We start from the raw sequence: 57,671 nt of genomic DNA on the forward strand, positions 1-57,671 counted from the left end.
TTTTTACCTGCTCTCCTCTTTTTTTTAAAGAGGAGAATGAATTAAAATTTCCTTCTAAGAAATTTTAAGAAAGAGGAGTTAAAAAAAGATATGCTTCACTAATTTTAGTACAAACCTTCCGAGTTTTATCTCTCAATAAAACCCACCTTCCTTTAACTAAAGGAAGGAGCACTTCTCGATACACTTATATTCAAAACGAGAGCATTATTGATTTCTAAGCATATTATAGCTAAATATAAAAGTTGATTTTTACCTGCTCTCCTCTTTTTTTTAAAGAGGAGAATGAATTAAAATTTCCGCTTTAGAAATTTTGAGAAAGAGGAGTTAAAAAATACACTTCACTATTTTACTACAAACCTTGCGAGTTTTATTTTACAATAAAACCCACCTTCCTTTAACTAAAGGAAGGAGTTACTAACGAAATGCTTTTCAGTAAGAACCTTAATATTAAAACTAGTTTAAAAATAAAAAAATGCCCTTCTGTTTCCAGAAAAGCATTTTTAAAAACTAATCAAAAATTACTGTGCACTCCAACCTCCATCTAAAACAAAAGAGGATCCTGTTATGGTTGTGGAGCTGTCTTTTGCTAGCAATATTGCCATATCTGCAATCGCTTCTAAAGGTACAAACTGCTTTACCGCTTGCTTTTTAAGCATCACTTTTTCTACTACTTCATCTTCAGTCATGTTATGCGCTTTGGCTTGGTCTTTTATTTGTCCGATTACCAAAGGTGTTTTTACATAACCCGGACAAATCGCATTACAAGTAATATTAAAAAGAGCTCCTTCTAAAGCTAACACTTTGGTCATACCTATTACGCCATGTTTAGCGGTTACGTAAGCTGATTTATATTCGGAAGCTCGAATACCATGCACACTAGACACATTTATTATTCTACCAAACTTTTGTTTTTTCATCTGTTTCCAAACGGCTTTTGAAGCATAAAACACAGCATTCATATTTATAGCAATAATATTTTCATATTTTTGATTCGGAAAATCTTCAATTGGCGAAACAAATTGTATTCCTGCATTATTTACTAATACATGCAATGCTCCAAATACCTTTATAGTTTCTTCTATTAAATCTTCAATAGCTTCCGATTGTAATAAATTAGCATTAGAAAAAGCGACTTTCACTTGGTGTTCATCACCAACTTCTTTTGCTATTTCTGCTCCATTTTTTTCTAAACCATGAAACATGATATTATAACCTTCTTTGGCAAATTGATTTGCAATACCGAAACCAATTCCGCTAGTACTTCCTGTAATAAGAACGGTTTTATTCATCTTCTAAAAAATTTTCAAGTGCGACATTAAAAGCTTCGGGTTGGTCGATAACCACACCATGTCTAGAGTTTTCAATAACCACCAAAGAAGCGTTTTGTAGTTTATCTACATAAGCTTGTTTAAACGAAACTGGTGTATAATCCATATCAGAAGCCACCACTAAGGTTCTAGTCGTAATGTTTTTTATTCTATCTCCCAAACCCCAATCCATCAAGGTTACAAAAGATTTAAAGTATGCGTTGTAATCATTGTTTTTACATCGTTCTTCAAATTGGTTTCGCAGATCTATTTGATGTGCTTCAGGAAACATATTAAATGAAATTTCTTTGGCTAATGGCTCTACTCCTTTTGTTTGTAAAAATTCGGTACGATTCTTTAAAAGATCCTCACCAGTTTTTCCCATGTCATTAAAGTCGGGACCACTATTTACAATCACTAGATTCTCTACGTATTCTGGATGCTTAGCTGCCATTTCAAAAGCCACAGCACCACCCATAGAAAAACCAACAAAAGTTGCTTTTTTAATATTTAATTTATCTAAAAACAGCGTTACATCTTCTGTCATAAAGCCGACTCCATAAGCATCTAATGGTTTAGTAGAATCTCCATGACCTCTTAAATCTAATGTAATAACTCGATATTTTTTAGAAAAGAAAGGGACTTGACCGTCCCAATCTTTTTTTGTGGATCCTAAACCATGAAGTAACAGAAGTACATTTCCTTTTCCATAATCTTCATAGTCAAGTTCTATATCCTTAACTTGTATTTTTGGCATGATTTGGAAGCTTAGTTAATAGTTGCAGATTTCTTTTTAAAGAAGTTCATTTTATACTTTAACTCAAAAGAAACCAGCGTTTCAATTATTGGAGAAGCTACAAACTCTCTATTTTTAGCATTAAATAGATTAGTAATACTTAAACCTAAAGATAGATTATCATTAAAATTATAACCTGCATTAGCATCTACTGAGAAACCTCCTAATTGTCCGTAGTTCCAAGTTCTTCCTACCTGAGCATTTTCAACTATTTCATTGATACCATCACCATCTTGATCTTGTGTTTCTGCTGCTACATTTATACCGGAAAAGAAATCATATTTTTGAACATATCTTCCGAAGAGCGCACCATAAAATTTACCTTTTCCGTAGTGAAGACCAACACTAAACTTATGATTAGGTGTATTAATTGGCAACTCGCTTTCTAAAACTTGTCCGTCTAAATTACCATCATTATCCATATCATTTTTATCTAGATCTCTATCAAAATAAGAGTAGTTAAAAGAAGTTCTAAAGCTATCATTGAAGTAATAGTTTAATCCTACATCCAATCCATACGTATCTACATGACCAAAGTTTAAATACGTTAACACAAAACCACCAGTAGAACCTTCAACCAGCTCTCCGATTGGCGTATCCCCAACATGCGTTACATTATTTCCATTTGCTGCATCTGCAATATTAACTAACGGACTGATAAAATTATCTGACTGATTATAATATGCATTGGTATCGATGAAAAGTTTCTCTGATAATTTCCCTTTGTATCCTATTTCGTAAGAATTAATAGTTTCCACATCTAATTTTCCAACTTTTGTTCCATCGGTTAATGTAAATCCTTCCCCATTTCCTATAACTAAACCACCAAATAAGTTTCCTTTAAGATTTAAGATAGATGGTACAGCGATACCTTTACCGTAAGTTAAACGGAATGTTCCGCTTTTCACTTTTTTAGTAATTGCAGCTTTTGGGATAAAGTTAGAACCATATAATTCGTGATTATCTATTCTTCCTCCTAGTAAGAATCCCCATCCAGAATCGTCTAATTTATATTCCATTTGTGTATATACACCAGTTTGATCTAGATCAATTCCACCGTCATCAAAAAGATAAGTTCCTTTAGAATCTGCCATATCTAATTGGTACTGCGCTCCTAAAGTTAAATAGAATTTATTCCAGCTATTATTGTATTGCGCTTCTGCATTAAAACGTTTAGAAGCGTCTTTAAAAACCGCACCACGCTGTAATGCTATACCTTCACCTTGATTTGCACCTGTTTGATACCATTGCTCTGTAAAAGAACGTTCACTAGCTTCTGCTTCTGAAAAACCATTATCTATAAAGGACACATAATTTTGTGTTCTTTGGTTCATAGCATAGGTTTTATCTGTATTACTCCACGTATAATACGTATTAGCAAAAAAGTTTTTAGAAACAAATTTCACTTGCGCAACATCGATGCTCCAATCTTTAATTTGGTTACGTCCCGCACTTGTAACACCAATATTATTGCTATTACTATGTCCGTAATACCCAGTTATTTCTGAACTTTTTGTTGGCTTATAAAATAAAGAAGCACCATATTTTTGCGAATCAAAATCACGATCCAGATCTAATTCTTTATATGCTGTTGTACCAACATATACACTATCTGCATAGTTAAATTCTGTTCCTTGTGATCTTTCAAAATGAAATTTATAAGAAAATTTATCATTAAGCACTTGTGCATGTCTTAATCGCATAGTAACCACATTTTGATTACCAGCTCCTAATGCAAATGTAGTTCCTTCAGACTGTCTTGGGTTTTTAGTAATCGTACTTACTAATCCGTTATGTGCATTTGGTCCATACAACGTTCCGTTTGGGCCTAATAATATTTCCACTCTTGAGATGTCATCTTTAGTTACTGTAGAAAAAGAGCCCATTGGTAATCCTGTAGCAATTAATGTAGATAATCTATCGTCTGTTACTTGTAAGTTTTTAGAATTAAAAGCAGAATTAAATCCTCTAATATTAATTCCGGTTCCCAAAACACCAGTTCGTACAAAATCAACACCTTTTTGTCTTGCTGCTAATTCTCCAATATTAAAACTAGGAAACTCTTCAATATCTCTAGCTGTAATTACATTTACTGTAGCTGGTACATCTGTAATTTTTTGCGGTTTTTTCCCTGCTGTTATTATAACTTCATCTAAAACACTATTAGATTCTTTTAATTGCGAGTTTAATTGTGTTACGCTACCGGCAGTTACTGAAACACTTTGCTCTAGCGTTTCATAACCAATATATGAGATAGTCACATCATGCGTACCTTCTGCCACATCTTCAATGGTGAAATTACCATCAAAATCAGTAACACCTCCTTTGTCTATACTTTTAATATATACAGCAGCTCCAGCTAAAGGCATACCACTTGCTTCGGTAATTATCCCCTTTACGCTTCCTGTGTCTTGCGCATTAATAACCAAAGAACTAATCAAGGTTAGTAAGAATAGTAGTTTTTTCATAATTGAAATGATGTTTTAAGTTAGATTATGATGGCAATCTATTGTGAAAAAGAAAATAAACAGTACTAAAAATTAGCTATGAGAAGTATGACTTTAGTTTAAAAAACGAGAATAAAAACCAAACCCCCATTTAAATAAAGGGTTTTAAAGCAAAATATTAAATGTATGACTTTAGTTTAAAAAATGCTTCTGGTAAATTATTTGAAAGGGTATCAATCACCTTTATCATCAATTGTTTTTGATTTTTTGTGGATTGCACACCTTTAATTGGCGCTTTAATCTCCTCTAATAAACGTACAGAGTTTATTTTACCTTCCATGTATCTAGAAAGCGATATACTCCATGAAATATTAGGCACGTAATTACTTTGTTTTTGACGTTCGCTTTCCTTTTCTATCAAGTTGAATTTTGCAGCAAGTTTCAGCACTTCCTCGTACTTTTCTTGGATGACCAAAACATTGATATACGATGTAAAAAAGTGATGCCAACGATGCTTCAGCACTTCCTTTTTATATTTTACTAAAAATGTTTTCGCTGTAACTCCCGCTAGATCGTTTTTTTGAAGTTCGGATAAAACACGAATTTGATAGGAACAATAGCCTATTTTTTGATGGTAGTTATGTGTTTCTTTATACAATTCTTGATATGCATCTAATAATGTAAAAGCTTTTTCCGGACTATTATTCCGCAATAAAATAGCGACCAAATTATTCAAATACATTAGGGTATCATTATTGTTTTGGCGGATAGACAAATACCCATAAAACTCCGCTTCTTCAAATTCGTCTTGTTTAGAATGCAACAACACTCGACTTGCATAATAATTAGAGAGTAAACGTCTAGAATACATTTCGCCTTGGCTAAAATAATAGTCAATTTGGTCGAAAATGATTTTTAATTTATCATTTTCATTATAATTTGTATAGATAAAAGCGAGTAAAACAAATGCTTGATACCTGTTTTTTCCGTCTATATTTTTATCATTAAAGACCGCAAGCAACCAAGTTTCTAAGTGCTTTGTTTCGTTATTATTAAGCGTATATTGATTGGTGATTTCTGTAGTAGCGGTGTACAGTTTCTCGTTAACATCTTTAACTTCTGCGTAATTCTCTTTATAGGTTTCGATAAAACCTGCTACTATTTGATGGTCTTTATAGCGCATTCTAACCAATAAATAAGACTTATACTCTTTAGCCAAATCATACAAAATCTGAAAATTATAATCCAAGTTCTTATATGTAGAAATATAATATAGAAATTCTTTTTCTTCACTAGAAGCTATTGCATCTGTAAGTATTTTTTGCTTTAATGGCATTAACCAACCAATGGTTGCATCTACATCGATATTGGCTAATTTTTTTTCGACCCAATCTTTAATGTAGGAATATTTGCGTTTATTGATCGTGGTATCAAAATCTACAAATGCTTTTTGAGACAAAGCATTAGACACGATCAACTCTATAATTTGAAGCTTTTCTGAATCTGTAAACTGATATCTAGTTTGCAGATATTTGGCTTCATTGGGCAGTATCGTTTTACTAAATTCAGTAAATTTTTTTAGCTTTGTTTTCATTAAACATCAAATGCAATTAAGTAATTATTATATATCCAGTTTTGCATTAATCAGCCTCAATAAATTTTTGAATAAGCAGATTAACTTCTATCGGTTTTTCAAATTGCACAAAATGACCAGCATCTTCCACAAACGCTACTTCTACATTTTTTATTTTTCGCGAAGCTATTTCACCAACGTCTTCTATGGTTAAAGTCGGATTTAAATAACGGTTAGGAATAAGCATGTCCTTATTACCAAAAACAACTAACGTCTTTCTTGTTATGTTTTCTAAATCTACATACACAGGATCGTTTAGCATTCCAGAAATACTACTAACAATAGCTTTACAGTGTGCATCAAAATCTGTAGCCAGTTTAATTTCTTTTCTATCGCGAATCATTCTAGAAGTCCCTTCTGGCAACTGGTAAAAGTTTAAAGCATAATTTTTTTCTATTTGTTCATCTGTGGTGTTTTTTACCATTTCTGCAGTAAAATAACTTTTTAACATGCTAGCACCAGCTTCCGAAAACTGCTCTAAACCCGCTGGAGCTATCAAAATTAATTTTTGAATATCTGCTTCATAAGAAGTTGCTAGTTTAATACTTGCTTGCCCTCCCATAGAATGACCAACAAGAATCACGTTTTTTAATTCTAATTTGGCTATAAACTTGTGTAAAATCTCTGCAAAATACGTTGGTGTGTATTCCGCTTCGGGCTTAGCCGACTTTCCGTATCCTGGTAAATCCAAAGCTACGCATGTGTACTGCTCTTTTAAGGTCTCAATATTTTTTGACCAAGCATCTGAATTACTACTTAATCCATGTACAAAAAGTATTGTTTTCTCACCAACTCCTTCTTTAATATAACTTATTTCTGTACTATCAATTACTACAGTATGGGATTTAAAATCATATTGAGAAATTATTTCTTTCATAAGTTTATCCGATTTTTGCGAAAATATAGTGGTGCTAATTAAAGTGAAAATAAATAGTAACGTGCATTTTTTCATTGTTCTGATTTAATAGTATTAAAATAATTATATAATTTTTTCCTAGAAACTTTACCTAAACTAGTTAAAGGAATTTCCTCTAAAATAAACAGATATTTTGGATGCTTAAAAGCTACTAGATTCGTTTTTAAAACTTCTCTTATTTCTATTACGGAAAGATCTTCATTCCCTATCGTTACAAATGCTATGCCGCATTCTCCCCATTTTTCATCCTTTACACTTAAAACTACAGCTTTTTTTATTCCTTTTATTAATTCTAATTGCACTTCAATTTCTTGCGGATAAATATTTTCACCTCCAGAGATATACATATCATTTTTGCGTCCTTTCATATATAAAAACCCTTCCTCATCGCTATATGCAAAGTCCCCAGTAAACAACCATCCTTTTTTTATTTTACTACTGGTTTTAACAGAATTATTCCAATAACCAGGAGTCACAATATCTCCTTTAATACAAAGTTCACCAACTTCATATGCCTTAACGCGCTCTCCCTTTACATTCACAATTTTTAGATCTAAATAAAAGTTAGGCTTCCCTATAGAATTTGGTTTTAGTTCTGCCATTTTATGATGCAAAGAAGTAATACTTGGTCCAGCTTCGGTTAAACCATAACCTGGTCTTATGTAAATATTTTTTTCGGTTTTCCAGAATGAGACAAGTTCGGATGCTACTTTTTCTCCTCCAGAAATAATGTATCGTAGTTTTTTCAGATTAACATCTTTAAAAACCGGTGTTTTCTGCATCATTAATAACATGGTCGGCAAAGCCATAAACAAAGTCGTTTTGTTACGCTCTAAAAGACTTAATATTTTTTCGGCATCAAACTTTTCTAACATACCAATATGTCCTCCTTTGTGCAATAATGGGGTTACAAAAACATTCCATCCAGATGTATGATAAGGCGGCAAGGTATTTATTGTGGAATCTCGAAACGTAATACCCAATTGCATGGATGTATTTAAGCTATTCCAAAACAACATTTTATTGGTATAAATAACACCTTTTGGCGCTCCCGTAGTTCCCGAAGTATAAAATATAAATAAGGCATTATCTTCTTTTATGGAAACCGTTTTAACCGAATCGTTTTCTGCAATCTGAAAAAATTGTTCTAGCGTATTAAAAGACATTTTTTGTATAGTACGAAGTGGTAATTGCGCCACTTTATCTTGATGGTTTTCATTACTGATAAACAAACAAGGTGTACAATCCACAAGAAGTTTAGATATTTCATTTACCGGTAAGCGATAGTTTAAAGGGACAATAACAAGCCCCATACGTTGGCATGCTACAAAAAGCACCATATATTCTAGACTATGCTCTGCTAAAACAGCTATTCTATCTCCTTCTTCTAGATGGAGTTCGGTAAATTTATGGACTAAACGATTGGCATAGATATGCAAGTCATTATACGTATAACTTTTATTTGTGTCATACGATGTTATTGCAATTTTTTCAGGCGTATAATCTGCCCATTTAGCTGTCCAATCTAATGCGTCCACTTGCTTCTTTTTTAGAATCTATTTTATAAATAATATAACCAATTATTAGTGATATTAGTATTCCTATTGCTGCTGAAACTCCTGGATTATTTACAGGTTCCTGCATATAAGGCGTTATTCTTCCGTAGTAAATACCAAAATGTACTACTATAGCCGTAATACTTGCTATAAAAACAGACCTTAAAGAAACATTATCTAAAAATGTACCAAAAAGAACAGGCACAAAAGCAGCCGCAAAGTAAGCATAGACTCCGTTTTGAGCAAAAATAGCCACACTAACATCAGGGTTTTTAATTTGTTCCCAACTTAATAAAAAGCTCACAACACCAAGAACAACAATAACTGCTTTATTAATACTTATGGTTTTCTCGGTAAACTTATCCTTAAATAAAGGGTTTATAATATCGGAAGTAATCGTTATGGACAACGATTGAATTAGGCTCTCTAAAGTGGATAATCCCGCAGAAATTAAACCTACTACAATAACTAAACCAATACCTACAGAGAATTTGGTAACTACATACGTTGGTATAATTTCATCCATTCTTAATTTTTCTCCATTAACCATAAAGTCAGGAAAACTAATTCGCGCATACAAACCAACAATTACCACTAAAAAGAAAACGATCATAAAAGCAATCCCACTAAACAAATAGGTGTTAATCTTACTAGAATCTTTTAATAATAGGGATTTTGTAATAATATGTGGCTGACATACAATGGCTACACCAATGACGATTTGCGTAAAAATAATTTCAAAATAATCTCGAAATAAGAAACTAGAGGTATTTGTTGGTTTTGTAAGGTTAGGATCTATAGCATTTAATTTATCGAAGAAACCTGAAATACCATCGGTAAAATATTCAGATCCAGAACTAATCAAAATAATAGCAACAACAAACATAATGATAGCCTGAATAGTATTGGTATACACCATAGAATTTGCACCACCAAACATCATATAACCAAATACAAATACTGTAATGCCCATAAGCACATAAAAAGGATCTGCATTTAGCGATTTAGAAATAACCTGTGTTAAGCCGACATTAATTAGCACAATAAAAGTAATAAGTAAGAGTGCGATAATACCAAAGAAGAAGGCATAGCTTTTACTTTTATACCGCTTTCCAATCCATTGCGCCATCGTTGTTGCCTTTACGGCATTACCTTGCTTAACAAAACCTTTGGTAAAAACAATTAACGATAGGAATGCTGCAATGGGTAATACAACAGCAAAAGAGATCACTCCAGAAATTCCGTAGAGTGCTATAAATCCAGGATTAATAATAAAGGTTGCGGCACTTGTCATAGAAGCAGCCAAAGACAAACCAACCACCCAAGAAGGGAAACCAATATTACCAACGGCATAATCTTTTATACTTGTGTTTTTTCGAGCGCCTCGTATGACGAAAAATAATATTACGGCAGCATAAACTGCTAATAAAATCCACATATAAGTTACTAACTTGTCTGATGCTATCATTTCCTTTTTTGTCTTTAAAAACAAATAACAAACTTTATATTATTTTGATTTTAAATATTCCCCTTTTCAAAGGTATGACTTTTCCAAATTAAAACACAAAAAACAGCCAAACACATTATAATAACTATAAAAATAGATTATATGACTTTTATAGTTTTAGATTATATTCCATGCCAACTATTTTAGGAGACGGTTTTCCCTTTTTTAATTATAGCACATAAAAAAAACGCCTTTACTTATTAAATAAGTAAAGGCGTTTTAGATTTTAAGGATTTATAAAATTCCTAAGCTTCGAAAGGCTCAATAGATACATAAGATCTATTGTTTCTTTTCTTTGTGAATTTTACTAAACCATCTACTCTAGCGTGTAAAGTGTGATCTTTTCCTTGGTATACGTTCTCCGCTGGGTGATGCGTATTACCTCTTTGTCTTAATATGATATTTCCAGCAATAGCAGCTTGTCCACCAAATATCTTCACGCCTAAACGTTTTGATTCTGATTCTCTACCATTCTTCGAACTACCAACTCCTTTTTTATGAGCCATTGTCTTAAGGTTTTATATTGTTAATATTAAGTAGTTAAGCAATTACGCTTTTCCACCATCTAATTCGTCTTGCCATTTCTTTAACTCATCCCACTTACCATCAGCAGCTAATTGCGCTTGTGCTGGCCAAGTATCTGTAACTAAATGTGCTAATCTTGAACTAGCTTCTGTTAAGATTTCACTTAACTTAGCAGCATCTGTTTTAGCTACTTTAGCAAAAGTATCTATACCTGCAGCAACTAATGCTTCTGCAGCTTTAGGTCCTGCTCCTTCGATTTTTTTCAAATCATCTGCTTTTCCTGTTGCTTTCGCAGCTGGTTTAGCTTTTGGAGTTTCTTTTTTAGCTTCTGCTTTTGGAGCAGCGGCTTTTTTAGCTGGAGCAGCTTTTTTAGCTCCTGAAGCTACAATGCTCTCAATCACGATTTCTGTTAAGGCTTGTCTGTGTCCATTCTTTACACGGTAACCTTTTCTTCTTTTCTTTTTGAAAACAATAACTTTATCACCTTGAAGGTGCTTTAAGATTTTCACACTTACTTGTGCTCCATCTATAGCTGGGGCGCCTAAAGTTACATTGCTACCATCTGCAATTAAAAGAACATTATCGAAAGACATAGTCTTTCCTTCTTCTGATGCTAAACGGTTAACAAAAACTTTTTGGTCTTTTTCAACTTTGAATTGATGCCCTGCTATCTCTACAATTGCGTACATAGCGTAACGTTTTTATTAATTAATTTATATAAAATAATCTCATTTTCCTTAGAAAACGGATGCAAATATACTGCTAATTAATTAAACTACAAACGTTTTATTGCTTTTGAACAACTTTTGTACTGTTTTTTAAAATCTGCATGAAGGTAAGTGTTAAAACTATTGAAGACGCTAAACCTTCCACGATAATTACAAAGATTAAAATTCCGCCGCCATAGCCACCATCATCAAACCAATCTTTTAATAAGGTATTCATAAAATCTACATCTATATGAAACATGTAAATCCCCATAAATAAGGCAAAACTAAAAGTAGCTAAAAAACCAGTAATTAATCCAACTTTAAACCCGTTTATATAATTAAACTCTCCTCCAGATATCGATTTATACCTTTTCATAGATGCATAAATTCCATATCCCATAAATAATCCGTTTAACATTCTAAACCACGGATTCGTATGTAGTCCTAAAAATTTAAGAATTAAAAAATATGCTATAAGCGCTATAATTGTAAAAACGCTATATTTAACAGCTACAGATGAAGAAGAATTCATATCAATAAAGCTTTAAGGATTATACTCTTTTAAATTTCGTGAAAAATTTTCACTTATTATAATATAACCCTAACTTTTTGATTTTGTTAACGTTAAAAATATTTATAAATATTACTTTTGAAAACCTGTAACTATTCTTTATCGTTATAGACAAATCAATAAAACTATAAAAATCAAATACACAATGAAAAAACGCATTTTGGCTTTAGCTTCTCTATGTTTAGCTGGTTTTGCAGCAACTGCTCAAGAAGTTAAGTATGAAGAGTACGATTTAGATAACGGCATGCATGTTATCTTACATAAAGATAACGCTGCTCCTGTAGTAATAACTTCGGTTATGTATCACGTAGGTGCAAAAGATGAAAACCCAGAACGTACTGGTTTTGCTCACTTTTTTGAACACCTTTTATTTGAAGGAACAGAAAACATTGGAAGAGGTGAATGGTTCACTATTGTTAGTTCTAATGGCGGAAGCAATAATGCAAATACTACAGACGACAGAACATACTATTACGAAGTATTCCCTTCTAACAGTGTAGAGACTGGTTTATGGATGGAATCGGAAAGATTAATGCATCCTATTATCAATCAAATTGGTGTAGATACACAAAACGAAGTGGTTAAAGAAGAAAAACGTTTACGTGTAGACAACTCTCCTTATGGTAAGTTTTTTGAAAATGTAAAGAAAAATATGTTCAAAAAACACCCATACAGATGGACAACTATTGGGGAAATGGCACATTTAGACGCCGCTACTTTAGAAGAATTTCAAGCATTCAATAAAAAATTCTATGTTCCAAATAACGCCGCTTTAGTCGTTGCTGGAGATATTGATATTCCTTCGGTAAAGAAAATGATTCAAGACTATTTTGGACCAATTCCTAGAGGAGAAGAAATTACTAGAAATTTCGCTAAAGAAGACCCTATTACAGAAACCATCAAAGCGAAGGCTTACGATTCTAACATTCAAATCCCTGCAATAGTAGCAGCATACAGAACACCTTCTATGAAAGAAAGAGAAGCTTATGCTCTTGACATGTTATCTACTTATTTAAGCAGTGGTAAAAGTTCTGTTTTGTACAAAAAATTAGTAGACGAGAAAAAAATGGCAATACAAGTTGGTGCCTTTAATAATAGTCAAGAAGATTACAGTACATACATTTTATACGGAATGCCTTTAGGAGATGTTTCTTTAGCAGATTTACTGAAAGAAATTGACGAAGAAATTGTAAAAGTTCAAAACGAATTAATTTCAGAAAGAGACTACCAAAAACTTCAAAATATTTCAGAAAACCAATTCGTTAACTCTAATTCGGGTGTAGAAGGAATTGCTAGTTCTCTTGCAACGTATTATATGTTATATGGTGATACTTCTTTAATTAATAAAGAAATTGAAATTTACAGATCTATTACTAGAGAAGAAATTCAAGCGGTTGCTAAAAAATATTTAAACACGAATCAACGATTGGAAATGGAATATTTACCAAAAGAAAAAGATCAATAAAAACATAAAAGAAAAGATGAAAACTAAAATATTTACACTATTAACTTTGTTTTTAATGTCTGTTGTTGCACAAGCACAAATAGATAGATCGAAACAACCAAAATCAGGTCCAGCTCCTAAAATCGCCTTAGAAGTTCCTGGAGAATTTGAACTACCAAACGGCTTAAAAGTTTTAGTCGTAGAAAACCACAAATTACCTCGTGTTTCTTATAGTTTAACTATTGACAACAAACCCGTTAAAGAAGGAGATATCGCTGGAGTTTCCGGATTATTAGGCAGCATGCTAGGAAACGGAACATCTAGCATTAGCAAAGATGCATTTAATGAAGAAATAGACTTTCTTGGCGCTAGAATGAGCTTTAGATACAATGGTGGTTATGCAAGTTCACTATCTAAATATTCCGATAGGATTTTAAAGCTAATGTCAGATGCCATTAATAACCCATTATTAACGGAAGAAGAATTTCAAAAAGAAAAAGATAAAGCTATTGAAGGCTTAAAATCTAACAAAAAGAGTGTTGATGTTGTTGCAGGTCGTGTTGGTAGTGCTTTAGCTTATGGTACACACCATCCTTACGGAGAATTTGTAACCGAAGAAACGATTAATAAAACAACGTTAAAAGACGTTAAAACTTTTTACGAAAGATATTATACGCCTTCCAATGCCTATTTAGTAGTTGTTGGTGATGTAGATTACACAACGATTGAAAGACAAATTAGAAATTATTTTTCTACTTGGGAAAGCAAACTAAAAGTGGTTTCTACAATACCAGAAGCAATGCCAAATGTGCAATACACGCAAATCAATTTTGTAGACATGCCAAATGCTGTACAGTCTAACATTTCTTTAACTAGTAATGTTGATTTAAAAATGAGCGATCCCGATTACCATGCTGTTTTAATTGCTAATAAAATATTAGGTGGCGGTTTTAACAGTTACTTAAACATGAATCTTCGTGAAGTACATGCTTACACTTACGGCGCTCGTTCTAGTGTTGGATCAGACAAATATGTATCTCGTTTTAAAGCTGGAGCAGCAGTTCGAAATGCAGTTACAGATAGCGCTGTTGTAGAAACTTTAAAAGAAATAAAACGCATTAAAGAAGAACCAGTTTCCGCACAAGCATTAGAAAATGCAAAAGCAAAATATCTTGGTGACTTTGTTTTAAATCTTGAAGACCCACAAAATATTGCCCGTTATGCATTAAACATCAAGTTGAATGATTTACCAAAAGATTTTTACACTACATACTTACAAAAAATAAAAGCGGTAACTATAGAGGATGTAACCAGAGTAGCAAATAAATATTTTGGTACAGATAGCGCTAGAATTGTTGTAGTAGGAAAAGGTAGCGAAGTGCTAGAAAATTTAGAGAAAATCACCTTTAACGGAAGCAATGTACCAATCAAATATTATGATGCGTACGCAAATCCAGTGGAAAAACCAAACTACAATATAGAAATGCCAAGTGACATCGATGCAAATACAGTACTTAACAAGTATCTTGATGCTATTGGTGGAAAAGCGAATTTAGATAAAGTAAATTCTGTTTTTATTACTGCGGAAGCAGAATTACAACCAGGTATGATGATGCATCTAGAAATGAAGAAAACATCTAAAGACCAATTTGTAACCGAAGTTTTTGCCATGGGACAATCGATGATGAAAACGGTTGTTGATGGGGAAGCCGGATACAAAGTACAACAAGGACAACGTTCTGAAATGACACCGGAAGAAGTAAAGGAAACCGTAAAAGAAGGGTCTCCATTCCCGGAAGTAAACTACTTAAATAATAGCGGCGTTACTTTAGAGAAAATTGAAGATATCGATGGTGAAAAAGCATACAGAATTAAAATCTCTGAAGAGCAAACTAACTTCTACAGCGTAGAAACTGGATTAAAAATAAAAGTAGATAAATCTACCGAAATGGGATCTGCTTCTACCTACCTGACAGAATACCAAGAAGTATCTGGTATAAAGTTTCCATTTAAAATTGGACAAACTAATGGACCACGTAAATTTGATTTCGCAGTAAAAGAAATTAAAGTAAACGAAGGGGTTACAGATGCCGATTTTGACTAATTAAAATCTATGGAATAAACTATAAACCGAAGCCTAATCGCTTCGGTTTTTTTTTATGTGAATTATTTAGAACGGAATCCCTTACCTGTTCTTTTTTGTGATAAATAAACACCAATCAATATAATCCCAGAAGCAAAAGCTTGTAACATACTAAAACCTTCGCCATCTAAAATCCCCCAACCTAATGCTACAATAGGCATTATATAGGTAACAGAAGAAGCAAAAACCGGAGTAGAAATTTGAACCAATGTATTGAAAAGCACTTTAGCTAAAGCGGTACCAAAAAAGGATAATAAAGTAACATAAAGTATCGATGCACCCAACTCAGGCTTACTAAATGTAGCTTCTGTAAAAAAATCTGTAAACAGCAAGACAATTAAAGCAGGAATAAAAATAATTACATAGTTCCCTGTTGCTATTGCCAAAGGTTTTACATCTTGTAAATACCTTTTTATAATATTTACATTTACGGCATACATAAAGGTAGAAACTACAATAAAACCAGCATACAAATAATTTTGTTCTGGATTTAAAGCAGCACCTTTTAAAATTAATATAGCGGTACCAATAAACCCAACAACAACTCCTAAAACCTGTCTTTTTGTGGAAGCTATTTTAAATACAGCAAAGCCAAGCAATATCGTATTTAATGGCACTAAAGAATTTAAAACAGATACTACCGCGCTATCAATTTCTGTTTCTGCTATTGCAAAGAAAAAAGCAGGAATAAACGATCCGAAAAAACCAGAAATAGCAATCCATTTCCAATCTTCTTTTCTAATCGTTTTTATGGTTTTATAACCTGCGACAAACAAAAACAAACCTGTTATTATTGTTCTTAAAGCTCCTAATTGATAAGGATTTAAACCTATAAGCGCTTTTTTAATAAGTATAAACGAAGTTCCCCAAATTATAGACAAAACGATAAGGTAGAACCATTTTTTGTTGTTCTGAAACATACATTCTTTTTTAGTCCTGCAAATGTGCTACTTTTTAACACAATTAACAGCAAATAATTATTAGATTTGCAAACAGTTGAATAATAAAAACTTATACGATGAAAAAAATAAAAAAAATAGCAGCAATAGCTGTAATCGCTTTAGCAGCATTTAGTTGCAAAAACGAATCTAAAGCAGAAGTAGTTACAGTAGAAACAGAAACTGCTGTAGAAACCAAGAAAGCAGCATTAGATCCAAATGCAACATACGCAAAAGCAGAATTCACAATAGAAGGTATGACTTGTGCCATTGGTTGCGCAAGAACTATTGAAAAGAAACTAGCTAAAATGGAAGGTGTAAAATCTGCAAAAGTAGATTACGACAAAAAATTAGCAATGGTAGAATATGACAATGCTAAAGTTACTACCACTTCTTTAGAAGAAACAGTAACGAAGGTTGGAGAAACATATACCGTTAAAGAAATGAAAACGGTAGAATCTTTTACAGGTAAAAAAGCAGAAGCATCTACAGATAAGAAAACAGCTTGTGCAGCAGATTGTAAAAAAGCGTGTTGTGCCAATAAAGCAGAAGTTTCTTCTTCAGATAAAAAAATGACTTGTGGCGCAGACTGCAAGAAAGCATGTTGTGCGGATAAGGCTAAGTCTTAAAAAACAAAGTATTATTATTATTATTATTATTATTATATCTAAAAGGCTTCTCTATGAGAAGCCTTTTTTATTTCCAGGTAATACTTTCCATGATATGCTTAATATCATTTTTTAAATAGCTTGCAGCAGGAAGTATAGAATCAAAATTAGGCTTTATATAGAAGTACAACGAGCCTGTTAAAAAATGATCGGTACTATCGGTTACATAAAACTGGGATTGTGATGCAGCGTTACCACCAACTTCGTAAAACATTCCGTAGACCTTGTTTTTAGGATTTTCAAATAAATCACTAAAGATTTCATCTGCTTTTTGCGTGTGTTCTTGTGTGAAATTTTGCGCATCTCGCAAATAAGAAATTAATTTCTCTTCGCTTTTATTTATTGATTTATACGTTAAGTAAATGGTTCCTTTTAAAGTTGGATACTCTAAGTTTACACCATAACTATCCTCTCCTTTTAACTTTCTTGTTTTAACATTTGTTGCCAACGTATTTTTTTCAAAAGCAAAAGGCATGTTTAAATTAGTCGCTACATAATTAGGCGCTGGATATTCTAATCGTAATTTCGCTTCTGGTTTAGGTGTTGTTTCGTTTCCGCAAGAAGTAGCTAGAATGCAAATGGCTACAAATAAACTTTTTAAAATTATAATATGTTTTGGTTTATAGATCATAAAGTATGCAGTGTTCCGTGTTCTAATATATATTAAGGAATAGTAACTTTTACGCGTATTATTCGTTTTTTATCTAATGCTTCAATAGTAAAAACATAATCTTGAAAAAGTATTTTACTATTCGTTTTCGGGAAACTTCTAGAAATCTCTAAAACAAAACCAGCTATCGTTTCCGCTTCTCCCTTTTTATTTTCAAAAATATCTTGTTCGTCTAATCTTATGACTTTATAAAAATCTTTTAAAGCTGTTTTACCTTCAAAAACATAATTTTTATCATCTAATTTAGAATACACTAATCCTTCGTCATCAAACTCATCGCTAATATCTCCCACTATTTCTTCAATAATATCTTCTAAAGATATAAGTCCGGAAGTCCCTCCATATTCATCTACAACCACAGCCAAATGGACTTTCTTTTCTTGAAACTCAGCCATTAAATCATCTAGCTTTTTATTTTCAGGCACAAAAAATGGTTCTCGTAATAAGGTTTTCCAATCTAATTGTTTTCTATCGATAAAAGGCAACAAGTCTTTAACGTATAAAACGCCAACAACAGTATCTATATTATCTTTATATACAGGAATTCTAGAATAGCCATTTTTAATGATCTCAGGAATTATCTCTGCATATTTTTGTTCTACGTTTAATGCAAAAATATCTATTCTTGGTCGCATCACCTGTTTGGTATCTGTATTACCAAAAGAGACAATACCTTGCAGTATTTTTTGTTCTTCTTTAGTAGTGTCTTCATCACTTGCCAACTCTAGCGCTTGGGAAAGTTGATCGACACTTAGATTGGATTTTTGTTTCGCAAATTTATTATTAATTGCTAATGTAATGCTTCGCATTGGTAAGCTTATAGGCGAAAAAACAACATCTAGAAAACGTATAGGATACGCCATAAATGTGGCAAATTTCAATCTATTTCTAATGGCATATACTTTGGGTAAAATTTCACCGAATAGCAATATTAAAAAGGTAACTAAAACAACTTCTAAAATAAATTTTACAGCTGAAGAGCTTATACTTTCAAACATAAAATTACCTAAATAAGCAAACAGAATTACGATTGCAATATTTATAAAATTATTAGCAACTAGAATGGTTGCCAATAGTTTTTTAGGTCTTTCTAATAAATAGGAAATTATTTGAATTGGTTTCGCATTTTCCTCTAAACCTTCTTCTATATCTGTATCTGTTAAGGAAAAAAAAGCCACTTCTGCTCCTGAGATTAAAGCAGAACAAAGCAATAGCACAAATAAGAGCACAAAACCACTTACAATTGAAAAATCAATAGCTAAATTTATTAGTAAAAAACTCGAGGGTTCGGGATCCAAAGATTATATTTTTAGTTAAACGTTAAAAGGGAAGATCATCCGCATCGTCTTCTGCAACTGGCGCACTAGCTTTTGGTTGCGTTGCTTGAGGCTGTGCTGCTTCCGGTTTTTGTTGTTGCGGCTGCGCACTATTTGCAGAACCACTGTCATTTTTTGTTGTTAAAAAAGTAAAGTCATTACATTGTATTTCTGTAGAAAAACGATCGTTTCCACCTTCATCTTGCCATTTTCTGGTTTTAATTCTTCCTTCTATATATACTTTATCTCCTTTGCTTAAATACTTTTCGCAAATTTCTGCACCTTTATTACGTACCACTACATTATGCCATTCGGTATTAGTAACACGTTCGTTAGTTTGCTTATTAGTGTAGGTTTCATTCGTTGCAATAGGAAAACGGCCAACACAACCACCTCCCTCAAAATAATGCATTTTTACTTCATCTCCTAAATGCCCAATTAGCATTACTTTATTTAACGTACCTGACATGATATCTTGTTTTTAATGTTCCACAAAATTACGCTTTTGCAATTGATAAACTTAAAATTAATAAAAAAATATGATATAGACTAATACCTGTTTAATCCTCTAATAATACCAGCCGTATTGTTTCTTTTAAATTTAAAATTAACGATAGTCTTAACACACCATTTGACTCCCAAATTAAGATACCGTTTCTAAAAATTAAAAGCTTCCATGAAATTAGAAAGCAACACAGGAACAGGATAATCTATTATTTCGTTTATAGCAATCCCTTCCACGAGAAGCTGATCTGTTTCTATAATCCAAAACTTAGTATGCAAATGCTGATGTGATAGTTTATGAATAATTGCCTCTTCATTATATAAGGACAAACTAAAGGAAGAAGTATTGATTAAAGCATGATTCTTTAATTGAGAATGCAACGCATTAAAATTCATACTCGCCTTACTCTCTATTAAAGGAAACTGATATAGATTTTGCCAAATACCTTTTCCTTCCCTTTTTTCTAAAATAGTTTTTTTATCTACGGAAACAAACACCAAAAAATTAAAATGTTTTGTTTTAGGTTTTAGACTCTTCTTCTTTACTGGTAACTCTGTAATTAAGTTTTTCTGTAAAGCAATACAACCACCTTGTAACGGACAAATAGTACAATCCGGATTTTTAGGCTTGCATTGTCTCGCACCAAACTCCATACTAGCTTGATTAAACTCTGCTGGATCTTTTTTATCTATTAATTTTTGGGCCAATACTTTAAACTCCTTTTGACCTGCTGTACTATTAATAGGAGTAGCAATCCCGAAATATCTAGAAAATGCACGATATACATTGCCATCTACCACAGCGCAAACCTCATTAAAACAAATAGAAGCAATAGCGCTTGCGGTATAATCACCTACACCTTTAAGTTTTAATAAGTCTTTATAGTTATCTGGAAAGATCCCATGAAGAGAATCTACTATATATTTTGCAGTTGCATGTAGGTTTCTAGCTCTAGAATAATAGCCCAAACCTTGCCATAATTTTAAAACATCGCTCTCCTTTGCACTTGCAAGATCAAAAATTGTTGGAAAATTAGTAACAAAAGCTTCATAATAAGGTAATCCTTGATCCACTTTTGTTTGTTGTAAAATGATTTCAGACAACCATATAAAGTACGGATTGGTAGTTCTTCGCCATGGTAAATCCCTCTTGTTTTCTGAATACCAATGTGTTAAAGTTTTGTTTATAGTCATTTATTATATATAGTAACTGCAAAAATAAACGTTTATTAGGTTAAATTTAAGTGAATTAGGTTTGAAATATTGAAATTTAAATTCCTATATTTGCATCCCTTAATAACTGATTACAATAATTAAAAATAATAGAGAATGACTAAGGCTGATTTAGTAGCAAAAATTTCTGAGAAATTAGGAATTGAAAAAGGAGATGTTCAAGCAACGGTTGAAACATTTATGGAAGAAGTAAAAACTTCTTTAGAAGGTGGTGACAATGTATACTTAAGAGGATTTGGAAGCTTCATCATTAAGACAAGAGCGGAAAAAACTGGTAGAAATATTTCTAAGAATACAACTATAAAAATACCGGCTCATAATATTCCAGCATTTAAACCTGCTAAAGTATTTGTAGAAGGAGTGAAAACAAATGTAGACGTTAAGTAAGACGCTAAAATAATATTAATTTAAAAAAGATCAAACTTATGCCAAGTGGTAAAAAACGCAAAAGACACAAGGTTGCTACGCATAAGCGTAAAAAAAGAAGACGCGCTAATCGTCACAAAAAGAAGAAATAGATTGAAAAAGTAGTTAATAGCTACTTTTTTGGTTTATAGCAAACGTTCTTTGAAATGAGTTCTATAAAAACACGTAATACCTTGCGTTGTTTGAACTCCACGGATTTAAAAACCCTGTGATTTCTAATCATAGTTAAAGTTAATAGATAGCTTTAACTATGATTAGAAAAATAATGTATAATCCATCTGTACTTAATTGTATGGATAAAAATTAACAAAATGGATAAAGAATTGATCATTAGATCTAGTTCCAACCACGTTGATTTTGCCTTATTAAAAGATGGAAAACTTATTGAATTACAAAAAGATGAAGATGGTAACGATTTTTCTGTTGGCGATGTGTTTATTGCCAAAACCAGAAAAGCTGTTCCTGGTCTAAATGCCGCATTTGTTAATGTTGGCTATGAAAAAGATGCATTTTTGCATTATCATGATTTAGGACCAAAACTACCTTCCCTTTTAAAATTCACAAAAAGTGTAAGCACAGGTAAACTAAATGATTTTTCATTAAAGAATTTCCCATTTGAAAAAGATATTGATAAAAACGGTAGCATTGCTAACGTTATAAAATCAAATCAATCGTTACTGGTACAAATAGTAAAAGAACCAATATCTACAAAAGGCCCTAGAATAAGCTCTGAGCTTTCTATTGCTGGTAGATATATTGTTTTAGTTCCTTTTTCTGATCGCATTTCTATTTCTCAAAAGATAGAAAGTAAAGAAGAAAAAGAAAGACTAAAACGATTGGTTAAAAGTATTACTCCAAAAGGTTTTGGCGTAATTATACGTACCGTAGCAGAAGGCAAAAAAGTAGCTGAACTAGATAAAGATTTACAAAATTTGTTAGGTCGTTGGACCGCAATGTGTAAAAAGCTACATAAAGCACCGCATCCAAGTAAAGTATTAGGAGAAATGAATAAAGCTTCTTCTATTTTACGAGACATCTTTAATGATTCCTTTACCGGAATTCATGTGGATGATGAGGCGCTTTACGTTCAAATTAAAGATTATGTGCAACTTATTGCACCAAAAAAAGAATCCATAGTTAAATTGTATCAGTCAAACGTTCCAATATTTGAAAAATTTGGAGTGGAAAGACAAATTAAAACCTCTTTTGGGAAAACTGTTTCCATGGCAAAAGGAGCATATTTGGTAATAGAACATACCGAAGCGCTTCATGTTGTAGATGTAAATAGTGGAAACCGCTCTAATAAAGCCAATTCACAAGAGGATACAGCACTTGAAGTTAATTTAATTGCAGCAACAGAAATGGCCAGACAATTGCGTTTACGTGATATGGGCGGAATTATTGTTGTTGATTTTATTGATCTAAATACTGCTGAACACAGAAAAAAGCTTTTCAACCATCTACGTGATGAAATGCAAGATGATAGAGCTAAACATAAAATACTACCTCCAAGTAAATTTGGATTGATACAAATAACTAGACAAAGAGTAAGACCAGAAATGAACATTAAAACTCGCGAGGAAAATCCGGATGAGATTATTAATGGTTCCGAAGTTGAAGCTCCAATCAGTATTGTTCCTAAAATCAAAGATGATATGGAACGACTATTTAAAAAAGACTATCAGAAGGTGACTTTAAACACACATCCTTTTATAGCAGCCTTTTTAACAAAAGGTTTTCCATCGATACGTTCAAAATGGTTTTTTGAACATAAGAAATGGGTGAAAATTTTACCAAGAGATGCTTACACATATTTAGAATATCATTTTTTTGATAAAGATGGTAATCAAATAAAAAAATAAAAAAAGCCTTACTTTAAAAAGTAAGGCTTTTTTGTTTTATACACTTTCGTGTTTTCTAAACTAGTCACTATTTATAGCAACACCAAAATTACGGAACACAAAAAAACCACCTCATTTGAGGTGGTTTTTTAATGTATCTACTTTTTCTGTTTGTCTTATTTATTGTTAGGACCTCCACTTACAATAATAAACTCACTACGTCTATTAATTTGGTGATCTTCTTCGGTGCACTTAGAGCCACAGCTGATTTTTAAGGCACTTTCACCTTTACCAACACCTGTTATTCTACTTGCATCAATACCTCTTGAGATAACGTACTGCACCGTGGATTGTGCACGTCTACTAGATAATTTTTCATTATATCTTGCAGGACCTCTACTATCGGTATGTGATTCTGCTAAAATAACCATATCCGGGTATTTAGTCATAACAGATACAAGCTTGTCTAACTCAAAAGCACCTTGTGCCGTAATATTCGATTTATCAAAATCAAACAATATTGGGTTTAAGACTACTCGATCTGCAACTATTATTTTCTCTATAGGATTTAGAGCGATCTGTAATGCTTGTTCTTTTTCTCTACTTCCTGAAAAATCTACAGTGTTGCTTTCGTAATCATTATATGCAGCTGCTATATGTAATGCATTATCACAAGGAACAGTATATACTACTTCACCAATAGCATTAGATGTTTCTGTTGCCAAAGTTTGCCCTTTTACATCTGTAATGGTAACTATTGCACCAGCAATTGGATTGCTAGTCTCACTATCTACAACTGTAGTCGTAACCATAACAAGACAAGGTTCTAGTCTTTTTATAGCATAAATATCATCACTTCCTTTTCCACCTTCTCTATTAGAAGACACAAAACCTTCTCCAGTTTCTTCGTTGATGGAAAATGCTAAATCATCCGCATTACTATTTACAGGAATTCCTGCATTCACAACTTTTCCAGATTCATTCGTATAAAACACATCCAATCCACCAATTCCTAAATGACCATTAGAAGAGAAATACAAGGTTCCGTTATCACTAATAAACGGGAACATTTCTTGTCCTTCTGTATTCACTATGTCGCCAAGATTTTCAGCTTCACCATACGTACCATCTCCATTTATTGAGGCTTTATAAATATCATATTTACCATGTCCTCCCTTCATATCTGAAGCAAAATATAAGGTTTTACCATCTTTGCTTACAGAAGGATTTTTTACAGAATAGCTATCATTATTAAAAGGTAAAGGTTTTACATTTTTCCAAGAGTCACCAGATTTACTTGCTTTATATAAGTGTATTACACTTATTTTAGTTTTCGTTTCTTCAATTTTTTCGTAAACACCATCAAAAAAGCTTTCTCTTGAAAAATACATCGTATTTCCATCTGGACTAAAAGAAACAAGTCCTTCATGATATCTTGTATTAATGTTTCCCGTAACCGCTTTAGCTTCTACATTATCTATGTCTGAAATTGCTACTTGATAGATATCTAAAAATGGTTCTTCATTCCAACCATACGTCTTTCTTGCATTATTTCTAGCGGAAGAAAAGTATAAAACACCATCTTTTAAAGTCCCTCCAAAATCGGAAGCCTCAGAATTAAAATCTAAATTTTTAGTTTCATATTCTTGAATCCCTTCTAATATACCAGGAAGATAATCTTGGTTAGAAACAAAAGCTACAGCTCTATCATCTTTTGGGCTCGCTTCTGCAAATTTTTGCATCCATTTATTAGAGTCGCTATACTTACCGTTTGCTTTTAGCATTTGCGAATAGTTATACATCATTTCTTCATCTTGCGACGTTTCTAATGCTTTTGCATACCATTTTTCTGCTTCGGTGGTGCTAAAGATATTGTAGTTAGCTTCTGCCAATTTCCCATACACATAAGCATCTGCTTTTCCATTTTCAACTAATTTATTGTAAGACGCAATGGCTTCCATAAATTCAAATTTATCAAAATGTTTATCTGCTGTTTTTGTGTATTTATTTTGAGCAGTTAAACTTACACTACTCAATAATAGTAATGTTATAAATATTTTTAAGTTTTTCATTTTTTTTAGCTTAACTGATTAGAAATAACGTGGTGAACGAGATACTTTTTTAGCAAAAGTAATATCGAAATTAATAAACACTTCGTGTGATGAACTTGTAGAGTAATTTAAATCGGATTGAATAGCATCATACGCATAACCAATTCTTAAATTAGGTGCTACCATAAAGTTTATCATACCACTAAAAGAATCTTCCAGTCTGTATCCAACTCCTACTTCAACAATATCATACATAAATACATTGGCATTGATATCAAAACTTGAAGGCGCATCAAATGCTGTTTTAAACATGGCATGAGGCTTTAATTTAAAGTTCTCCGATAAATTAAATACATAACCTGCTGCTGCAAATAAATGTTGTGTTTCTGAACCAATATTTAAACCATTAGCATCTAAGTGCGTTGCGTTCAAAATATTTGGCATAGAAGCAGAAATATAATATTTGTTTGGTTTGTAAAAATAAACTCCAGCTCCAATATTAGGTGTTACTTCATTGATATCTTGAAAAAGGTCATCATCTGCATCCGTTAATTCTAAACTTCCTAATCCTATATCATGAAATGTTGCTCCTGCTTTTAAACCGAAGGCTAATTTATTATCAGCTCCCATTGGTAAAGTATAGGAGAAATCTGCATAGGCATTTGTTTCTCTTACGGGTCCAATTTCATCACTAATAAAAGACAAACCTAAACCAACTTTTTTACCAACTGGAGAATGAATTGCGAAGGTTCCCGTTTTAGGAGCTCCTTCTAAACCAACCCATTGGCTTCTATATAGCATACCAACTGCAACTCCTTCATAGGAACCTGCATATGCTGGATTTACAACATTCATGTTATACATATACTGTGTGTACTGCGGATCTTGTTGTGCTTGCATTTGAACAACAAACAAGAAAGCGAGAATAATATATAATTTTTTCATTTTAATTAATTAGTTTATTAGTTTTCTCTATTAATGTATATCCAAGATGTTCTAGTCTTATTTCCTTGATATTCCATCTTATAGAAATAAGTACCTACTGGAAGTTCATCACCGCCATCAGACTGACCATACCATTCATTAGTATAGTTTGTTTTTGAATATACTTTCATACCATGTCTATTGAAAATCTCTAATCGACTTACATCATATCCTCTTAAATCGAAAGCATCATTCTTACCATCATTATTAGGAGATATACCTTGAGATATAATACAATTAATGCTTTCTACTAGTACTTCGTTTGTTGCAACACAACCACTAGCATCTGTAACCTTAACCACATAGTTATAAGTACTTCCAGACATTGGAGGTGTAAAGAGGCTCTCATCTATTACAATTACATTATCTCCAACGGCATTAGTATGTAATAATGAATTCATATCATCATATAATTCATATGTCGCAGTATTAGCATCGTAACCATCATTTATTGGACCTACAGTTAATTCATAAATAGCACCATTACAATCTGGAAGGATTACATAATCAAACACATCTATAAGTAATGTTAAGTTTTGTGCATTTGGTACTGAACAAGCATCAGAAATAGCATACTCTACAGTATACGTAGCTCCTGCTGTTCCTCCAGAAACTTCTCCGGTTACCATATCTATCATTGCGCCATCTGTAGGTGTTGGATTAAATGTGAATGTACCTCCTAAATCTCCAGTTATATCTGCGGTTCCTCCATCACAAGACGCTGTCATTGTAAATGAAGTATCACTTGTTAATAAAGTAGTTATTGTTTGAGCGCTGGTTTGCGGACATATTCCACCAGTTGTATACTCTATAGTATATACTGTTTCAGAACCTCCTCCTGTAACGGTTCCAGTTGCAGCATCAATTACTGCTCCATCTGTTGGTGCTGGTGCTTGGAATGCAAACGTTCCTCCTGTATCTCCTGTTATATTGGCTATACCACCATCACAGGTTGCTGTCATAGTAAATCCGGCATCTTCTCCTAAAGTTACCGTAACATCTACCGTACTTGTAGCTGCACATGCTCCTGTTGCAGGCGTAGTATATTCTACAGTATAGGTAGTTTCAGAAACTCCATTAGTAACTGTTCCTGTTGCAGGATCAATTACAGCACCATCTGTTGGCGTTGGATCTTCAAAAGCAAAAGTACCTCCTAGTGTTCCGGTTACATTTGCTGTACCACCATCACATGTTGCTGACATAGTAAATGTAGCATCTTCTAACCCTGAAGGGTCTACTGTTATTGTTACTTCGTCAGTTAAAGTAGATGTTCCTCCTGTACAAAGTTCATACGTTACTGTTGCAGTATACGTTGTTGTTTCTGTTGGAGTTACGGTAACATTCTCTATGTTTCCTAAAGAAGTAGCTCCATCAAACCATTCGAATGTATAATTTGGTATTCCTGCAGAAGGTGCAAATCTATAAGATTCATTAGATGCAGTCCAAGGTCCTGTATTTCTATCTACCGGAGTAAAAGCAACTGTTCCTGCTACATTTTGAACACCAATAACGGCATTTCCACTATTCCAACCTGTACATGTCGGTTTATCAAATACATTAACATCTATATTATTAGAGGATTCGTATAAAATAATTTGACTGCTAGAGATTAAATCAGTACAACTAAATTGAGCTACATCTGTATAGTTAACTACAAACATTCTGTAAGGCGCTGTACCAATAACTAAATAGTTAATGTCTCCAGATACAGCAGGATTAATATCGTGTCCTACACCAAAAATATTACCTTGAGCTAATGCGTTATCGGTATTATTAGGTAAACTATCTGTAAAGCCCCAGTCGTTATATCCTCCAGCATTCTCTAATTCAAAAGATAAAACACCATTAGAACCTACAAGAATCTGGCTATAAATATTACCAAAGAAACAGAATTGGAATCCAATATCTAAAGCTTCAGACCAAGTATCATCAATATCAAGACTTGTTGGTGTACCTCCAATTGTAGTAGGTAACGGACAAGTATCTAAACCATTGATAACGTATGTATTTGTATCCTGTCCAAATAAATGGAAGTTAGCTGCTAAATCTGTTGAAGTATCTGCACAATCTACTGTTGCGTCTTCTCCTGCATAAATAATAGAACAAGGGTTTGGTGGTGGTGGACAAATGAATGTTATTGGACTACTAATAACATCACAAGTATCATCATCACTCTTGATTGTTGTAATAATTACAATTGTATTTGCAGCATAAGGTCCCATGGTAATAATTCCAGTTTCCGTTGCTGTTTGAACAGGACTACCTTGATCATCTGAAATAAGAATAGATGTCGAACCACTGAAATCTGTAATATTAACTTCTAATATAAAATCTGGGTTATTTGGATCTGTATCACAATCACCAATAGCATTAAAAGTAACTTCTTGTGGTATACAAATGGTTTTAAAACTCTGCTCTACACAACCTATTGCTGGACCATTATCGTTATATGGTACAATAGTTACATAATGTTCTGTTGCATTATCTAAAACACCAGGGTTATAATTTAATACGTTTCCTACATCTACGTTATCTGCTACATCTGTTCCTCCAGGAGTACTACCAATAGAGATTACATAACCTGTAACTACAATAGTTGCAGGACTCCAAGTTATGTTAGTATTAATAGCTACGTCCGTTTCCCCATTTACTGGAGTTGTAATTTCTGCGTTACAAACTGGAGGTGCTAAAGGATCGAAACATGTTACATCAAAATCCCATTCATCATCTGATCCACTACTGCAACTAACAGAACCATCCGATTCATAAAAAACAACAATTCTATCTGTTGTAGAGAAAAAGGATAAACCAGCTAAAACTCCACCAGCTCCACCAGTTCCTTGATAAATAAGTGTACCATCACCTTCTTCAATTCGCAATGTATCACAACAAGTTTCAATTGTTCCTGCATTAAAGATCATACTTAAAGGGTTTCCATTAGAACTTTGAAAACTAAAAATTTCTAAATAGTTACCATTTCCATTTCCTCCACTATTATTTTCATAGCAAAAAAGTGTATTTATAACTTGACTGGATGGGCAATCTACAATTTGATTAGGATCTGATCGAGTAGTATAACTTTCTTCGGTACACCCGGTTGCAAATCCATTATCATTATATGGTACTATAGTAACATAATAGGTAGTTTCATAATTTAATATACCTGGCTCATACGTTAATACATTACCTACATCTAGATTATCTAAAATATCTACAGCTCCAGGACTTGTACCTATAGATAGGTAATATCCTGTTACAAATACGGTTGCTGCATTCCATACTAAATCTTCATTTTCACTAACATCTATCGCTCCATTAGCTGGTGAATTTAAAGATGCATTACAATTAGGCACTGCACTAGTATCTACGCATGTAACATCAAAATCCCAAGGTATATAACCACTTGAAGTACAACTTCCAGAACCATCCGATTCTACAAAAATAGTTAATGCATCTCCAATGGTAACAAAATTAAGTCCTGTTAAATCCCCTCCATTATCTCCTTCATATATTACAGAATCATCTGCATCTGTAATTCTTATCGTATCCCAAAAGTCTTCAATATCTCCAGAATTAAATACAATAGATAAAGGTGCACCATCTGAGCTTTGAAAGTTAAATATTTCAACAAAAACACCATTAGTACCATTATCATAACAGTACGTAGTATTTATAATTTCGTTAATAGAACAATCTACTACTTGATAAGGATCACTTTCTGTTGTAAAGCTTTCTTCATTACAATTAATCGCAGAACCATTATCATTATAAGGAACTATAGTTACATAATATACTGTTTCATAAAGCAAACCTCCTGGGGTATAACTTGTAACTAAACCAACATCTAAATTATCAATAAGTTCTGTTCCTCCAGGTGTTGTACCAACAGAAAGTACATAACCAGTAACTATTATAGAAGCTGGACTCCAAACTAAATCTGCATTGGAATTAACATCAACTTCTCCATTTGCAGGAGCTATTAAAGATGCATTACAATTTGGTATTGCAGTAGTATCTACACAAGATATATCAAAATCTAGAGGCACATAATTGTTAGACTCACAACTTATAGAACTATCACTATCTATTTCTATAAAAACAAAACCAGAAGGAGCAATAACAGAAACACCTGCCATATCTCCTCCATTGTTATCATCATATAATACAGTTCCTGTATTATCTGTACCATCATATATAGTAACCTCATCACAACAAGCTTCCATAATACCTGCGTTAAAGAACACATTTAGTGGAGCACCATCAGAGCTTTCAAAAGACCAAGTCATTGTCTCGTTAATAGTATAACAATACACGGTATTAATTGGTGCTCCTGAGCTACAATCTACTGGTGCATTAGGATCTGACCCTGTAGTAAAGATGTTTTCTGTACATCCTATTGCATCTCCATTGGAGTTAAAAGGAATTATACTCACATAATACGTAGTGGCATATTCTAAATCTGGTAAATCATAGGTTGTTGATAAACCTACATTTACATTATCTGCAATTTCTGTTCCTCCAGGAGTTGTACCAACAGTTACAGTATACCCTGCAGGTATTCCTGTTGCGGTAGACCATTCTAAGTCTGTGTTAATGGAAACGGCTGTACTACCAGATGGTGTAATTAAACTAACACAAGATGGCGGATCTTCCACTACTTGCGTTGCCGAAATATTATCTAAGTAAATAAAATAGGACCCTGAAGACCAGTTCGCATTTAAACGAAATTTAAAATCGGAACCAACTGGCAAACTTGCAGCAGGAACAATTACAGACCAACCAGTACAAATATCTGTTGTACTATGGTTTATATCATTAATAGTCTCAACTGTCGTCCAAGTTCCTCCATCATTTGTAGAGTACTCTATTAAAATTTCTCCCCATCCTGGAACAGTTCCATTTACTACATCTGGCCAATCGACTATTTTATAGTCAAAAGCTATTGTTAAATCAGTTCCATTTGACTGTCCTGCGACATTTGGCGAAGTCAGTTGCGCGTCCAAATTATCTATGCTTAGGTTTGCTCTTATAGAGTTACCATCACAGTTTTCAAAAAAAGAAATGGTGTAATCTTCTAAATCACTTGTCCAACCTGTGGGCAAAGTAAATCCGGAATCGAAATTTTCTACTAAACCTACTTGAGAGAAGCCAATAATAGACATAAACCCAAATAATAGGGAAAGGGTAATTTTTTTCATTTTATGGTTAAGGTTAGTTATTAAAATATTAAATATATCTTCCATAATCCGCTGTTAAACAAACTATTATATTTAATTGAAATTTAAATATTAAAACACCAAATAAATTCTGGTGCTTTAATTAAATACCTAAAGTATAAAAAAAGATTATGCCTAATAAATTAACTTTACTTTAATAGATTAAATACGCATATTTACGATAAAAGGTTAGATTTATTAACAAGTACGTGGTTTTTTCAAATGCTATGCTGCAGGGTTTGGAATCGCATTATGAACCCCTTTTATTTGATCCAAAATACCCGCATTTAGCTCTACATTTACACTACCTAAATTCTCTTTTAATTGAGACATTGTACTTGCTCCTATTATATTGCTAGTAACAAAAGGTTGTTGTGTTACAAATGCTAAAGACATTTGCGCAAGAGACATATTATTTTCTTCCGCAATTTTTAAATATTGCTGAGTAGCTTCCGTACAAGAATCACTACTATACCTTTTAAATCTTGGGAATAATTTCAATCTAGAATTATCTGCAGCTGTTCCTTTAATATATTTACCAGATAGCACACCAAATGCCATTGGTGAATATGCCAATAAACCTATATTTTCACGCATTGCTATTTCTGCCATATCCCCTTCAAAAATACGATTTAGCAAAGAGTACGCATTTTGAATGGTAATCATTTTTGGTAAGTTATGCTTTTTAGATTCTTCTAAATAACGCATGGTTCCCCAAGCTTTTTCATTAGATATTCCTATTTGACGAATTTTCCCTTCTTTTACAATTTCATCTAAAGTATGTAAGATTGTATTAAAGTTGTCTTGCCATTTATCTTGTGGATTGTGTGCGTAATCTCTAGTTTCAAAAGTATTGGTTTGTCTTTCTGGCCAATGCAATTGATATAAATCTATATAATCGGTTTGTAAACGTGCTAAACTTTTGTTTACCGCATCTTTTATTGCTTCTGGTTTAAAACCATTTGTTCTAATATGTGCTGTATAATCTCCTGGTCCTGCAATTTTTGATGCTAAAACCACTTTATCTCTATTTCCAGATTTCTTAAACCAATTACCTATAATGCGCTCTGTTTCTGCGTACGTTTCTTCGGTTGCAGGAACAGGATACAATTCTGCGGTATCAAAGAAATTCACACCTTGATCTAACGCATAATCCATTTGCTCAAAACCTTCGTCTTGGGTGTTTTGATTCCCCCAAGTCATGGTTCCTAAACAGATTTTACTTACTTTAATATTGGTGTTTGGTAGTGTAGTATATTTCATGAAAATAGATTTTAGATCGCTTCGCTTCTAGATATTAAAACAAAGACTATTATTAAATATCTTTTAAAAGCTTTGTTACCTCATCTAACTTAGGCGTTAAAATAACTTCTATTCTTCTGTTTTTCGCTTTCCCTTCAGCAGTATCATTCCCTGCTATTGGCGCAAATTCTCCGCGTCCAGCTGCGGTTAAGTTTCCAGGAGTAATCGCGTTATTTTCTCTTAATATATTTACAATTGCTGTTGCTCTCTTGGTAGATAAATCCCAATTCCCTGAAATTTGTCCTGTTCCTGTGTATGGCACATTATCTGTATGTCCTTCTATTAAAACAGCAATTTCGGGATTTTCCCCTAAAACAGTTCCTAATTGTTGTACGGCTTTTTTACCTTGCGTACCAACTGCCCAACTACCAGATTCAAAAAGTAGTTTATTTTCCATAGACACATACACTTTTCCGTCACGCTGTTCTACTGTTAAACCTTTTCCTTCAAAATCTGTTAAGGCTTTAGAGATTGCATTTTTTAATTGTGTCATTGCTGCATCTTTAGACGCTATCACATTTTCCAACTCTGCAACCCTGTTAGAACGTTGTTCTAATTCGCTTTTTATTTTTTCAAGTCTTATATTCTCCGCTTCCAAAGCTTGCTCCTTTGCCTCTAATTGCGCTAATAACTCCCTGTTTTTTTGAGAGTTTTCGGCTAATGAAGCAGAACTATTTTTTTCTAAAGCATCATAAGAAGCCTTAAGGTTATCTAGATTTGTTTTAGAAGCATTGTAATCACCTTGCAATTTATCGCGATTTGTAATAGCCGCATCATAATCACTCTTCAGTTTTGCGTAGTCATTTTCCGTTTTGTTATTCGCTCCTAATAAGGACTCGTTTTCATCAGAAAGTTTTCTATTTTCCTTTTTCAAGTACGCATATTTAGTTTCTAAATCTTTATAGACTTTTGGCGAAACGCAGGATGTAACTAAAATGGTTGTAATTACTATTGTTAAAATTCTATTTTTCATATTGGATTTGGGTTTATTCCGTGTTTCGTGCTTACTGTGTACTGTTTTACTGTATACTGTTTTACTGTGTACTGTTTTACTGTGTACTGTGTACTGTTTTACTGTTAATTAATCTATTTCTACTAAAACCGGACAATGATCACTATGCACAGCTTCTTGAAGTATAACGCTCCTTTTAATTTTTTCTTTTATAGGATTTGAAACCATTGTGTAATCTAATCGCCAACCTTTATTATTAGCTCTAGAATTTGCACGATAACTCCACCAGCTATATTCTTGTTTCTCCGGATGTATAAAACGAAAAGCATCGGTAAAACCACTATCTATAAAACCGCCAATCCATTCTCTTTCTATAGGAAGAAATCCAGAAACACCTTTCATTTTCGGATTATGGATATCTATTTCTTCATGACATATATTATAATCCCCACAAATAACTAGATTAGGAATTTCCTTTTTTAGAGTATTTATATACTCCTGAAACATATCCATATATTCTAATTTATGTTCCAGTCTTGCATCATTTGTTCCCGACGGCAAGTATAAACTCATTACCGAAACACCATTAAAATCTGCACGAATATTTCTACCTTCAAAATCCATAGATTCTATTCCTGTACCATATTCTACATGGTCTGGTTCGGTTTTACTTAAAATAGCAACACCACTATATCCTTTTTTTTGTGCAGAAAACCAATAGTTATATTTGTAACCAGCTTCAACAAAAACATCTAAATCTAGTTGTTCTTCCATTGCTTTTATTTCTTGTAAACAAATCACATCCGGACTTGCTGCTTTAAGCCATCCTATAAAGTCTTTTTTAAGCGCTGCACGTATTCCGTTTACGTTGTATGATATTATTTTCAATGGGTTTTTATTTTAAAAAAGTTATGTTTCAGCTAAAATAAATAATGCTTTACATTTACACTATTATTTTAAAGTCCTTTTAACAAAAAACTATCAACAAAATATTTTAAGTATTTTGCAGTTTTAGTATCGCATGAAGTTTACATACTTTCTTTTTATATTTTTTATTGGTTTTGTTGCTATGGCACAAGATCAAGATTCTAATTACAAAACTAAAACGGTTATTGTACAAGATCGTATTGCTATAGATAGTGTGAGTATTAATGCAGCTCACTTTAATATTAGAAGAAAAGACAATTCCATTATTGATACTACGTACTATGCTGTCGATTTTGAAAAAGCGATACTTCGTTTTAAAAAACCTATAGAAACAGATTCAATAATTATTAATTATTTAAAATACCCAGAATTTTTAACCAAAACCTACAAACAGCTAGACGACAAAATCATAGTACAAAGCACAGACAACCAACAACAATTATATAAAATAAAACAATCTAGCGAAATTAACACTTTTACTCCTTTTGATGGTTTAACAACTTCTGGAAGTATTTCTCGAGGTGTTATTATTGGAAACAATCAAAATTCGGTTTTAAACAGTGAATTAGATTTACAAATTACCGGAAAGCTCAATGATAAAGTTTCCTTAAGAGCTTCCATTCAAGATGCAAATATACCTTTGCAAGAAAGTGGTTATTCCCAACGATTAGATGAATTTGACCAAGTATTTGTAGAACTTTTTAGCGACAACTGGAAAATTCGCGCGGGAGATGTCGACCTGCAAAACACAAATAGTGCTTTTGCTAATTTTTCTAAACGCGTGCAAGGTTTATCGCTTGGAGCAACGATAAATCACTCCGATTCTAAAACTAATATTTTTGCTGCAGGAGCAATTGTTAGAGGGCAATTTACTACTAGCCAATTTACTGCGCAAGAAGGGAATCAAGGTCCGTATAAACTTCGCGGTCCTAGTGGCGAATTATTTGTACTTGTAGTTTCTGGTAGTGAAATTGTTTACGTTAACGGAATTGCCTTAGAACGAGGAGAAAACAACGATTACATTATAAATTATAATGCTGGCGAAATAATTTTCAATGCCACTTTTCCTATAACCAGTGAAATGCGAATTACCGTAGATTACCAATATAGCGAACGAAACTATTCTAGATTGGTAGTTTATGGCGGCAGTAATTACGAAAGCGAAAAACTAAAACTCGGCTTTTCGGTATATAGCGAGAATGATGCAAAAAATAACCCTTTGCAACAAAACCTTTCTAGTGAGCAAGTGGAAATTCTAGCAAATGCAGGAGATGACGAAACATTAATGACTGCTCCTTCTGCAACTCCAGAAACCTATAATGAAAACAGAATTTTATACAAAAAGGAAATTGTAAGTGGTGTGGAAACTTTTGTCTTTTCTAACAATGAAGACGATGAATTATTTAGTGTTAACTTTTCTTCGGTTGGCGATAATCAAGGAAATTATATAATAAGTAGCATTAATGCTATTAGTACTATTTATGAATATGTAGCACCAATCTCTGGTGAACTTCAAGGAAACTACCAACCAATTACAAAATTAGTTGCGCCAAATAAATTACAAATTGCCGTTTTAAACGGAAACTATGCACCAACCGAAAAAACGAATATTGGTTTTGAAGTTGCTGGAAGCAAGAATGATTTGAACTTGTTTTCTAATATTGACGATGGCAATAACGATGGATTTGCAGCAAAAATAAAACTAGAACAAGCAATTATTAAAAAGGATAGCCTTTGGAGTGTAAACGCATTTGCAGATGCAAACTACATTCAAGAAGATTTTAGAACCATGGAGCGTTTATATAATGCAGAGTTTATTCGGGATTGGAATATTGAGCAATCTACAAGCAATCAAAACGTTATTAATAATGGGAATCAAACGCTTTTTGCTTCTGGAGTTCAAGCGCTTCATCAAGAAAAGGGATTAGCAAAATATCAATTTGAATATTTAAATTATTCCGAAAACTTTAACGGAAGTAGACACATTCTTTTTGGCGATTTAAATCTCAAAAAATGGCATATACTTTCCAACTCTAGTATATTAAATGCGGAATCTAATGTAAACAATTCCACTTTTTTACGAAGCTATAATCGGATTACCTATAGTTTAAAAAATGCTTGGGTTGGTACAAGATTAGCCATAGAAAACAACGAACAAAAAAATATAGAAACAGATTCCTTTACCGCATTAAGCCAACGTTATAAATCGTATGAAGTTTTTACAGGAATTGGAGATAGCACAAAAATATTTGCAGAAATTGGCTATAAACACAGGGTTAATGATAGTTTAGTAAACGGGAATCTTCAAAAAGTAAATACCTCCAATACTTATTATATCGATTCCAGAATTATTCAAAACAACAATACCAATTTATCCCTTTATGCAAATTATAGAACTTTAAATAATGTAGATACAGCATTAGAAAATGAACAATCTTTAAATTCTAGAATACAATTCAGTCAAAAATTATTTAAGCAAATGATACACTGGAATACGGTTTACGAAACCAATTCTGGAACCTTAGCGCAACAAGAATTTACGTACGTAGAAGTAGAAGCAGGACAAGGCGCATACACTTGGATCGATTACAACAACAATGGCATTCAAGAGTTAGAGGAATTTGAAATTGCCCAATTTACAGATCAAGGTACCTATATAAGAGTATTACTTCCCAATCAAGTATATGTAAAAACACATCAAAATAGATTTAGTCAAACGGTAACTTTAAATCCGTTGCAATGGTCTAATAGTGAAAACAGTTTCAAAAAAGTGGTTTCCCGTTTTTACAACCAAACTTCCTATTTAATAGACCGAAAACAAAAACGAGAAGGCAGCACTTTTAACCTCAACCCTTTTAGTGATGATGCAGAAAAGCGTCTTGGTCTACAATCTAATTTTAGAAATGTTTTCTTTTTTAATAGAGGAAAACAGCATTACACAACGTCGTATACTTTTTTAACCAATAGCTCTAGAAACCTATTAACTATAGGTTCATTAGAAGCGAAATCTAAAAGTCATCAATTGCTTTTCAATCATAAATTCGCAACCAATTGGTTAGCAAATCTATTAACTAGTTTTAATACGAACGAAAGTAAAAGCGAAAACTATACGAGTAAAAATTATACTATTGAAGAAACACAACTAAACCCAAAGCTTTCCTATTTATTAAATGACAACACGCGTTTTGATATTTTTTACCAATACACAAATAAGGATAATACGATTGGAGATTTAGAAGCTTTAAAACAACAAAAATACGGCGCTTCATTCTCGTTTTCTAGCAAACAACAAATGGCAATTTCTGGAGAGTTTAATTATTTCGCCAATGCCTTTTCTGGCAATGCAAATTCTCCCGTAGCGTACCAAATGCTAGAAGGTTTACAGCCTGGTAAAAACTTTACTTGGACATTTCTAGCACAAAAAAAACTAACCAAATACTTAGATTTAAACCTAAGTTATTTTGGTAGAAATACAGAAACTAGTAAAACTATTCACACAGGGAATATTCAGTTAAAAGCTTATTTTTAACCTTTTGTAACATTTATAACATAATGTCATATCTTTTTTTATAACTTTGAGGTATGCAAAAATTATTTGCCATAGCGTTTTCTCTATTAGTGCTTTTTCAAAGCATTAATTTAAGCTCTGATGATATCTCTAAAATAGGCACGTTGTTTGAACATGCTGAATATCATCAAGAAACTTATGGCGATTCCTTTTATCAATTTTTAGCGGAACATTATGGAAAAACCCTAATAGTTCATGAAAGCGACCATAAAGAACATGATGATTTACCATTTAAACATCATCATCAAACTTGCGTCCATACCACAGCTGCATTTACTTTTGAAAGTATAACCTTCGATTTAGATTACGAAGAATTTATAGAAATACCATGCAACTTCTTTTATAAAGAAACTATCTCTTCTTTTGAAAAACTATCCGTTTTTCAGCCACCTAAGTGCGCATAATTCATTTTAGATTTTAATCCTGTAAAATAAAAACAGGCATTTATTATTTCTTAATTTTTATGAATTATGTTAACAAACATTATCAAGTTCAGCTTAAATAATAAGCTGATTATTTTCCTATTTACAGCTTTTATTATAGGCTTTGGAATTTTTTCACTAACCCAAATACCTATTGGTGCAGTTCCAGATATCACCAACAACCAAGTACAGGTTATTACCACTTCTCGAAATTTATCTACACAAGATGTCGAGCAATTTATTACTTATCCTATCGAGCTAGAAATGGCTAATTTACCTGGAGTGGAAGAAATTCGATCGGTTTCAAAATTTGGGCTATCCGTAGTTACCATTGTGTTTAACGACAAATTAGGCACCTATTTACCTCGTCAGCTTATTGCTGAAAAAATTAAATCTGCTTCCGAACAAATCCCAGAAGGTTTTGGTTCTCCAGAAATGGGTCCAATAACTACTGGTTTGGGGGAGATTTATCAATATATTTTAGATGTAAAACCTGGCTATGAAGATCAATATACCACAACAGATTTACGTACCATTCAAGATTGGATTGTAAAGCGTCAACTCTCTGGAATTCCTGGTGTAGTAGAAGTAAACACTTGGGGCGGATTTTTAAAACAATACGAAGTAGCTATCAATCCAAACAAGCTAACAGCGATGCATATTTCTATTGCCGAAATTTATGAGGCTTTAGAAAAAAACAACAGTGTTTCTGGAGGCGGTTACATTGAAAAAAATAACAAAGCCTTTTTTATTCGTGGCGAAGGTTTAGTCAGCTCACTAAAAGACATAGAAGACATCGTTGTAAAAAATGACGGTTCCCCAATTTACATTAAAGATATAGCAGAAGTAGGTTTTGGAAGTGCAACCCGTTTTGGAGCAATAACAGGAAACGGGGAAGGCGAAAAAGTACTAGGACAAATCATGATGCTAAAAGATGGCAACTCTAAAGAAGTTATTGATACGGTTAAAGAACGTGTTGCGTCCATACAAAGTACACTACCAGAAGGTGTTTATATTAATGGGTTTTTAGAACGTAGCGAACTTATTAATAAAACAACATTTACAGTTGCCGAAAACTTAATACTAGGATCTTTAATTGTGATTTTTGTTGTCGTTTTATTACTCGGTAATTGGCGTTCTGGTTTAGTGGTCGCTTCCGTAATTCCATTAAGTTTATTGTTTGCAATTATACTCATGAATCAATTTGGTGTCGATGCCAATTTAATGAGTTTAGGCGCTATCGATTTTGGTATTATCATCGATGGAGCAGTTATTATTGTCGAATTTATTGCGTTTCAAATCATGTCTAAATCGGCACATCTTTCCGAAATAGACAAAAACCAGAAACAAGCTGAAATCGACCAAATAACCCTAAAAAGCGCTTCAAAAATGATGAATTCTGCCATTTTCGGACAATTAATCATTCTAATTGTATTTATTCCAATTCTTTCTTTAAGTGGTATTGAAGGCAAAATGTTTAAGCCTATGGCAATGACTTTTAGTTTCGCTTTAATTGGAGCCATGATTTTGTGTTTAACGTATGTTCCTGTGGTGTCTTCCTTATTTTTAAAACCTAGTAAACAGTCTGCAAAAAACATTTCCGTAAGACTAATGAAATTCTTAAATAAAGGGTATCAACCAATCATTCATTGGGCTTTATCCAACAAAAAAATAGTGGTGTTACTTTCCGTTATTTTACTTGCATCTAGCGTTTGGATTTTTAGTAAAATGGGAGGTGAATTCATACCTACTTTAGACGAAGGTGATTTTGTTATTCAACCCGTTTTAAAAACAGGAACATCACTTGGAAAAACCATAGAAATCACCACTAGAATAGAACAAATTTTATTAGATAATTTTCCTGAAGTAGTTCAAGTAGTAAGTCGAATTGGTGCTGCAGAAGTACCAACAGACCCGATGTCTATGGAGCAAAGTGATGTTATTATAAAACTGAAACCTAAAAAACAATGGACGTCTGCTACCAATAAAGATGCATTAGCCAATAAATTTAAAGAAGCATTAGCTGTAATTCCTGGAATGGAAGTGGAGTTTACCCAACCTATAGAAATGCGATTTAATGAATTGGTTACCGGTGTTAGAGCAGATGTTGCTATTAAAATTTTTGGTGAAGACTTATCGGTTTTAGCCACCAAAGCAGATGAAATAAAAAACCTTATTAAAGAAGTAGAAGGTGCGGAAGATATTTCAGTTGAAAAAGTAGCAGGTTTACCACAAATGAGTGTAAAGTTCAATAGAAGTAAAATTGCACGTTACGGACTTAATATTTCAGACATCAACCATGTTATTTCCATGGGATTTGCTGGTGCTACCGTTGGAAATGTTTTTGAAGGTGAAAAACGTTTCGATTTAGTACTTCGACTTCAGAAAAACAATAGAAAAGATTTAGAAAGTCTTCAAAATTTATATGTAGACACGCCTAACGGAAATAAAATTCCGCTTAGCGAATTAGCAGAAATAAAATACACAACTGGCCCTGCACAAATATCGCGTGACGACACTAAAAGACGTATTGTAGTTGGTGTAAATGTTAGGAATAGGGATTTACAATCTGTGGTGCATGACATACAAGATATTATAGAAAGCGACCTTAAATTACCTGCTGGTTACAGCATTACGTATGGTGGTCAATTTGAAAATCTACAAAGTGCAAAAGACAGATTATTAGTCGCTGTTCCTGTGGCTTTAGTGTTAATATTTATATTGCTTTATTTCGCGTTTAACTCTGTAAAAGAAGCATTAATTGTTTACTCTGCTATTCCGCTTTCTGCGGTTGGAGGCATTTTATTACTTTGGTTTAGAGATTTACCTTTTAGTATTTCTGCAGGAGTTGGTTTTATAGCACTTTTTGGTATTGCAGTTCTTAACGGAATTGTACTCATCGAGCATTTTAAAGAGTTAAAAGCAGAAGGATTTTCTAACGTTGAAGAACGCATTAAAAAAGGAACAAGTGAACGTTTACGTCCTGTTTTACTAACCGCAGCCGCTGCTGCTTTAGGGTTTTTACCAATGGCCATTTCTACAAACGCGGGAGCAGAAGTGCAACGTCCGTTAGCAACCGTTGTTATTGGTGGTTTAATAACCGCAACCTTATTAACATTAGTAGTCTTACCTGTTTTGTATGCTTGGTTTGAAGAACAAAAAGAATTAAAAATGAATAAGAAAACCATTGCTACTGTAGTTGTTCTACTATTCACCTTTAATATTCAAGCACAAAACCAACCATTAACGATAGAGCAAACTTTAGCATTAGCGATCGAAAATAATGCGAATTTAAAAGCGGAAAATTTAAAAATAGACCAATCTAACGCTTTAGTAAAGTCGGCCTTTACATTTGATAAAACCAGTGTTTATTATAATTATGACGAAAGTAATTTAGCCATAAATAATGAACCACTTAAAGTCTTTGGGATCCAGCAAGATTTTAAATTTCCAACGGTTTATTTTGCTGAAAAGAAAGTAAACCGATCCAAAGTAAAGATACAAGAAGCCAATTTTAGTTTGCAATTACAACAAATAACAAAGCAAGTTTATGCGAATTATTACCAGTTAAGCTATGCCAAAAACAAAGCAGAAAACTACAAATATTTAGATAGTTTATATCAAGATTTTGCTAGAAAAGCAAAACGTCGTTTTGAGTTAGGGGAAACGAATTATCTAGAAATGATTACCGCAAAATCGAAACAGAAACAATTAGAAACACGCTACAAACAATCCCTTCAAGAGGTTGTTTTATTTAGAGAACAACTTAAAAAAGTAGTTCAAGTAGATTCTATTTCTATTTTAGATGGTTTACTCGAAAAACTAGAAGTCGAACAATTATCTATCTCTAAAAATGCTGGTTTGTCCGTTTTTGATGCTTCTATTACTTATCAAAAAGCGCAAACCAAGTTAGAAAAGCAAAGCGTACTTCCAGATTTAAATGCCCAATATTTCCAAGGCACCAATAGTGGTTTAAACGATAATATTAAAGGCTATCAATTAGGGCTTAAAATTCCTATTCTGTTTGGTGGTCAACGTTCTAAAATTAAAGCTTCAAAAATTGCGCAAGATGTTATTAAAGAACAAAAACAAGATTATCAGACACAATTAAATGCAGAACATCAATCGTTATTAGCAGAGCTTCAGCAGTACGAAGAAGCCATAACTTATTATGAAACGCAAGGACAAACACTTTCCGAAGAAATTATAAAAACAGCAAACAGAACCTTTAAAGAAGGTGAAATTGATTTCTTTCAATACATTCAAAGTTTAGAAACTGCAAAAGACATTCAGCTCAATTATTTAGAGCAATTAAACCAATACAATCAAACGGTTATCACTATCAATCACTTAACATTATAAACCCATGAAAAACATATATATAGTACTATTTTCCATACTTTTAGTAGCCTGCGGAAATTCTGAAAATAAAGAAGTTATAATTCCGGAAACGGAATCACATAACGATGAAATAACAATAAATAAAGCACAATTTGAAGGGGAAAAGATGGCTTTTGGAACGGTATCTGAATTCGATTTTAATGAAACCGTAAAAGTAAACGGAATGATAGATGTACCACCACACAACAAATCTAGCGTGACTACTTTTATTGGTGGTTATATTACAAAAACACCTCTATTAATTGGGGACCAGGTTAAAAAAGGACAACTTTTAGTCACTTTAGAAAACACGGCGTTTGTAGAAATTCAGCAAAACTATTTAGAAGTTGCCGAACAATTAAATTATTTAAAATCGGAATTTACGAGACAAAAAACTTTATTTGAAGAGAAAATCACTTCCGAAAAAAACTACTTAAAAGCCCAAAGCGCGTATAAAAGCAACTTAGCACATTATAACGGATTGCGTAAAAAGTTACAAATGCTAAATATTAATCCGAGTAGCGTGGAGCAAGGACGCATCTCATCCACTATAAACTTGTATGCTCCAATAAATGGTCATGTTACAAAGGTGAATGTAAGTAACGGAACGTATGTTTCGCCAAGTGATGTGATTATGGAAATTGTAGATATTGATCATATTCATTTAGAATTATCTGTCTTTGAAAAGGATATAATGAAAGTGAAAAAGGATCAAAAAATTCTATTTAAAATACCGGAAGCTTCCAATAAAACATATGAGGCAGAAGTCCATTTAGTTGGTACCACCATTGATGAACAAACAAGACGCGTAAAAGTGCATGGACATGTAGATAATGGCAAAGAGAATTTTATTGTTGGTATGTTTGTAGATGCAGATATTATTATTGACAGCAAAAAGGCAATGGGCTTACCAAAAGAAGCTGTAATAGAGGTTGGTGACGACAATTATGTTTTGGTTTTAGCAGAACAGCAAGGTGACGAATTTCATTTAGAAAAGATTAAATTAGGGATTGGAAAACAAACCGAAACTAGCGTTGAAATTTTAAATTCGGAGGTTCTAAAAAACAAACAAATACTTGTAAAAGGCACAGGTATGCTTTTAAATGATAGTGAAGGCGGACACAGTCATTAGTATTAATTGGAAGGAAACAAAATGGAAAATCATAATAAAGAAACACATAACCATAGTCACAATTTAATTTTAGGTAAAAACACAGAACTCTACTTCTCCATACTTTGTGGCGTGTTTTTAATCCTTGGTTTTGGTCTTGAAAAAGGAACAAATTTCCCTGATTGGATTTCCTTATCGAGCTATATAATCGCTTACTTTTTTGGAGGGTATTTTATTAGCGTTGAAGCTTTTAAAAAAATCATTAAAGGAGGTTTTGAAATTGACTTTCTAATGATAGTTGCTGCCATTGGAGCAGCCTATATTGGTAGTTGGGCAGAAGGTGCTTTACTTTTATTTCTATTTAGTTTAGGTCATGCATTAGAACATTATGCGATGAATAAAGCTAAAAAATCTATTGAAGCTTTAAGCGATTTATCTCCAAAAACCGCATGGATAAAAAAAGGAAATCAAATAACAGAAACTCCAATTGAAGACTTAAAAATTGGCGATATTATAGTTGTCAAACCAAATACTAAAATAGCAGCAGATGGGGTTATTACTTCAGGAAATAGTAGCATAAATCAAGCGCCAATTACGGGAGAAAGTATGCCTGTAGATAAAACCGCAATTGCATCCACAGAAAAGTTACCAGAATTTAAACATATAGATAAAAAGCACATCGCTTTTACAGGCACCATAAATGGAGATAGTAGTATTGAAATTCAGGTTTTAAAATTAAGCCAAGACTCTACAGTTGCACGATTAATAAAAATGGTGAGTGAAGTAGAAACGCAAAAATCACCAACGCAACGATTAACCAAAAAGTTTGAAAAATGGTACGTTCCAATTGTGATAATTGTGGTTGTATTATTGTGTTTCGCATATCTAATTATAGACGAAACATTTAACGAAAGCCTCTACAGAGCAATCACAGTATTAGTAGCCGCAAGCCCTTGTGCTCTGGCAATATCTACACCAAGTGCTGTACTTAGCGGAATTGCAAGAGCGGCACAAAAAGGAGTTCTTATTAAAGGCGGAAAAGCACTGGAAGATTTAGGAAGCATTACCACTATTGCATTTGATAAAACAGGCACTTTAACCGAAGGAAAACCGAAACTAACCAACGTTATTCCTTTAAATAATTTTGAAGAAAAGGAGTTGTTACAAATCGTTTTAGAGGTGGAAAGCTTAAGTAATCATCCTTTAGCGAAAGCAATTGCTAAAGATATTGCAAAACTACATAACCTTAGTTTTAAAAACTCTGCCACAAATATTGAAGCGATCCAAGGAAAAGGAATTACAGCGGTTTACGAAAACGCGACAGTCTTTATTGGTAATCAAAAATTAATGCAAGAGGTAGGCGTTACAATAACGGATGCGGTAACCACACAAATGGATAGTTTATTGCAAAACGGACATACCGTAATGCTTGTCGCTTTTAAAAAGGAAATTATTGGTATCATTAGCGTAATGGATGTGCCACGAAAAACAGCAGCAGACACCCTTAAAAAACTAAGTGCTATTGGTATAAAACGAATGATTATGCTAACCGGTGACCATCAAAATGTGGGTGATGCTATAGCAAAACAAATAGGCTTAACAGAAGCAAGAGGAAATTTATTACCCGAAGATAAAGTTGCTGCCATTAAAAACTTACTAGCCACAGACGGAAAAATAGCAATGATTGGTGATGGCGTGAATGATGCTCCAGCAATGGCTTTAAGCACGGTTAGCGTTGCTATGGGAGCAGCAGGAAGCGATGTTGCTTTAGAAACAGCAGATGTAGCACTAATGTCGGATAAAATTGAAAATTTACCGTTTGTTATTGGATTAAGTAGAGCCTCCAAACGCATTATAAAAGAAAACATTTTTATAAGTTTAGGCGTTGTTGCTATACTAGTACCTGTTACTATTTTAGGACTAACCAATATTGGAATTGCTGTTTTGTTTCATGAAGGATCGACGGTAGTAGTGGTTTTAAATGCTTTACGCTTATTAGCGTACAAAGAACAGATATAAACATGTGTTTTTCACGCAACCTTTTCCTGTTTTGGACATCTACTAGTGGTACAGCTTTTGATAAATATAAAACGGAACTTAAAAAATTAAATAAATGAAAAAGGCACTTTTAGGATTATTGTTATTTACTTCTTTTGCAACTTTTGCTCAGGAAGATATGCAAGAAGAAAAAGTAAAACATAGTGAAGTTAAAGTAAATGCTTTTAACCTTATTGTTTTTAAATCGGTAGATTTCTCTTATGAGTATTTAATCGATTCAGAATCTTCTGTTGGTGCTTCCATACTTTTTAATTTACAAAACCAAGAAGATAGAGATTTTAGTGATGGTCCCATTTATAATGAGAAATTTGCATTCACGCCATACTACAGACGCTATTTTTCTAGTCAGTATGCTTGGGGATTTTTCTTAGAAGCATTTGGTATGTATAACGTACAAGATGATAGTAATGAAGTTTACACTTACAATTCTATTACCGATAACTATCAATATGTGTACACAGATGAAACTTCTAACAACCTTGGATTTGGTATGGCTGTTGGTGGAAAATTTGTAAGCAAAAAAGGATTCTTATTTGAAGTTTTTGGTGGTGTTGGAAGAAACATCTCCACCTCTAACAACGAGGTTGGAACTGATTTTGTGCCAAGATTAGGCGCATCACTTGGTTGGCGATTTTAATTGCAAGACTACTTTATAAAAAAACCCAAGCTTTTCGGCTTGGGCTTTTTAGTATATAAGATTCCTATTTACTTATTTATTTTATTTAAACAGCGCGTTAGCATCTTTGGTTTTGCAGGAATTAGATTATTTCATCTTCATTAGCCAATGTTTCACATCCACCTCTGCTTTAATCAAGTCTTTTAAATCTTCAATCTTCACACGTTTTTGTTCCATAGTATCTCTATGTCTTATGGTAACCGTGTTGTTTTCTAAAGTTTCATGATCTACCGTAATACAAAATGGTGTTCCGTTTGCATCTTGACGTCTGTAGCGTTTTCCTACGGCATCTTTTTCATCGTAAAACACATTGAAATCCCATTTTAAATCTTCCACAATTTGTTTTGCTACTTCTGGTAAACCATCCTTTTTTACTAAAGGAAAAATGGCTGCTTTTACAGGAGCTAAAACTGCTGGTAATTTTAAAACGGTTCTTGTAGTATTGTTATCTAGTTCTTCTTCCATTAAAGCATTAGAAAACACAGCTAAAAACATTCTATCTAAACCAATAGAGGTTTCTAAAACATAAGGTGTATAGCTTTTGTTTTCTTCATGATCAAAATACTGTAATTTCTTACCTGAAAATTCTTCGTGTTGTTTTAAATCAAAATCGGTACGCGAGTGAATTCCTTCTAACTCTTTAAATCCGAAAGGAAATTTAAACTCAATATCTGTTGCAGCATCTGCATAATGTGCTAATTTTTCGTGGTCATGAAAACGATAATTTTCTGCTCCCATTCCTAGAGATAGATGCCATTTCATTCTGGTTTCTTTCCATTTATCAAACCATTCTTTTTGCGTTCCTGGTTTAATAAAAAATTGCATTTCCATTTGTTCAAACTCACGCATTCTAAAAATAAACTGCCTTGCAACAATCTCATTTCTAAATGCTTTTCCTGTTTGCGCAATACCAAAAGGAATTTTCATTCGTCCTGTTTTTTGCACATTCAAGAAGTTCACAAAAATTCCTTGTGCTGTTTCCGGACGCAAGTATAAATCCATTGCAGTTTCTGCAGAAGCACCAAGCTTGGTGCCAAACATAAGATTAAACTGCTTCACGTCTGTCCAGTTTCTGGAACCAGTTAAAGGATCTGCTATTTCTAATTCTTCAATTAATGCTTTTACATCTGCTAAATCTTCTGCTTCCAAAGATTTCCCTAAACGTTTTAAAATAGTGTCTATCTTTTCTTGATAGCCTACTACTCTTCCGTTAGTAGCAAGAAATTCTTCTTTATTAAAGGATTCTCCAAAACGTTTTTCCGCTTTTTTAACTTCCTTTTCTATTTTAGTTTCAATTTTAGCACAATAGTCTTCCACTAAAACATCTGCACGATACCTTTTATTAGAATCTTTGTTATCGATAAGTGGATCACTAAAAGCATCTACGTGCCCAGAAGCTTTCCAAGTGGTTGGATGCATAAATATGGACGCATCTATTCCTACTATATTATCATTCATTTGCACCATGGCTTTCCACCAGTAGTCGCGAATGTTCTTTTTTAGCTCTGCTCCATTTTGAGCATAGTCATATACTGCACTTAATCCATCGTAGATTTCGCTACTCTGAAAAACGTAACCATACTCTTTTGCGTGAGAGATTACTTTTTTAAATTGATCGTCTTGATTTGCCATAGGTTGCAAAAGTAAAAAACCACTCCATATTAATGGAACGGTTTTCAAAAAATTATAAGTTATTTTTTATTTTAATGTAATAGATGTGCTTCCTAATAAGGTAGCATTTTGAAATACGTCCACATTATAGGTTCCTGGTTTTAGCTTTTCTTTGTCTTTAATGCTAATTTTCAGGCAGGCTGTAATGTTTTCAGAAACATTCTTTACTGTTGTTTTTCCGCTATATCCAATTTTTATCCCTTGGTATGTAAGAACACCTCTTTCGGAAACTATTTGATCTGTAGTATCTAAAATTTGTACGTAAATATTTTTACTTCCTTTGTTTGCCAACGCATTACCTTCTAGTAAAATACATACTTCAAATTGATTTGCTTCACTTAATTTATTTGTTTCGTATATTTCAGACCGCGTTGTATTTAAAGCTACCACTTTTATATTATTAGCTTTCAGTGTTCCAACTTTACTAATAATAGTATGTAGCTTTTCATTCTTTTCTGATAAATCAGCTAACTCGATTTTTTGATTTTCAAATTCCTGAGATACGGAATCCACCTGTATGTGCAACGCTTCATTATCACGAAGAAGCGAGTCTATTTGATCAAAAATAACTTCTCTTTCATTTTTAAGAGTGTTTATTTGACTTCTGTATTTAGATATTAATGATAAATCGGTTTTCGTGTTTTTTACAGAACTTAATATGTTCTCTACTTTAGATTTAGATACGTTTAATTTCGTGTTTACAACTTCATTTTCAATAGAAACATCATTATAAAGCGATATCATTTCTGTTAACTCATGTTGCACGAGTTTTGTTTCTTGCTCTAAAAATTCTTCTTGATTTTTAAAGGAATTAAAACTAGAAATACTATAAGAACCTAAAACAGCAATTGCTATTACCAATGTACCAATAATTAATCTGTAGTTAAAAGTTTGAGGGAAAACTAACATATTATTTATTTTACAATACGAAGCTAGAAATTTAGTTTGGTTTATTTTATTTTAATCGTTAAAGTAAGTGATATAATTGTTAAAGCAATTTCTTTAAAGAATTCGCTAGAAATTTTGTAAGTTTAATACTATGATTCAAGCGGTTGTTGATTTGTTCTTTCCAAAAGTATGCTTTGCGTGTTATTCGCAGCTGCAAGATTTTGAAATGTATGTCTGTACTTCTTGCAGACATAATTTACCGGTTACTAATTATCACTTTAATGCCAACAACACGGTTGAAAAAGTATTTTATGGTCGGGCCAAAGTAGAACAAGCTACTGCTTTGCTTCGCTATGAAAAAAAAGGAGTTGTACAACAGCTTATTCATAATTTAAAATATAGAGGTTATGAGGAAATAGGTGTCTTTTTAGGGGAATGGCTTGGTAACGAATTAAAAGAATTAGAGACTTACAAAGATGTAGATATAGTTATCGCTGTTCCTTTACATAAAAAGAAACAAAAAAAAAGAGGATATAATCAGGTTACTAAATTCGGACAAGAAATAGCAAAAGCTTTGCAAGTAGATTATAACGAACAATCTTTAATTAAAATAACGAATACGAAGTCTCAAGTCACCAAAAAACGATTTGCGCGTTGGCAAGCGGATCATGAACTTTTTGCTTTAGAAAACGCAACATTAATAGAAAACAAACATATTTTACTTGTGGATGATATTATTACTACTGGTGCCACGTTAGAGTCTTGTATTCAAGTGTTAAATAAAGCCGAAAATGTTAAAATAAGCATAGCAACCATGGCAATAGTTAATTGAGTATTTTGTTACTTTGTACTAAATCATGAAATTCATAATGCGTAATACCTTATCCAATTTAATTTTAATTCTAACCATAGGCTTAATTATAGTTAGTTGTGCTAATAGAGGAAACCCTGCTGGAGGACCAAAAGATGTTACAGCTCCAAAAATAGTTAAATCTACTCCCGAAAATTATACTACCAATTTTAATGGCAAGGAAATTAAAATCTATTTTGATGAGTATGTAAAAATGAAAAACTTAACCAAACAACTCATTATATCGCCACCAATGGATCCTGCTCCAGAAGTAACTCCTATTGGTACTGCCAGCAAATTCATTACGATTAAAATTAACGATACCTTATTAGAAAATACGACATATGCTTTTAACTTTGGAAACAGTATAACAGATAACAACGAAGAAAACCCGTATTCTTATTACAAATATATTTTATCTACAGGAAGTTATATTGATTCCCTTTCTGTTAAAGGTGAAATTTCAGATGCTACCTTACGTAAGCCTGATGATTTTGTTTCTGTGCGTTTGTACGAAATAGATAGCACTTTTAACGACTCTATTGTTTACAAAAAACTACCCAAATACGTAACCAATACTTTAGACAGCACCACGACATTTAGTATCGATAATATGAAAGCAGGAAAGTATATGCTTGTGGCGTTAAAAGATGCAAACCAAGACAATAAATTTCAGCAACTAACAGATAAGATCGCTTTTTACAAAAACTATATAACAGTACCAACAGATTCTACTTTCACCTTAAAATTATTTAAAGAAGAAGCAGATTTCACTGTAATTAGACCGCGTTTGGTGGCTGGTGAAAAAATAGCTTTTGGTTATCAAGGAGATTACAAAAACACAGAAATTAGTACGTCATCCATTGTGCCAGACAACTTTAAATACACCATTACAAAAGATGCCAAAACAGATTCTTTAAATTATTGGTATATGCCAAGATTAAAAGATACAGACTCTTTGCTTTTTACAGTAAAAAACAAAAATTACACCGAAAACTTCACGGTTAAAATAAGCGACCAACCAAGAGATTCATTAAAAATAGTAGCTGCTTCAAAAGGAACTTTAAATTTTAAAGACGATTTTAAATTAACCGCAAATATTCCATTGGTAAAGTTTAATGAAGAGCAACTTACTATTTTAGATAAAGATTCTTTAAAAGTAGCATATAAAACAACGTTAGACACCCTTTCAAATACCTATTCTTTTGCTTTTGATAAAACGGAAGACAACAAATATACCATTCAAGTTTTACCAGAAGCTTTTACTGATTTTTTTGAGAATAAAAACGATACCTTAAATTACAGATTAAGCACAAAAAACTTTGCAGATTATGGTAATGTAAGAATAACATTATTCAATGCAAAATACCCAATCATTGCCCAATTAACAGATGATAAAGGCGAAATAAAAGCAGAAATATACAGTACAGAACCAGAGCCTTTAGATTTTAGGTATCTCGATCCTGCTAAATATTATTTGCGTGTAATTTTTGATACTAATAAAAATCAAAAGTATGATTCTGGAAGCTATTTAAAAAAGCGTCAACCAGAACGTATTAGCCATTTTAATGAAGTAATTGAAGTTCGTGCAAATTGGGATCCTATAATAGATTTTACACTTTTAGACTAAAATTATCTCTATCTCCTAAAAACTGTAATCTGTCTCTATATTTCTTTACGTGGTTTTTATCTAACGTTACAATTTCAGTTTGGGCTACACCTAGAGCTATATTTGTTATTTTCTCACCCAAAACATCATATACAGCCGAGCTTCCTGAATATTCATAATTATTAATATCCAAACCAACTCTATTTACACCCACGCAATAACTCATATTCTCTATTGCCCTTGCCTTTAGCAATGCATCCCAAGCAGTTACTCTCTGTTTTGGCCAATTAGCAACATAAAGCAATACATCATAATTTTCTGTATTCCTTGCCCAAACAGGAAAACGCAAATCATAACACACTAAAGGGCAAATTTTCCAGCCTTTATAATCTACTATTATTTTTTTATTTCCTGCGGTATAGACTTTATCTTCACCAGCAAGTGTAAAGGTATGTCGCTTATCATAGATTTCTATTTTCCCTTCCGGATGAACAAATAAAAGCCTGTTGTAGTATTTGCTTTCTTCGGAAACAATAAGACTTCCAACAATAGCGGCGTTGCTTATTTTAGCCATTTCCAACATCCATTTAACGCTTTCTCCTTGCATATTTTCTGCAAGTTCTGGTGCATGCATAGTAAAACCCGTAGTAAACATTTCTGGAAGAATAATGAGATCTACTTGTTGTGCAACAGCAGTGATTTTTTCCGTAAAATGAATTCTATTTTCTTTTGGGTTTTCCCAGATTAAATCCGATTGGATGAGCGCTATTCTTAATTTTTCTTGCATTTTATAAAGATACTTTATTTTACAAAGTCGTAAAACAAAAAAATCCAGATTGTTTTAGAGAACAACTCTGGATTTTTTAATGAAGTAAAACATTTCTTTTACAATTAGGCCTTTCTTAATTTCTCTTGTGCCTTTTTAATATCCTTATTTAAACCTTCAATTTTCTTAAGCCATTTTGTTTCGTCTTGAGGCGAAAGTTTCCCTTTCTTTTTAAGCCTATCATATTTAGTTTGCGCACTCTCTAATTTACTATTTGCTTTATCAAAACTTTTTTGTGCTTTCTCTTTTTTCTTTAATGCCTTCTCTGCTTGCTTTTGCTTCTTTTCCGCTTTTTTTAGCTCCTTTTCATTCTTTTTCAGTTCTTTTTGACGATTTTTTTCCTCTTTTTTAGCTTTATTAATTTCTTTTTCTTTTTCATCTTGCTCCTTTTTAAGCTCCTTTTCTTGGGCTGCAAGTTCCTCTTCCGTTTTATCTTCTACTTCTTCCACATCTGATTTTGCTTCTCCTACCGCCTCGGAAGCCGCGTTTAATCGATCATATTTTTCTTTTTCTTCTATTTCTGCTTTATACGAAGCAAAAATTTCATTCCGCTTTTCTTCACTTAAAACATCGGTAACTTCTTTATCTCCTTCATATATTTTATTTTCTTTCACCGTATAAACAGGATTGCCTTCTGCGTTTTGCGCGGTAACCGTTAATCCCAATCCCAAAAAGAACACTAGTACTATTAATTTTTTCATCGTTTTATATTTATTGTTTACCAATAGTTAGCAAATATATTGCCAAATGAATCGGCTGTGTTACATTTTATTTAATATTTCTGCTGCTTTTTTTAAAGTATCCTCTGTTTTTGCAAAGCAGAAACGCAATACTTTATCATCTTTATTATTATCGTTAAAAACCGATAATGGTATAGATGCTAATCCATTTTCAATAGTTAATCGTTTTGCGAAATCGACATCGTATTCTTGGGTGATTTCCGAAAAATCTAAAACCTGAAAATACGTTCCTTGTGCAGGTTTAAATTTAAATCGTGAATCTATTATTAAGCTTAAAAACAAATCCCTCTTTTCTTGATAGAATTGAGCAAGCTCCAAATAATGACTAGGTTCTTTTAAATAGTCTGCCAAACCTTTTTGCATGGGATGGTTTACAGAAAACACATTAAACTGATGCACTTTTCTAAACTCCTCCATGAGTTCTTTTGGCGCACAACAATATCCCATTTTCCAACCTGTATTATGAAAAGTTTTCCCAAAGGAAGCGGTTATAAAACTTCGTGCTTTTAAATCGGGAAACAAACAGGCACTTTGGTGTTTTTCACCATCAAAAATAATATGCTCGTACACTTCATCACTCAAGACAATAATATTGGTGTCTTTAGTAAGTTCTTGCAGTTTTAGCATATCGGCTTCCGAAAAAATACTACCACCGGGATTTTGTGGTGTATTTATGATAATCATTTTCGTTTTGTGATTTATTTTTCCCTTAACAACATTCCAATCTACTTGATAATTTGGCGCATCTAATGGTATACTTATGGTTTTTGCTCCTTGTAATTCGATTGCTGGTTCATAACAATCATAAGCCGGTCTAAAAATAATAACTTCATCTTCCCGCCTTACAAAAGCAGAAATAATGGTAAAAATAGCTTGTGTTGCTCCTGCAGTAACTGTTATCTCGGTTTCTGGATGATAGCTTGTGCTATATAATAAATCAAACTTATTCGCAACACGTTCTCTTAACTCCATATTACCAGCCATTGGCGCATATTGGTTGTAACCAGAATGCATGGCTTTACTCACTAAATCCATTAGTTTTTCATCACTACTAAACCCTGGGAATCCTTGTGATAAATTAATCGCGTCATGTTGGTTTGCCAAAGCACTCATGACAGAAAATATGGTGGTTCCTACGTTTGGAAGTTTAGAGGTATGTTGCATAATTATAAATATAAAGACAATTTCTGTTTCTAGGGCTTCTTTCTTCCGAATAAAAAATAATTTCAAAATCTAAGACGTTGCATAATCCTGCTTTCTTCCGATTAAAAAAAGGTGTTTATATAGAAAAATAAATTCCGAGAAATCGAAAAAAGAAAACCCTTAGAAATTTAATCATTTTAACCATTTTTACTTCTTGGTTTTTTATCTTTGATAGCATTCAAAAAAAACTATACATATGAAATTTTTAAAACTCTTATTCCTTTTTATAACGCTGAATATTTCGGCACAACAAGGTGGTATGTGGATCCCTTCCCTATTAGAAGGTATGAACGAAACCGAAATGACAAATCTTGGTAGTAAACTTACCGCACAAGATATTTATGATGTTAATAACTCTAGTTTAAAAGATGCTATTGGACACTTTAATGGTGGATGTACCAGCGAAGTGATTAGCGATAAAGGTTTAATTTTGACGAATCATCATTGTGGTTTCGGACAAATACAATCGCATTCGTCTTTAGAAAATGATTATTTAAAAGATGGTTTTTGGGCAATGTCTTTAGAAGAAGAGTTACCAAATGAAGGTTTATACATTGAATTCATTGTAAGTATTACAGATATAACGGAAGAAGTTCTTGCGGTTGTAAATGAGGATATGACCGAAAAAGAAAAGCAATCGGTTATCGATAAAAACGCGAATGGGTTAATGAAAAACTGGCCTAGAGAAGCTTGGCAAGATGTTAAAACAAAAGCCTTTTATAATGGTAACCAATACTTCTTATTTGTTACCGAACGTTTTGAAGATATTCGTTTAGTTGGAGCACCACCAACAAGTATTGGTAAATTTGGAAGTGATACAGACAACTGGGTTTTCCCTAGACATACTGGCGATTTTTCTATGTTTCGTATTTATGCAGATGCAAACAATAGACCTGCAAAATATAGTATCGACAACAAACCTTACAAACCAAAACACTTTTTACCTGTTTCTTTAGATGGTGTTGCAGAAGGAGATTTTACTATGATTTTTGGTTTTCCAGGAAGTACAAATGAGTATTTACCTGCAGTAGCAATTGAGCATATCACAGAAGAATTTAACCCTACAAATATTGCTATTCGCGAAGCTGCTTTAAAAGTAATTGATGCCAAAATGAAAACTAGTGATGCTGTACGAATTAAATATGCATCGAAACAAGCACGTATTGCAAATGCATGGAAAAAATGGATTGGCGAAAATCTAGGAATTGAAAAAAGTGATGCTGTAGCAAAGCGTCGTGCTTTTGAAGCTACTTTTACTAAAGCTTTAAATGAAAAAGGTTTAGATGCTAAATACGGAAACATTTTACCGCAATTTGATAAACTATATGCCGATTTTGCACCTATAAATATTAAACGTAGAAACTTTATTGAAGTGTTTTTGGTAACGAATGAGTTAATGCAAATGACTTTTAGAGCATACCAAATGGAAGAAGCTATTACTGCAAATCCGGAAGCTTTTGATAAAGAAAAAGAACGTTTAATTGCAACTTTACAAGGCATTCATAAAAATTATGACGTAGATGTAGACAAAGGTGTATTTAGTAATGTGATGCCTTTTTACAACAAAAATGCTGATGCTTCTATTTATGACAAAACAGCTTTTACAAATTTAGACAAAGCTTTAAAACTTTTAGATGGAGATGCTAAAGATGTGCTTAAAAAACTAAACAAAGATGCTGCATATACATATGCAAAACCAATGATTGCAGAGTTTTACAATACTATAAATAAGGAGTACCAAGAAAAAAACGAACCAATTACTGCCTTACAAACCGAGTATATGACCGCTTTAATGAAGGCTTTACCTGAAGCTAGATATTTTCCAGATGCAAATAGTACGCTTCGTGTAACCTACGGTCAAGTTAGAGGCTACTCACCAAGAGATGCTGTATACTACAATCCTGTAAGTTATTTAGATGGTGTTGTAGAAAAATATATTCCTGGAGATTATGAGTTTGATGTGCCTGAAAAACTATTAGAATTACATAAAAATAAAGATTACGGACAATATGCAGATAGCAACGGGAAAGTACCTGTTTGCTTTTTAGGAACCAATCACACCACTGGTGGGAATTCTGGAAGTCCAGCAATTGATGCACATGGAAACCTAGTTGGTTTAAACTTTGACAGAGTTTGGGAAGGAACTATGAGCGACATGAATTACGATCCAGAAATTTGCCGAAACATTATGGTAGATGTACGTTATGTATTATTTATTGTAGATAAATTTGCTGGAGCAACACATTTAATTGATGAAATGAAATTGGTGCATCCTAAAACGAATAAACAATAAAAAGAGTATTCAGTAGGCAGTATTCAGTTTACAGTCACAGTTTATTGACATTAGACCTGTCAGGTTTTAAAAACCTGACAGGTCTTTTTTTATTTAATAAACTAAATTAGTATCGTATGTGTTCCTCCCTCTAGCTAAAGAGAAGTGGATTTATTGCAAATAAATTGGGAGCGTTTGTAATAAAAAGAGAATAACGTTTTTTTAACTCCTCTTTCTTTTAATTTTGAAAGAAGAATTAAAATTCATTCTCCTCTTAAAATAAGAGGAGAGCAAGCACAGCTAATCGCCGGAAATACTTCATGACTATTTTTTAAACATAATCGCAAGCGCACCTCTCTTTAGTTAAAGAAAGGTGGATTTATTGCAAATAAATTCGGAGCGTTTGTAATAAAAAGAGTGAAACGTTTTTTTAACTATTACGCAGAATACAAAAACCTTAAACAATCTTCAAAAACCGTAGTAATTCCTGCTTATACGTTCTACCAATAGCAATTCTATTCCCTTGCACATAAATTTCATTTCCAGAAATTTTATCTACATACTTTCTATTAATAATAAACGATTTATGGACTTGAATAAAATCTGCTTCGGAAAGCTTTTCGTTCCAATTTTTAAGTGAATCTATAAAAGACAGTTTCTTATTCTTTGTGATTATGGTAATATAATTTCTGTCCGATTCCAAATAAAGAATATCACTAATTATAATTTTATGAAGCGTTTTATCTACATTTAAAAAGAGTGTTTCTGGATTGTTTTCTTCGGAAGTATTTACGGGCTTTTCTACTCTATCTTT

41 protein-coding genes (1 of these 41 running past the window's edge) are annotated in these 57,671 nt (G+C 32.9%); 14 read left to right on the forward strand and 27 right to left on the reverse strand.

Features of this window, described 5'->3' with window-relative positions; all coding sequences use genetic code 11:
• Positions 1-518: 518 nt before the first annotated feature.
• From ACVCZW_RS13715 to ACVCZW_RS13760, 10 genes are all read right to left on the reverse strand, one after another.
• A complete protein-coding gene (locus ACVCZW_RS13715; protein WP_452229006.1) occupies positions 519-1,289 on the reverse strand; it encodes a 3-hydroxybutyrate dehydrogenase in 771 nt (256 codons plus the stop codon).
• Entirely contained in the window at positions 1,282-2,064 is a 783-nt protein-coding gene (locus ACVCZW_RS13720; RefSeq protein WP_452229007.1) for an alpha/beta fold hydrolase, read from the reverse strand. Before ACVCZW_RS13720 ends, ACVCZW_RS13715 begins: the two co-directional genes overlap by 8 nt.
• An 11-nt stretch (positions 2,065-2,075) precedes the next feature.
• Positions 2,076-4,571, reverse strand: a complete 2,496-nt coding sequence (locus ACVCZW_RS13725) for a TonB-dependent receptor (RefSeq protein ID WP_452229008.1) — start codon at positions 4,569-4,571, stop codon at positions 2,076-2,078.
• A gap of 157 nt (positions 4,572-4,728) precedes the next feature.
• Entirely contained in the window at positions 4,729-6,144 is a 1,416-nt protein-coding gene (locus ACVCZW_RS13730; protein ID WP_452232687.1) for a hypothetical protein, read from the reverse strand.
• 46 nt (positions 6,145-6,190) lie between these two features.
• Entirely contained in the window at positions 6,191-7,060 is an 870-nt protein-coding gene (locus tag ACVCZW_RS13735) for an alpha/beta fold hydrolase (protein WP_452232688.1), read from the reverse strand.
• Between the two features lie 71 nt (positions 7,061-7,131).
• Positions 7,132-8,637, reverse strand: coding sequence for a class I adenylate-forming enzyme family protein (locus ACVCZW_RS13740; RefSeq protein ID WP_452229011.1), 1,506 nt, complete (start codon positions 8,635-8,637; stop codon positions 7,132-7,134).
• Positions 8,612-10,123, reverse strand: a complete 1,512-nt coding sequence (locus ACVCZW_RS13745; protein ID WP_452229012.1) for a sodium:solute symporter family transporter — start codon at positions 10,121-10,123, stop codon at positions 8,612-8,614. The genes ACVCZW_RS13740 and ACVCZW_RS13745 overlap by 26 nt, the downstream gene beginning before the upstream one ends.
• Before the next feature lie 284 nt (positions 10,124-10,407).
• Entirely contained in the window at positions 10,408-10,668 is a 261-nt protein-coding gene (gene rpmA, locus ACVCZW_RS13750; protein ID WP_055434719.1) for a 50S ribosomal protein L27, read from the reverse strand.
• Positions 10,669-10,710: 42 nt separating this feature from the next.
• The gene (gene rplU, locus ACVCZW_RS13755; protein ID WP_452229013.1) at positions 10,711-11,376 is read right to left on the reverse strand and encodes a 50S ribosomal protein L21; all 666 of its coding nucleotides are present in this window, start codon (positions 11,374-11,376) and stop codon (positions 10,711-10,713) included.
• A gap of 97 nt (positions 11,377-11,473) precedes the next feature.
• On the reverse strand, positions 11,474-11,929 hold the full coding sequence (locus tag ACVCZW_RS13760; RefSeq protein ID WP_452229014.1) for a DUF4199 domain-containing protein: 456 nt from the start codon (positions 11,927-11,929) through the stop codon (positions 11,474-11,476).
• 184 nt (positions 11,930-12,113) lie between these two features.
• On the opposite strand from ACVCZW_RS13760, the gene ACVCZW_RS13765 reads away from it, so the two are divergent.
• Together ACVCZW_RS13765 and ACVCZW_RS13770 are read left to right on the forward strand one after the other, a co-directional pair.
• Positions 12,114-13,433, forward strand: coding sequence for a M16 family metallopeptidase (locus tag ACVCZW_RS13765; RefSeq protein ID WP_452229015.1), 1,320 nt, complete (start codon positions 12,114-12,116; stop codon positions 13,431-13,433).
• A gap of 16 nt (positions 13,434-13,449) precedes the next feature.
• Positions 13,450-15,516 carry a M16 family metallopeptidase gene (locus ACVCZW_RS13770; RefSeq protein ID WP_452232689.1) on the forward strand — a complete coding sequence of 689 codons (2,067 nt, stop codon included), beginning with the start codon at positions 13,450-13,452 and terminating at the stop codon, positions 15,514-15,516.
• Between the two features lie 62 nt (positions 15,517-15,578).
• Here the strand turns inward: ACVCZW_RS13770 and ACVCZW_RS13775 are convergent, their stop codons facing one another.
• Complete coding sequence (locus ACVCZW_RS13775; RefSeq protein ID WP_452232690.1) at positions 15,579-16,475, reverse strand: DMT family transporter; 897 nt, start codon at positions 16,473-16,475, stop codon at positions 15,579-15,581.
• A 98-nt stretch (positions 16,476-16,573) separates the two neighbouring features.
• Here ACVCZW_RS13775 and ACVCZW_RS13780 point away from each other — a divergent pair, with 98 nt between their 5' ends.
• Positions 16,574-17,122 carry a cation transporter gene (locus ACVCZW_RS13780; RefSeq protein WP_452232691.1) on the forward strand — a complete coding sequence of 183 codons (549 nt, stop codon included), beginning with the start codon at positions 16,574-16,576 and terminating at the stop codon, positions 17,120-17,122.
• Positions 17,123-17,189: 67 nt separating this feature from the next.
• Here ACVCZW_RS13780 and gldD read toward each other — a convergent pair whose 3' ends face one another.
• The 4 genes from gldD to mutY form a co-directional block, all read right to left on the reverse strand.
• The gene (gldD, locus tag ACVCZW_RS13785; protein WP_452229019.1) at positions 17,190-17,792 is read right to left on the reverse strand and encodes a gliding motility lipoprotein GldD; all 603 of its coding nucleotides are present in this window, start codon (positions 17,790-17,792) and stop codon (positions 17,190-17,192) included.
• A gap of 32 nt (positions 17,793-17,824) precedes the next feature.
• Positions 17,825-19,129 (reverse strand): gliding motility-associated protein GldE, encoded by a 1,305-nt coding sequence (locus tag ACVCZW_RS13790; protein ID WP_452229020.1) that lies wholly within the window; start codon positions 19,127-19,129, stop codon positions 17,825-17,827.
• 22 nt (positions 19,130-19,151) lie between these two features.
• Entirely contained in the window at positions 19,152-19,616 is a 465-nt protein-coding gene (locus ACVCZW_RS13795) for a single-stranded DNA-binding protein (protein WP_452229021.1), read from the reverse strand.
• Between the two features lie 188 nt (positions 19,617-19,804).
• On the reverse strand, positions 19,805-20,845 hold the full coding sequence (gene mutY / locus ACVCZW_RS13800; protein ID WP_452232692.1) for an A/G-specific adenine glycosylase: 1,041 nt from the start codon (positions 20,843-20,845) through the stop codon (positions 19,805-19,807).
• A 135-nt stretch (positions 20,846-20,980) separates the two neighbouring features.
• Here mutY and ACVCZW_RS13805 point away from each other — a divergent pair, with 135 nt between their 5' ends.
• Both ACVCZW_RS13805 and ACVCZW_RS13810 read left to right on the forward strand, forming a co-directional pair.
• On the forward strand, positions 20,981-21,271 hold the full coding sequence (locus ACVCZW_RS13805) for an HU family DNA-binding protein (protein WP_055442767.1): 291 nt from the start codon (positions 20,981-20,983) through the stop codon (positions 21,269-21,271).
• Between the two features lie 350 nt (positions 21,272-21,621).
• Complete coding sequence (locus ACVCZW_RS13810) at positions 21,622-23,172, forward strand: Rne/Rng family ribonuclease (RefSeq protein WP_452229023.1); 1,551 nt, start codon at positions 21,622-21,624, stop codon at positions 23,170-23,172.
• A 155-nt stretch (positions 23,173-23,327) separates the two neighbouring features.
• Here ACVCZW_RS13810 and ACVCZW_RS13815 read toward each other — a convergent pair whose 3' ends face one another.
• From ACVCZW_RS13815 to ACVCZW_RS13840, 6 genes are all read right to left on the reverse strand, one after another.
• Complete coding sequence (locus ACVCZW_RS13815; RefSeq protein WP_452232693.1) at positions 23,328-25,223, reverse strand: OmpA family protein; 1,896 nt, start codon at positions 25,221-25,223, stop codon at positions 23,328-23,330.
• An 18-nt stretch (positions 25,224-25,241) separates the two neighbouring features.
• A complete protein-coding gene (locus ACVCZW_RS13820) occupies positions 25,242-26,147 on the reverse strand; it encodes a PorP/SprF family type IX secretion system membrane protein (RefSeq protein ID WP_452229025.1) in 906 nt (301 codons plus the stop codon).
• Between the two features lie 17 nt (positions 26,148-26,164).
• Complete coding sequence (locus tag ACVCZW_RS13825) at positions 26,165-31,384, reverse strand: T9SS type B sorting domain-containing protein (protein WP_452232694.1); 5,220 nt, start codon at positions 31,382-31,384, stop codon at positions 26,165-26,167.
• Between the two features lie 243 nt (positions 31,385-31,627).
• Positions 31,628-32,665 (reverse strand): aldo/keto reductase, encoded by a 1,038-nt coding sequence (locus ACVCZW_RS13830; RefSeq protein WP_452229027.1) that lies wholly within the window; start codon positions 32,663-32,665, stop codon positions 31,628-31,630.
• A 52-nt stretch (positions 32,666-32,717) separates the two neighbouring features.
• On the reverse strand, positions 32,718-33,677 hold the full coding sequence (locus ACVCZW_RS13835; RefSeq protein WP_452232695.1) for an OmpA family protein: 960 nt from the start codon (positions 33,675-33,677) through the stop codon (positions 32,718-32,720).
• Positions 33,678-33,785: 108 nt separating this feature from the next.
• Entirely contained in the window at positions 33,786-34,544 is a 759-nt protein-coding gene (locus tag ACVCZW_RS13840; protein WP_452232696.1) for an exodeoxyribonuclease III, read from the reverse strand.
• Between the two features lie 133 nt (positions 34,545-34,677).
• Between ACVCZW_RS13840 and ACVCZW_RS13845 the strand changes: the two genes are divergently transcribed.
• The 6 genes from ACVCZW_RS13845 to ACVCZW_RS13870 all read left to right on the forward strand — a co-directional run bounded on the left by ACVCZW_RS13845 (position 34,678) and on the right by ACVCZW_RS13870 (position 46,759).
• Positions 34,678-38,112 (forward strand): hypothetical protein, encoded by a 3,435-nt coding sequence (locus ACVCZW_RS13845; protein WP_452232697.1) that lies wholly within the window; start codon positions 34,678-34,680, stop codon positions 38,110-38,112.
• 53 nt (positions 38,113-38,165) lie between these two features.
• Positions 38,166-38,555 (forward strand): hypothetical protein, encoded by a 390-nt coding sequence (locus ACVCZW_RS13850; RefSeq protein ID WP_452229031.1) that lies wholly within the window; start codon positions 38,166-38,168, stop codon positions 38,553-38,555.
• Between the two features lie 66 nt (positions 38,556-38,621).
• Positions 38,622-42,935 carry a CusA/CzcA family heavy metal efflux RND transporter gene (locus tag ACVCZW_RS13855; RefSeq protein WP_452232698.1) on the forward strand — a complete coding sequence of 1,438 codons (4,314 nt, stop codon included), beginning with the start codon at positions 38,622-38,624 and terminating at the stop codon, positions 42,933-42,935.
• A 4-nt stretch (positions 42,936-42,939) separates the two neighbouring features.
• On the forward strand, positions 42,940-44,085 hold the full coding sequence (locus ACVCZW_RS13860) for an efflux RND transporter periplasmic adaptor subunit (protein WP_452229033.1): 1,146 nt from the start codon (positions 42,940-42,942) through the stop codon (positions 44,083-44,085).
• A gap of 21 nt (positions 44,086-44,106) precedes the next feature.
• Positions 44,107-46,083, forward strand: coding sequence for a heavy metal translocating P-type ATPase (locus tag ACVCZW_RS13865; protein ID WP_452232699.1), 1,977 nt, complete (start codon positions 44,107-44,109; stop codon positions 46,081-46,083).
• A gap of 94 nt (positions 46,084-46,177) precedes the next feature.
• A complete protein-coding gene (locus ACVCZW_RS13870; protein ID WP_452229035.1) occupies positions 46,178-46,759 on the forward strand; it encodes a DUF3575 domain-containing protein in 582 nt (193 codons plus the stop codon).
• A 126-nt stretch (positions 46,760-46,885) separates the two neighbouring features.
• Here ACVCZW_RS13870 and ACVCZW_RS13875 read toward each other — a convergent pair whose 3' ends face one another.
• Both ACVCZW_RS13875 and ACVCZW_RS13880 read right to left on the reverse strand, forming a co-directional pair.
• Positions 46,886-48,430 carry a glycine--tRNA ligase gene (locus ACVCZW_RS13875; protein WP_452232700.1) on the reverse strand — a complete coding sequence of 515 codons (1,545 nt, stop codon included), beginning with the start codon at positions 48,428-48,430 and terminating at the stop codon, positions 46,886-46,888.
• A 66-nt stretch (positions 48,431-48,496) separates the two neighbouring features.
• Entirely contained in the window at positions 48,497-49,378 is an 882-nt protein-coding gene (locus ACVCZW_RS13880; protein WP_452229037.1) for a hypothetical protein, read from the reverse strand.
• A 130-nt stretch (positions 49,379-49,508) separates the two neighbouring features.
• Here ACVCZW_RS13880 and ACVCZW_RS13885 point away from each other — a divergent pair, with 130 nt between their 5' ends.
• Together ACVCZW_RS13885 and ACVCZW_RS13890 are read left to right on the forward strand one after the other, a co-directional pair.
• Positions 49,509-50,189 carry a ComF family protein gene (locus tag ACVCZW_RS13885; RefSeq protein WP_452229038.1) on the forward strand — a complete coding sequence of 227 codons (681 nt, stop codon included), beginning with the start codon at positions 49,509-49,511 and terminating at the stop codon, positions 50,187-50,189.
• A gap of 25 nt (positions 50,190-50,214) precedes the next feature.
• On the forward strand, positions 50,215-51,837 hold the full coding sequence (locus ACVCZW_RS13890) for an Ig-like domain-containing protein (RefSeq protein WP_452229039.1): 1,623 nt from the start codon (positions 50,215-50,217) through the stop codon (positions 51,835-51,837).
• Here the strand turns inward: ACVCZW_RS13890 and ACVCZW_RS13895 are convergent.
• The 3 genes from ACVCZW_RS13895 to ACVCZW_RS13905 form a co-directional block, all read right to left on the reverse strand.
• On the reverse strand, positions 51,821-52,603 hold the full coding sequence (locus ACVCZW_RS13895; RefSeq protein ID WP_452232701.1) for an amidohydrolase: 783 nt from the start codon (positions 52,601-52,603) through the stop codon (positions 51,821-51,823). The two genes, ACVCZW_RS13890 and ACVCZW_RS13895, sit on opposite strands and share 17 nt — an antisense overlap.
• Positions 52,604-52,707: 104 nt before the next feature.
• Positions 52,708-53,343 carry a hypothetical protein gene (locus ACVCZW_RS13900; protein WP_452229041.1) on the reverse strand — a complete coding sequence of 212 codons (636 nt, stop codon included), beginning with the start codon at positions 53,341-53,343 and terminating at the stop codon, positions 52,708-52,710.
• A gap of 60 nt (positions 53,344-53,403) precedes the next feature.
• Positions 53,404-54,546: a methionine aminotransferase gene (locus ACVCZW_RS13905; protein WP_452233019.1), complete on the reverse strand. Its 1,143-nt coding sequence runs from the start codon at positions 54,544-54,546 to the stop codon at positions 53,404-53,406.
• A gap of 235 nt (positions 54,547-54,781) precedes the next feature.
• Between ACVCZW_RS13905 and ACVCZW_RS13910 the strand changes: the two genes are divergently transcribed.
• On the forward strand, positions 54,782-56,878 hold the full coding sequence (locus ACVCZW_RS13910; protein ID WP_452232702.1) for a S46 family peptidase: 2,097 nt from the start codon (positions 54,782-54,784) through the stop codon (positions 56,876-56,878).
• A 436-nt stretch (positions 56,879-57,314) separates the two neighbouring features.
• Here the strand turns inward: ACVCZW_RS13910 and ACVCZW_RS13915 are convergent, their stop codons facing one another.
• On the reverse strand, positions 57,315-57,671 hold the 3' portion of the coding sequence (locus ACVCZW_RS13915; protein ID WP_452229044.1) for a LytR/AlgR family response regulator transcription factor. 339 nt of this gene lie beyond the right edge of the window; the window shows 357 of its 696 coding nt (coding positions 340-696); the start codon falls outside the window, past its right edge — the gene reads right to left on this strand; its stop codon occupies positions 57,315-57,317.

Source organism: Lacinutrix sp. MEBiC02595 (genome assembly GCF_053601555.1).

Coding starts and splice junctions, on each gene's coding strand:
- ACVCZW_RS13715 (WP_452229006.1), bottom strand. CDS start 1,289: ATGAATAAAACCGTTCTTATTACAGGAAGTACTAGCGGAATTGGTTTC.
- ACVCZW_RS13720 (WP_452229007.1), bottom strand. CDS start 2,064: ATGCCAAAAATACAAGTTAAGGATATAGAACTTGACTATGAAGATTAT.
- ACVCZW_RS13725 (WP_452229008.1), bottom strand. CDS start 4,571: ATGAAAAAACTACTATTCTTACTAACCTTGATTAGTTCTTTGGTTATT.
- ACVCZW_RS13730 (WP_452232687.1), bottom strand. CDS start 6,144: ATGAAAACAAAGCTAAAAAAATTTACTGAATTTAGTAAAACGATACTG.
- ACVCZW_RS13735 (WP_452232688.1), bottom strand. CDS start 7,060: ATGAAAGAAATAATTTCTCAATATGATTTTAAATCCCATACTGTAGTA.
- ACVCZW_RS13745 (WP_452229012.1), bottom strand. CDS start 10,123: ATGATAGCATCAGACAAGTTAGTAACTTATATGTGGATTTTATTAGCA.
- rpmA (WP_055434719.1), bottom strand. CDS start 10,668: ATGGCTCATAAAAAAGGAGTTGGTAGTTCGAAGAATGGTAGAGAATCA.
- rplU (WP_452229013.1), bottom strand. CDS start 11,376: ATGTACGCAATTGTAGAGATAGCAGGGCATCAATTCAAAGTTGAAAAA.
- ACVCZW_RS13760 (WP_452229014.1), bottom strand. CDS start 11,929: ATGAATTCTTCTTCATCTGTAGCTGTTAAATATAGCGTTTTTACAATT.
- ACVCZW_RS13765 (WP_452229015.1), top strand. CDS start 12,114: ATGAAAAAACGCATTTTGGCTTTAGCTTCTCTATGTTTAGCTGGTTTT.
- ACVCZW_RS13770 (WP_452232689.1), top strand. CDS start 13,450: ATGAAAACTAAAATATTTACACTATTAACTTTGTTTTTAATGTCTGTT.
- ACVCZW_RS13775 (WP_452232690.1), bottom strand. CDS start 16,475: ATGTTTCAGAACAACAAAAAATGGTTCTACCTTATCGTTTTGTCTATA.
- ACVCZW_RS13780 (WP_452232691.1), top strand. CDS start 16,574: ATGAAAAAAATAAAAAAAATAGCAGCAATAGCTGTAATCGCTTTAGCA.
- gldD (WP_452229019.1), bottom strand. CDS start 17,792: ATGATCTATAAACCAAAACATATTATAATTTTAAAAAGTTTATTTGTA.
- ACVCZW_RS13795 (WP_452229021.1), bottom strand. CDS start 19,616: ATGTCAGGTACGTTAAATAAAGTAATGCTAATTGGGCATTTAGGAGAT.
- mutY (WP_452232692.1), bottom strand. CDS start 20,845: ATGACTATAAACAAAACTTTAACACATTGGTATTCAGAAAACAAGAGG.
- ACVCZW_RS13805 (WP_055442767.1), top strand. CDS start 20,981: ATGACTAAGGCTGATTTAGTAGCAAAAATTTCTGAGAAATTAGGAATT.
- ACVCZW_RS13810 (WP_452229023.1), top strand. CDS start 21,622: ATGGATAAAGAATTGATCATTAGATCTAGTTCCAACCACGTTGATTTT.
- ACVCZW_RS13815 (WP_452232693.1), bottom strand. CDS start 25,223: ATGAAAAACTTAAAAATATTTATAACATTACTATTATTGAGTAGTGTA.
- ACVCZW_RS13820 (WP_452229025.1), bottom strand. CDS start 26,147: ATGAAAAAATTATATATTATTCTCGCTTTCTTGTTTGTTGTTCAAATG.
- ACVCZW_RS13825 (WP_452232694.1), bottom strand. CDS start 31,384: ATGAAAAAAATTACCCTTTCCCTATTATTTGGGTTTATGTCTATTATT.
- ACVCZW_RS13830 (WP_452229027.1), bottom strand. CDS start 32,665: ATGAAATATACTACACTACCAAACACCAATATTAAAGTAAGTAAAATC.
- ACVCZW_RS13835 (WP_452232695.1), bottom strand. CDS start 33,677: ATGAAAAATAGAATTTTAACAATAGTAATTACAACCATTTTAGTTACA.
- ACVCZW_RS13845 (WP_452232697.1), top strand. CDS start 34,678: ATGAAGTTTACATACTTTCTTTTTATATTTTTTATTGGTTTTGTTGCT.
- ACVCZW_RS13850 (WP_452229031.1), top strand. CDS start 38,166: ATGCAAAAATTATTTGCCATAGCGTTTTCTCTATTAGTGCTTTTTCAA.
- ACVCZW_RS13855 (WP_452232698.1), top strand. CDS start 38,622: ATGTTAACAAACATTATCAAGTTCAGCTTAAATAATAAGCTGATTATT.
- ACVCZW_RS13860 (WP_452229033.1), top strand. CDS start 42,940: ATGAAAAACATATATATAGTACTATTTTCCATACTTTTAGTAGCCTGC.
- ACVCZW_RS13865 (WP_452232699.1), top strand. CDS start 44,107: ATGGAAAATCATAATAAAGAAACACATAACCATAGTCACAATTTAATT.
- ACVCZW_RS13870 (WP_452229035.1), top strand. CDS start 46,178: ATGAAAAAGGCACTTTTAGGATTATTGTTATTTACTTCTTTTGCAACT.
- ACVCZW_RS13875 (WP_452232700.1), bottom strand. CDS start 48,430: ATGGCAAATCAAGACGATCAATTTAAAAAAGTAATCTCTCACGCAAAA.
- ACVCZW_RS13880 (WP_452229037.1), bottom strand. CDS start 49,378: ATGTTAGTTTTCCCTCAAACTTTTAACTACAGATTAATTATTGGTACA.
- ACVCZW_RS13885 (WP_452229038.1), top strand. CDS start 49,509: ATGATTCAAGCGGTTGTTGATTTGTTCTTTCCAAAAGTATGCTTTGCG.
- ACVCZW_RS13890 (WP_452229039.1), top strand. CDS start 50,215: ATGAAATTCATAATGCGTAATACCTTATCCAATTTAATTTTAATTCTA.
- ACVCZW_RS13895 (WP_452232701.1), bottom strand. CDS start 52,603: ATGCAAGAAAAATTAAGAATAGCGCTCATCCAATCGGATTTAATCTGG.
- ACVCZW_RS13900 (WP_452229041.1), bottom strand. CDS start 53,343: ATGAAAAAATTAATAGTACTAGTGTTCTTTTTGGGATTGGGATTAACG.
- ACVCZW_RS13905 (WP_452233019.1), bottom strand. CDS start 54,546: ATGCAACATACCTCTAAACTTCCAAACGTAGGAACCACCATATTTTCT.
- ACVCZW_RS13910 (WP_452232702.1), top strand. CDS start 54,782: ATGAAATTTTTAAAACTCTTATTCCTTTTTATAACGCTGAATATTTCG.